Genomic DNA, 55,329 nt, shown 5'->3' with positions numbered 1-55,329 from the left:
CAGCGGCTGTGCTGGTTCTGGGACGACACCTCGCCGTAGCCGGTCACGTACGACTGGTTGAGCGCGTTGCGGCCGAGGATGTAGTCCATGCCCTCGCGCACGCCGGCGCGGTACTTCTCCTTGCCCGTCAGGTCGTAGGCGACGGCCATCACCACCATGTTGTTGAGCACCAGGTTGTTGGAGCCCCAGTCGTAGTCCGGCGGCCCGTACGGCTGCCCGTAAGCCTGGTCGCGCTGCACGGCGAGATACTTCTCCGCGCCCTCCAGCACCGAGCGGCGCACCCGCTCGCGGTCCCGGATCGCGTTCGGCACCGTCGCCAGCTCCAGGCGGCCGAGCTGGGCGGTGTTGCCCCAGTCGAAGCCGCGCTCGCGCCAGATGTCGCCGGTGTGGTGCGGCGAGGCCAGCACGAACTGGGCGAACTCCTTCTCGCCCGTGGTGATGAACAGCTCGGCGGCCGCCCAGTAGAACTCGTCGCTCACGTCGGTGTCGGAGTAGGCGCCGCCGCCCACGCCGTCGTTCGGGTCGGCGAGCAGGTCCGGGTTCGCCACGGCCGCGGCCCACGCCCGGCGGGCCGCCGCCAGGTTGCGCGCGGCGAACGCGGCGTCGTACGGGGCGAACACACGGGCGGCCTGCGCGGCGGTCGCGGCCAGGTTGAGCGTGGCGGCGGTGGACGGCGGGTGCAGCTCGCGCGGCTGCGGGTCCAGGTGCGGCATCAACGGCAGCCCGGTCCACTGCGCGTCGTGGATCTTGTGGTGCGCCATGCCGGCCAGCCGCTCGCCCTGCGGGACCTGCATGCTCAGCAGGAACTCCTGCTCCCAGCGGGCCTCGTCCAGCACGTCGGGGACGCCGTTGCCGCTCTCCGGGATGCGCAGCTGACGGTCCGCGAAGGCGGCCTTGTCGCGCTCGTACAGGCTCATGAGCTGGTGGACCGAGATGCCGCCGTTGACCACGTACTTGCCGTGGTCTCCGGCGTCGTACCAGCCGCCGCTGACGTCGAGCGAGTAGTCGCAGACCCCCGGCTGGCAGGGGACGGAGGTGTCGCCCCGGTTGGGGGCCGTGCCGACGTGGCCGGCGGGGCGGCCGTAGCCGGGCCGCAGGTCGTCGCGGATCTCGATCCCGCTGCGCTGGGTGTAGTAGAACTTCAGCGAGTCCACCCGCATCTCGTCGTACAGGTTCTCGGCGATGTCGAACGGGCGGCTGGTCTCGCCGTCGGCGGTGAGCGTGTAGCCGGCGCCCGGCTTGCGGTGGCCGCTGAAGTCGATGCTCTGCACGTTCTGTCCCGAACTGGCGTCGACGCCGCGCGGGTCGCTCTTGCCGCGTGCGACGGTACGGCCCGACGCGTCCTTCAGCTCCCACTTGAGCGGCTCGGTCGCCTCGGTGACCACGGTCGCGTTCTTGGGGCCGGACGGCAGGTAGCCGACCATGTTGACGCGCACCCGGGGGCCGGTGTCAGGCTCGTACTCCTCGGGCTCCGCGCCGCCCCGCAGCGACACGTCGTCCATGCAGAACCTCCAGGGCTCGGCGCTGCCGCCCATCTGGAAGGCGACCTGGGCGTTCGGCAGCGAGACGGGGGCGGTGAAGGTGTAGCGGTAGACGTTGCCCGACACGCTCATCTCCGGCGCGGCCGACAGGTACTGCGTCCACGGGTCGACCGGGAGCTGCACCAGCGCCCTGCCGACCTTGGCCGGGGTCGCCGAGGCGTAGAACGAGAACGCGTACGTCTCGCCCTCGACCAGCGGCAGGTTGTCCTGGCCGATGATGACGTCCCACGGGTTGGCGGTGCCGCCGGGGACGTCCACGCACATCCGGCCGTCGTCGACGCCGAGCGTGAGGTTGCCGGTGCCCCACCAGGGGCCGGTGCCTTCGTCGAAGGTGCCGTTGACGATCTGTTCCGGGCCCTCGTCGGCGGCGTGCGCGGGAGTGGCCAGGGCGAACGCGGTGAGTAAGGCCAGTGCGGCGGCCAAGCGTCGAATCATGGGGATCCTCGGGTTTTGGGAGCGCTCCCAGGATCTTCTGGTGTCAGTGCCGCCCCGTCAACGGACCGTCACATCCGCCCTGGTCGGCGGTGAAACTTTCACATCCGGGTTAGTTCGGCCTCGATGAGGTCGGCGGCCCGGATCGTGCCGCCCTCCGCGCGGGACTCCTCGCGCAGCCGATCGAGCCGCCCGGCCACCTCCGGGTCGGCGGTCAGCTCGGCCAGGGCGCTCCTCAGCGCGCCGGCCGTCGCGTCGGCCGTGTCGATCCGGCGGGCCACGCCCAGCTCCACCAGCCGGTCGGCGTTCATGAACTGGTCGACCGCCTGCGGCACCGCGATCATCGGCACCCCGGCCAGCAGGCCCTCGCCGCAGCCGCCCATGCCCGCGTGCGTGACGAACGCGTCCGCCCGCTCCAGGATCGCCTGCTGCGGCACCCAGGAGTGGACCTCCACGTTGCCCGGGATCGGCCCCAGCTCGGCCGGGTCGGTGTGCTTGCCGATCTGCAGCACGACGTGCCAGCCGGGCAGGTCGCCGAACGCGGCCAGGCACTGCCGGTAGAACTCCGGCTGCCGGGTGTAGGCCGTGCCCAGCGAGATCAGCAGCACGTTCGCCGCCCCCGCCGGGCGCTCCCAGGCGCCGGTGGGCTTCTTGCACGGGCCGACGAACGTCACCCCGTCGTCGACCCGGTCGGCGTGCGGCTGCATCGCCCGGGGGATCAGCGCCAGGCAGCGGGCCGGGCGGCCGGAGAAGGCGTCGGCGTCGGTCGTGGTCGCGCCGTTGCCCGCCAGCCACTCGGCGAACCGCGCCCGGTAGGCGTCCGCGCCCGGCAACTGCCACAGGTGCGCCGCCACCTCCTCGTCGTAGCCGTCCCAGCCGACCATGGAGGGGGAGAGCTGCACGAGCGGCCGTCCCTGCCGCTCGGCCAGCGCCCGCGCCGCGTACCCGCCGATGTCGTACAGGTAGAGGTCCGCCGGGTCTTTGTCGTACGCGGCCTCCAGTTGCGGCAGCAACTGGATGTTGTCCTCCAGGAAGATCCGCATGGCCGCGATCGGGTCGTCCGGCCAGTCGTGGTCGGCGACGGGCAGCGTCGAGGTGCAGGGCACCAGCTCGGCGCCCGCGCCGGTGACCATTTCGGCCACGACCGGGTCGTTGGCGTAGGTCACGCGGTGCCCGCGCGCCACCAGCTCCCCGATCACCTCGATGCTCGGCAGGACGTGACTGATGGCGGGGATGCCGACCATCGCGATGTGGGCGCTGCTCATAAGGTGATCCTATTGACCGTGCTTCCGTGTCAACGTCCACGTCAGCACGGCCACCGTCGCGGCCGCCGTCAGGACGGCGAGCGCGACGGGGAACACGGGCTCCGAGGGCTGCGTCGCCCGCGGAGCGGCGCCGGCCGCCACGGCCGTCGGCCCCGCACCCGGCGCCAGCACCTCGTTGCCCGAGCAGAGCGACGTGGTCAGCCCTTCGTCCCCCTCGCGGGCGAACACCAGATAACGGGTCCCCTCGGTGAACGCGTAGCCGCAGGCGGGCCCCTGCGCCCTGGTGACCACCTCGAACTCGTCCCGCTCCGGGCCCTTGTACACGCGGTCGGCCCGCAGCGTCGCCGTCACCCGCCCGCCGTTCAGCATCGGCTCGTCCACCCGTACGGCCGTGGCCGTCGCGGTGAGGACGACATCGGCGTCACGCATCCGCTCGGCCGGCTCGCGCGACGCGCACGAGCAGGCGTGCGCCGTGCCCCCGCCCGCCACGAGGAACCCCGCCACCAGCGTCAGCGCGGCCAGAAATCGGATCATCATGCCTACCGGAACGTGCCGCGGGCGGGATCGGTTCAGCGGACGAAGTTGACCCGCTCCAGGTGGGGTTCGTACTCGGCGGGCCCGGCCACGAGCTTCTCCCTGATGAGGTCCAGGGTGGCTCCGCTGGACAGGGAGACGCGCTGGAAGATCTGCGTCCTGCCGCGCACCCGCATCACGATGACGTGCTTCTCGTCGTACCAGCCGGCGAAGGACTCGGCGTGTCCGCCGACGCGGTGCACGACCCTCCCCGTCGCGGCGTCGACGACGCCGATCCGGCGGCCCTTGTCGTTCTCGCCGAGAACGGTGGCGAACAGGCGGCCCGAGGGAGAGGCGACCGTCACCGCCGCCCATTCGTCGAACGCGCCGACGCCCTTGTAGAAGCGTTGCCGCCGGCCGTCCATGTCGTAGACGGCGACCCCGCCCTTGTGGTCGTGCCGGGCCATCACCCGTCCGGGGCCGGCGAAGAAGAAGCGGAAGCCGCGGCCGATCTCCCAGTCCGCCACCCGACGCTGGGGGCCGGTCCTGACCAGGCGGGGGACGCGGTCGCGCGCGTCCAGCGTGACGAAGCCGATGACGGTGAGAGCGCCGTCGCGGTGCTTCCGGTACGCGGTGAGCAGCAGGGTGCCGCCGTCCGCCGACCACTCGGGCGAGGTCACCGGAGCGGGCATCCTGACGGCGTGCGTGCGGCCGGTCCCGCGGTCGATCAGGTCGATCTTCTCGGTGGCCCGCCACAGCCGCCGGTCGGGCACACCCGCCACCCACCGGCCACCGGGCGCGACCAGCGCCTCCCGGTACCGGGTCTTGACGAACGTCCTCCCCTCGCGCAGGTAGCCGTGGAAGGCCTGGCCGGCGTCCCAGATCAGCGAGTACGAGGCCAGCCGCACCGGTAGCCCGTCGTTGACCGTGCCGACCGTCCCAGCGAGCCTCACCCACGGCTTCTCCCCGGCGGCGGCCGACGGCGCCCCCGCCACCCCGACCACCAGCGCCATGAGCACGGCGGCCACGGATCTCTTCAGCATGTCGCCCCCTCTTCGATCACCTGCTTAGACCCGTGATCAAGAGGGGTGGTTCGGGGGGTGCCCGATCCGTCGGGAACATGATCGAATCACCGCTAGGGTGTGGCGGGTTCTATCCGGACTTATGGGGGTTGCTCGCGTACAGCAAGATCCCTGACCTCCTCCGTACGGCGTCCGCGCCGGATAGGACTTGATCTTCGCGGGCGCTCCTGTCGGGAGATGCGAGGAAGTGACCGATGCGCCGCTACAGGTTCGGCTGGGTCGCCGCCGTGGTAGCCGGGGGATTCGTCGTCGCGGTCGTCGTGTCGGGGGCCGTCGCCGCGGTGACCGATGACGGCGGCCATCTCTGGCTCCTCACCGGCGTCCTCGGCCAGGGTCCTGGCGGGTGGGCGACGGTGCTGCCGATGGTGGCACTGGGGGTGTTGCAGGGCTGGGGGTTGTGGCAGATCCTGCGCGGGCGGTCCATGAAGGAGAAGGCCGAGCCGGCCGGGGACGCTCGTCTCCTGCGGGCCGTCCTGTACGCGTCGCTGCTCTTCGCGTTCGTCCCCTCGCCGTGGTGGGTCGGCATCCTGGAGGACGCCCTGCGGGTGGCTCTGGTGGTGCTGCTCTACCGGGTGCTCAACCGCGCCTCCACGGTGGTGCGAACGGTCGCGCTGGTGGCGGGGGTGTGCGGTCCGGTGGCCGGGCTGGCGGACATGGTGCTCGACGTCGGCTCACTCCGTCTGTTCGGGTTGCCGTGGCTCGTCTGGATGGTGCTGACGCTGGTCGCCCAGGGGAGGGACGGCCGGTGGAGCCGTGCCACGGTGTGGTTCGGAGCGGTGCCGGCAGCGGACTTCTTCTTGCCGGTGACTGTTTCCACCCTCGTCCCGGACGGCCTTGCCACCTTCTACTGGATCTCGATCGGTAGCCGGGCGTTCGAGGTGTTCGGGTTGGTATGGCTGGCCCGTACCGCGCACGAGCTCGGGAGCCGGCCGAGGGAGCCGGCGCCTGGCCGCGGGCACGATCCTCGTGGACCGTGGAGGCCGGCGCTCGCCGGGACCGTCGCGATGGCAGTGCTCGTCCTGGTCCCGGTGTCAGACCACGTGCCCGGGCCCGTCACCACGTCAAGAGCCTGCGAGCGGGCGGAAGACGAGCGGCGGTGGGACGCCTCGGCTCCGTCGATCACCGGTGAGCGGGCCTTCGTGTGCGAGGTACGCACATCAGGCAAGCCGTCGTTCGCGCAGGGCATGCCGGACGGCAGGCTGATCGTCTACGGGCACCGCCTGTGCGGCGCCTACACCCGCGCCGACCCGCGTGAGCTGGCAGGACTGCGCGGGAGCGACGGCCTCGACCCGGCGGACCTGGCGACCCTCCTGGCGGGCATCTGTCCTCGCGCCGCCGCCACGCTGAAGGCGGCGGCCGAGGCCGAGCAGCGGGAACTGCTGGCTTGGGAGGCGGCGCAGCAGCGCGAATGCGCCAAGGTGCCCCGCCACCGCCCTTTGATCAAGCCCGTGAAGGCGACGGTGGTGAAGAGTCCCATCTGGCCGGAACTGCCCCTCCAGGCGTACGAAGAGGGATCCGGGACCGACCCCTTCGAGGACGACCTGATGGACCGCGCGCAGGAGAACGACCTGGTCGCCTCGGCCCCCGGCCACCTCATCGTCTTCGCCGGCACCTCAGTCCGCTCCTGCGTCACCGTCGAAACGTACGCCCGCCGCCCGCCGATGGAGACCAAGGGCTGGGCACACGTCGTCGAGGTCGGCTACCACAGCCCGGAAGGCAGCATCGTCCTGCACGACGGGCTGGGCAGCGCCTTGCTCCCCGACCTCGCCGCCCACGGCAAGGGCCACTACCGGATCCGTGTCCATATGAGCCGGATCCCCTGGGAGGGGGAGGAACGGGGCGCACAGCGGCTGCTCATCATGTCCTACCCCGGCCGCGGTGACCGCGTCGTCGAGCACCGCTCACGCAAATCCCCTTGACCCGGTCAGCCGTCCCCTGCATGTCCCGCGAACAACCGGCGAAGATCTGGCGTGCCCGGCCCTGTTCCGGAAGCGGCCCCCTCGCGGCGTTCGTAGTCCGCCAGGATCTGGGTGCGTAGCGCGACAGCTTTCACGTTGGGTGACGATGTATTGACTGTATGTTTACGGCCTTTGTCGACGAGAGTATGCGCCGCCGTCCCGACGACGACAACATCTACGCCATGGCCGCGATCACCCTTCACGCCACCGGCCACCACGACGCTCGTCTGACACTGGAGTCTTTGCGCCTCGGCAAGAACCCTCGCCTGCACTGGCGTGACGAGCCCATCGCCAGGCAGCTCGTCATCGCCGATGCGATCTCCAAGCTGCCCCTTGCCGCTGTTGTCGCCGTACACATCTACGACACCACATGCCGCACCGAGCGGGCACGTAGACGTTGCCTTGAGCGCCTTCTTCTCGAACTGGAAGGTGCCGGTGTGACGGAAGTCGTCGTCGAAAGCCGCTCGCCCAGCCAGGACCACTTGGATCTTCTGTTCGTCATGGCCCTGCGGAAGTCGCGGGTCATCTCAAAGGCGATCATGGTCCACTGGCGGCCCTCGCACCAGGAGCCGCTGCTCTGGGCGGCTGATGCGGTGGTCAGCGCGACCACCTGGTGGATCGATGGGCATGGCGCCGGCTTCGAGCGCCTGCAGGAGCGTGTCAGAGTCGTGTGCGTTGATTGAGGATGAAAGCGCAAAGGCCGGACGCCCGATTCCATCGGGAGGCCCGGCCTCACTTCCGTCACCCACCGGGGGTGCGGCGTTTTCAGTATGCCTTACCGAGAGTGATCGGACAACCCCGTTCCAGAACACCTGAAGTGCGACGAAGCCGGGTGACGGCCGCCGCCCGGTGGCAGGTGTGGGCGGCGGCCGTCGGTTCACAGGGGTAGGTCACCCGTGGCCGAGGCGGTGGAGCCGGTGGCCTGGTAGGCGGCGATGGTGCGTTCGGCGATGCGCATCTGGTGGATCTCGTCGGCGCCGTCGGCGAAGCGGGCCCAGCGGGCGTGCTGGAACATGTGGGCCAGCGGCGTGTCGGTGGAGTAGCCGAGCGCGCCGTGGACCTGGATGGCCCGGTCGATGATGCGGTTGAGGCTGTTGGCCACGAAATGCTTGGCCATGGACACCTCGGTGCGGAAGTCCTCGCCGCGGTCGATCTTGTAGGCGGCGTGCAGCACCATGAGCTTGCACTGGTAGAGCTCCATCGCGGAGTCGGCGATGAGCCACTGGACGCCCTGCTTCTCGGCCAGCAGGGAGCCGTGGCTGTGGCGGTTGAGCGCCCGGTCGACCATCATGTCCAGGGCCGTCTCCGCCTGGGAGATCCAGCGCATGCAGTGGGCGAGCCGGGCGGGGCCGAGGCGATACTGGCCGAGGCGGTGGCCGTTGCCGCGTCCGCCGAGTATCTGGCTGTCGGTCACCCGCAGGTCCTTGATGACGATCTCGCTGTGGCCGGTCGAGCCGTGCATGGTCTCGACCTCGCGGACGTCGTTCCAGCCTTCCTGCGGGAGGTCGATGAGGAAGGCGGTGTTGGCGCCGCGGTGGCCTTCGGGGACGTCGTCCTCGGTCCTGGCGATGAGGATGGCGAAGCTCGCCCGGCGGGCGTTGGAGATGAACCACTTGTGCCCGTTGATCACCCATTCGTCGCCGTCCTTGACGGCGCGGGTCTGGATCAGGGTGGGGTCGGAGCCGGCCACCTCGGGCTCGGTCATGGCGAAGCAGGACATCTGCCGGCCTTCGAGGAGCGGCCGGAGGTACTTCTCCTTCTGCGAGTCGTCCGCCCAGTGCAGCAGTGTGTGCATGTTGCCCTCGTCGGGGGCCTGGCAGTTGAGCACCCACGGGCCGAGCCGGGTCTTGGCCGCCTCCGACTGCACCATGGCCAGCTCGACGTGGCCCAGCCCCATGCCGCCCCACTCCTTCGGCATGTGCGGCAGCCACAGGCCCTCCGCCTTGGCCTTCTCGCGCAGCGCGAAGATGCCGCGCAGGTAGGCGTCCCGGTCGCGCTCGCTCAGCTCGTCGCTCGCGGGGATCACGACCTCCTGGATGAAGGCGCGTACCCCCTTGCGGATCTCCTCGTGCTCCGGGGCGAGGGTGAAATCGATGGCCATGGCATTCTCCTAGATGTCGGGGAAGTGGCAGGCGACGTAGTGGTCGCCGCCGTTCACCGGGCGGATCTCGGGCTCCTCGCGCGCGCACCTCTCGGCGGCGCGCGGGCAGCGGGTACGGAAGCGGCAGCCGGACGGCGGGTCGACCGGCGACGGCGGCTCGCCGCTGATGAGCCGGTCCGCCGGCGGCAGGTCGAGCCCGCTGCCGGGGATGGCGGCGAGCAGGGCCTTGGTGTACGGATGGGCGGGCCGGGCGATGAGGTCCTCGCTGGGCGCGAGCTCGCACGTCTTGCCGAGATACATCACCAGGATCCGGTCGCTGACGTTCTTCACCACGGCCAGGTCGTGCGCGATGAACACCAGCGTCAGCCGGTAGCGCTCCTTCAGGTCCTCCAGCAGGGCGAGGATCTGCGCCTGCACCGACACGTCGAGCGCCGACACCGGCTCGTCGCAGATCACCACCTCCGGCTCCAGCACCAGCGCCCGCGCGATCGAGACACGCTGGCACTGCCCGCCGGAGAACTCGTGCGGCCGCCGCACCGCCGCCGTCGCCGGGTCCAGGCCGACGGCCTCCAGCACCTCGTCGACGTCGAGGGCGCCGCGCCCCCACACCTTCGGCCCCTCCTCGACGATCTCGCGGACGCGGCGGCGCGGGTTCAGCGACGAGATCGGGTCCTGGAAGATCATCTGCAGCCGCCGCCTGACCCGGCGCAGCGCCTCGCCGCGCAGCGAGGTCAGGTCGAGCCCGTCCAGCCGCACCGAGCCGGCCCGCGGGCGCGGGAGCTGGATGAGCGCCCGCGCGGTGCTCGACTTGCCGCAGCCGGACTCGCCGACGATGCCCAGCGTCTCGCCCTTGGCCAGGTCGAAGCTCACGCCGGAGACCGCCCTGACCGTGCGGCCGCGCCCGGCGGGGAACTCCACGTACAGATTCTCGACCTGGAGCAGCACTTCGTCACGCGGGCGCAGGTGCGCCGTCCCGCTACCGGCCATGGCTCTCGGCTCCTTCCGGCGCGCCGGCGACCGCCGATCCGGTCGGGTGCCAGCAGGCGTAGAGATGGTCGTGGTCGCCGGTCAGCGGCGGGGCCTCCGCGCCGCACCGGTCCTGGGCGTACGCGCAGCGCGGCCGGAACGGGCAGCCCGGCGGGACGTCGGCCAGGTCCGGCGGACGGCCGGGGATGACCCGCAGCCGGTGGTGCGACGGGTCGGTGAGCCGCGGCGCCGCCTGCAGCAGCGCCTCGGTGTACGGCATCCGGGGCCGGGCGAAGACCTGTCCGGCGGGGCCGTGCTCGACGACCTTGCCCGCGTACATGACGATCACCTCGTCGGCCCACTGCCGCACCACCGACAGGTCGTGGCTGACCAGCACCACGGCCATGTCGCGCTCCTCGCGCAGCCGGTGGATGAGGCGCAGCACCTGGTCCTGGATGGTGACGTCGAGCGCGGTCGTCGGCTCGTCGGCGAAGAGCACGTCGGGGCCGCAGGACAGCGCCATGGCGATGGTGACCCGCTGGCGCATCCCGCCGGAGAGCTGGTGCGGGTAGCGGCCCAGCGTGCGGGCCGGGTCGGGGATGCCGACGGAGGCGAGCAGCCGCGCCGCCTCCTCGCGGGCCCGCTTGCGGCTCATGCCCAGGTGCACCCGGAGCGGCTCGGTCACCTGGGTGCCGATGGTGCGGACCGGGTTGAGCGCGGTCATCGGGTCCTGGAAGACGGTGCCGAGCCGGCGGCCGAGCACCTGGCGCATCTCCTCGGGCGTGAACCTCGTCAGGTCGTCGCCCTCCAGGCGGACGTGCCCGCCCCTGGACACGTCGGCGGCGGGCAGCAGGCCGAGGATGGTACGGATCAGCATCGACTTGCCGGAACCCGACTCGCCCACGATGGCGAGGGTCCGGCCGCGCTCCAGCGTGAAGGACACCCCGTCGACGGCCTTGACCGTGCCGCGCGGGGTGTGGATGTGCGTGCGCAGGTCGTCGACCTGGAGCAGGGCGCCGGTGACGGGCTCCGCCACGGGGGCCGCGGGCAGCGGCGCGGACTGCCGGGCCGGCTCCAGCCCGCTCTGCCGCACGTCGGTCAGCGCCCGCAGCCGGTCGCCGACCAGGTTGAACGACAGCACGGTCAGGAACATGACGATCGAGGGCGCCAGCACCACGTGCGGGGCGGTCTCCATCAGCGTGCGGCCCTCGTTGATGAGCCCGCCCCAGGTCGGGGTGGGAGCCTGCACCGACAGCCCGAGGAAGGCCAGGCTGCCTTCGGCCACGATGACCACGGCCATGCCGATGAAGGCGTAGGAGGCGGCCGGCACCGCCACGTTCGGCATGATGTCACGCCACAGGATGCGGCGGTCCCGTACGCCGAGGACGCGGGCGGCGAGCACGAACTCCCGCTCGGCGAACGACAGCGTGGCGCCCCGGATCAGCCGCACCCAGGCGGGGATGCCCAGCACGCCGAGCACGATGAGCACGTTGCGCAGGCTGGCCCCGGCGAAGGCCACCACGGCCAGCGCGAACACCAGCGAGGGGAAGGCCAGCGCGATGTCGTTGACCGCCATGATCACCGCGTCGGCGAAGCCCTTGCGGTATCCGGCCAGGACGCCGAGCGGGGCGCCGAGCCCCAGGCCGAGCACCACCGCGCCGATGCCGACGCCGAGTGAGACGCGGGCGCCGTGCACGACGCGGCTGAACACGTCGCGGCCGAGGCCGTCGGTGCCGAAGGGGTGCTCCGCGCTCGGGCCGGACCGGGGCGGGCCGACCAGCGTCTCGTCGTAGCCCGGGATGGGCAGCAGGTCGGCCAGCGCGGCCGCGGCCACGACCAGCGAGATCCACGCGGTCGCGATCCAGAATCCGGCTCCGAAGCGCCTACGCACGACGGATCCTCGGGTCGACGGCCGCGTACACGACGTCCACCAGGAAGTTGACCAGCACGTAACCGACCGAGATCAGCACGACGCCTCCCTGCACGGTCAGATAGTCGCGGGAGAAGATGGAGTCGACGATGAGCCGCCCGATGCCGGGCAGCCCGAAGAGCGTCTCGATGATCACCGTGCCGCCGATGAGCGCGCCGAGGTTGAGCCCCACGGCGGTGATCAGCGAGATCGCCGAGGGCCGCAGCGCGTGCCGCCACAGGATGCGCCGCGGCGACAGGCCGCGGGCCCTGGCGAGCGTGATGTAGTCCTCCTGCAGGGTCGCGATCAGGTCGGCGCGCAGCAGCCGCGCGTAGACGGCGAGCTGCCCGCAGCCGAGCGTGATCGCGGGCAGCAGCACCGAGGTGAGGTTCCAGCCCAGGTCCACCGAGATGGGCGTCCACCCGGTGGCGGGCACGACCTGCCAGGTCACCGCGAAGATCAGGATGAGCAGCACGCCGAGCACGAACACCGGCGTGGACAGCAGCGCGAAGCTCATCGCGGTGAGCGCCTGGTCGAGCGCGCCCCCGGCCCGGCGGGCCGCGGCCACGCCCACCGGGATCGCCAGGCCGAGCGCCACGAACTGCGCGGCGACGAGCAGCTCCAGCGTGACCGGCAGCCGCTCGGCCAGCTCGTCGGCGACCGGCACCCGGGAGATGTAGGAGGTGCCCCAGTCGCCGGAGAGCAGGCCGCTCAGCCAGTCGGCGTAGCGGACCATCAGCGGCTGGTCGAGCCCCATGTCCGCGCGGAGCTGCGCACGGGCCTCCTCGGTGGCCGAGATGCCGAGGATCTGCGTGACGGGGTCGCCCGGCAGGAGGTTGAGCAGCCCGTAGGACAGGAACGTCACCACGAGCAGCACCACCACGAGCCGGACGAGCCGGTGGACGACGAGGATCACTGTGTGCTGATCCAGACCCCGGAGAACGGGTGGTAGGGGATCGGCGCGCCGGTCAGCGGGAGACGCTTCTCCCCGTCGGGCAGCATCTGCTCGTCGATGCCGCGGACCTTGGTCTTCGCGATGATCGCCCCCGTGGTGAGGTGGTCGAGGAAGACGTACGGCACCTGCTCGCGCAGCCGCTCCTGGACCGTGGCGTACGCCTGCTTGCGGGCGGCCTCGTCAGGGGAGACCCGGCCGATGTCGAGCGCCTTGCTGAGCTGCTCGTCCTTGAGCCGGGTGAAGTTGAGCGAGACCTTGCCGACGGGCTGCGCGTAGGCCTGGTGCAGCCAGATGTATTCGCCGTCGGGGTCGGAGGAGGAGAACGCGGTCCACACGGTGGCCTGGTAGTTGCCGATGACGGCACGGTTGATCAGGTCCGGCTGGTCGGCCTGCTTGATCGTCACGTCGATGCCGGCCTTGCGCCACATGTCCTGGACCAGTTCGACGCCCTGCATGGTGTTGGGGTCGGGCGTGGAGATCACCTCGAACTCGACCGGGCCCTTCTCCGCCTCCACCTCCTTCACCAGGGCGGTGGCCTTGGCCAGGTCGAAGGCGGGGTAGGCGCCCTGGTCGGAGTACCACTTGGAGTCCTTGGTCCAGGGACCGTCGGCCGGTTCCGTCAGCCCGCCGCGCAGGGTCGAGACGACGGCGTCGCGGTCGGTCGCGTGCGCGAGGGCCCGGCGCACCCTGACGTCGTCGAGCGGCGGGACGGCGGTGTTGAGCATGAACGTGTACTCGGGCGCCGGCATGCCCTGCGTCCGGTACACCGCGTAGGCGTCCTTCTGCTCGCCGTACTTGACGATGTCCTCGTCGCGGGTGGTGCCCATGGCGTCGACGCCGCCGGCCTCCAGCGTCTGGGCGCGGGTCTGGCTGTCGGGCAGGACGCGGAACTCGATCTCGTCCAGGTACGGCAGGCCGCTGCGCCAGTAGCGGGGGTTCTTGGTGACGACCATCCGGCTGTCCGGCACGTACTCCTTGAACACGAACGGCCCGGTGCCGACCGGCTTGAGGCTGGCGGCCTGGGGGTCGGCCAGCGACGAGGGCGGCACGATCATGCCGACCTGCGCGGCCAGGTAGTAGGGGAAGGCGACCCAGGGCTGCTTGAGCTTGACCGTGACCGTCATCGGGTCGGTCAGCTCGATGGAGTCGAGCGGCTGGAAGACGGCCGTGTTGAGCGGGGACGCCTTCTGCGCCTCCAGGTTGGCCTTGACGATGTCGCCGGTCAGCGAGATGCCGTCATGGAAGGAGATGCCGTCCCTGACCTTGATCGCCCATTCGTCGTACGTGTCGTTGGGGGTGAGCGACTCCGCCAGGTACGGCTTCCAGGCGCCTTCGGCGTCCATGCTCACCAGCGGTTCGATGATCGTGGTGACCATGCTGTAGCTCTGCGCCGCGAACTGGTCGGTCACCGGGTTGAGCCCGTTGGCGTCGGCGCTCAGCGCGTACACGAGCTTGCCGCCCGCCTTCGGCCCCGACGAGTCCGACGGCGACTCGCCCGCCGGCGCCGCGCCGGGCCGCTGCCCGCTGCACGCCACCAAGGTCACAGCCGCCAGCACGAGGGCCAACGGCCTGGTCCAGCGTTTCATCCACGCCTCCTCCCGGTCATCCCCCGAGAGCAATTTCACCGATAGTACTATCGGTGAAACTTCGCACAAGCGCCAGAGGGCGGATCGTTACCGGGGATCGGTCCAACTACAGTTATCGGTGGACGAGAGAAGGTAACCCGTGACCAACACACCGCTCACCAGGAGCGAGGCCAAGGACCTGACCAGGCGGAGGCTGATCAGGGCCGCCCTGGAGATCCTCGACAAGGAGGGTGAGGCGGGCCTGACGACGGTCAAGGTCGCCAAGGCCGCGGGCATCGCCCAGTCCAGCTTCTACGTGCACTTCAAGGACAAGCAGGATCTCCTGCGCGCCCTCGGCGACGAGGGCGGCGAGCGCCTGCGCCGCGCCATGCGCGAGGCCCGCCGCCAGGCCCGCGAGGCGCCCACCGAGCTGGAGAGCCACCGCGACACCTTCCGCATCCCGCTCGACGCCATCTCCCGGCATCCGGAGCTGCTGCGCATCCAGCTGCGCGCCCGCCACGACCCGTCCTCGCCGCTGCGCGAGTTCGCCACGGAGACCGCCAAGGCCTACCGCGACCACCACGCGGCCGACCTGGCCGCGCTCGGCTACACCGCCGACAACGAGCGCGACCGCCGCCGCCTGGAGATGATCGCCGAAGGCATCAACGCGGCCACCAACGCGCTGGCGATCGGCCACATCGAGGGCCGCTACCCGGAGATCGAGGAGGCCGTCGACGTGCTGGTCGCGCTGTCGAGAGGCGCGCTGCGGTGGCTGCGCTCCACCCAGACGGGCTCCTGATCAGATCATGTACGGGGCCACCAGCCCGAGCCTGCGCAGCCCGGCCGCGACCAGGTCGGCGAAGAGCGTCGCACCGTGCTCGGAGGTGTGGGTGTCGTCGCCCTTCTCCCGCGTGAGGTAGAGGCGCTCGGACCCCTCGGGGCCGAGCCCCTCGACCAGCGCGCGGCTCTCGGCGGTGAGGTCGATCAGCGCCACCCCCTGGGCCGCGGCCACCGCGCGCACCTCGGCCGGCAGGTCGACGCCCAGCCCGTTGACGATCAGCCCTTCCTGGTCGAGGCACCCGCCCCGGAACCGGCGCCGCACCACGGGCGTGACCAGCACCGGCGCGGCGCCCCTCGCCTCTATGCCGTGCACCAGGCGGGTGAGGTTGGCGCGGAACTCCACCGCGCTGGTGTGCTTGTCGTTGTGGCCGAACTGGACCAGGGCCACGTCGCCGGGGCCGAGCTGGTCGCGCATCGCCGCCCACATGGCAGGCTTGGCCAGGAACGACGCCGACGACTCGCCCGAGCCCGAGTGGTTGACCACCGACAGCCCGCGCCGGAAGTGACGCGGCAGCCGCTGCCCCCAGCCGGTGTAGGGGGCCGTCGCCTGGTCGGTGACGGTCGAGTCGCCCGCCAGGAACAGGCTCCGCCCCCTGGCCGGGCTCAGGTGCACCGAGCTCACCTCGGGATCCGGGCCGGTGAACGTGAGGGTGAGACCGGGGCTGCCGTCGCCGTCGAAGCCGTTCTGCTGGCTTTCCGGGGTGCGGACGTTGACCGTGAAGTCGCGGCGCGCGGGCCGGTCGCCGGGCGACGCCCACACCATCAGCCGCCTGGCCTCCGCCAGCACCTGGGTCGTGGCGCCGCCGATGACCACGCTGACGTCGTAGTGGCCTGGCTCCACGTCGAAGATGTGGGTGATCGGCTTCACACGGGCCCTCCTGCGCGGTCAGCCGCGAGCTGCACGCCCGCTGGCACGGGCCGGCGGGGGGAGCGTGCTGAGCGGCAGCGCGATCGCACGCTTGAGGATCTTACCGGTCGGGCTCACCGGAAGTTCGTCGAAGACCGAGATGTGGCGGGGATACTTGTACGGCGCGACCCGTTCCTTGACGAAGGCGCGTAGTTCGTCCGGATCCACGGGCTCCCGCAGCGCCACCACGGCGGCGATCTCCTCGCCGAGCTCCGGATGCGGCACCCCGATGACCGCGGCCTGCCGCACCGCCGGGTGCTCGTACAGCACCTCCTCCACCTCGCGCGGGTAGACCGTGTAGCCGCCGCGCAGGATCACGTCGCGGCGCCGGTCGACCAGGAAGAAGAACCCGTTCTCGTCCACCCGGCCCAGGTCGCCGGTGTGGAACCAGCCGTCGCGGATAGCCTCGGCGGTGGCGGCCGGATTGTTCCAGTAGCCCTTCATCACGTTCGGGCCGCGCACCACGATCTCGCCGATGTCGCCGCACGGAACCTGGCGCCCGTCCTCGCCGACCACCCGCATCTCGATGCCGCGCACCGGCCACCCGATCGAGCCGGGCCGCCGGCCGTCGCCGCCCCTGTTGGTGGCGGCCACCGCGGAGGTCTCGCTGAGCCCGTACCCCTCGACGATCGCGCAGCCGAAGCGCTCCTCGAAGGCGCGCAGCACGTCGAGCGGCAGCGGGGCGCCGCCGGAGACGCAGATGCGCAGCAGCGACAGGTCGGCGGCGCCCGGGTGGTCGAGCAGCGCGATGTACATGGTCGGCACGCCCTGGAAGACCGTCACCCCGTCGCGGCGCATCATCTCCAGCGCCCGGCCCGCCTCGAAGCGGCTCATCAGCGTCAGCCGCGCCCCGGCGTGCACGGTCGCGTTGAGCGAGCACGTCTGGCCGAAGGAGTGGTAGAGCGGCAGCGCGCCCAGCACCACGTCGTCCACGCCGAGCGCGTGCATGCGGGCGATGGTCGCGGCGGTGCCGCCCAGGTTGCCGTGGGTCAGCTCGATGCCCTTGGCCCGGCCCGTGGTGCCGGCCGTGTAGTGGATGACGGCGGTGTCGCCGTCGTCGCGCGCGGCCACCCCGGGGTCGGCGGTCAGGCCGCGCAGCAGCCGGCGGAACTCGTCGGGCACCACGAAGAAGCAGTCGGTGCCGGTGGCGGCGGCGCCGGCCTCGGCGGTCTCGGCGAAGGCGTGCCAGGCGATCAGCAGGCGCGGCCCGCAGTCGCTCACGTACGCGGCGATCTCGCGCTTGCGCAGCAGCGGGTCGAGCGGCACCACGACGGCGCCCATGCGCAGCACCCCGTAGTAGACCGCGGCGAACTCCGGCACGTTGGGCAGCATGATCGCCACCCGGTCCCCGGTCCCGATGCCGCGGCCGCGCAGCAGCGTCGCCACCCGCGCGGACATCGCGTCCAGCGCCCGGTAGCTGAGCACCGCGTCGTCCAGCGTGATGACCGCTCTCTCACCGAGTCGCTCGGCGGAGGTGTGGAGCCGGTCGGCGAGGTTCATGGGAACGACCGTACGTCCGAGGTCCCCCGGTCCTCATTGGTCGCGGTGGCCAGTCTTTTCCGCTCGGGATTGGTGGGAGGAAGCGAGTCCTGCAGCGCGATCGCGACCAGCAGCTCGACGAGGTCGTTGATGTGGCGCAGGCTCCGGCCGGTGCGCTCCTGGATGCGGCGCAGCCGGTACTGAGCGGTGTTGGGGTGGATCTGCAGCCGCTCGGCGGCGGTGCGCAGGTTGAGGTCGGCGGCGGCGAACGCGCGGATGGTGGCGGTGAGCACGCCGCCCCTGGCCCGGTCCTCGTCCAGCAGCGAGGTGATGCGCGGGTCGACGAGGTTGCGTGCGGTGTCGTCGGCGCCCAGGGCGAGGTACTGGAAGGGGGTGATGCGCGGCAGCGCGGCCACGCCGCCGTCCTCGGGCAGGAAGTCGATCACCGCCCGAGCCTCCTGGTAGGCCTGCGGGATCCGGGCGATGCCCCCGCCGACCGTGCTGATGCCCATCGCCAGCACGATACCTTCGGCCAGCAGCGACTCGCGGAGCGCCTGCAGCCGGTCGCACAGCTCCTCCGGGTCGCCGTTCTGGCCGAGCACCGGGACGGCCACGATCTCCGACTGGCGCACCACCGACAGCGTCCGCCCGCCGGTCCTGGCGTTCGCCCCGGTGTTCAGCCGCGCGAGCGCCGCGCACGCGGCGTGCCGGGCGTCGGCGCCCCGGTCCGGCCCGCGCGGCACCGCGGTGCGCGGGCCGAGCACGACCGCGACCACCACGAGCAGCGGCGTGCGGGTGTCCTCGCACAGCCCGTGCGCCTGCGCGGCGGCGAGCTGCGGCCCGCGCGTCGGCACCGCGCCGGCCAGCAGCGTCTCCAGCAGGTCCCGGGTCTCGCGGACGGCCTCCGCGGCCGCGTACTGCTGGAACTCCATGTACGCGTGGGCGGCGTGCGTGCTGGCGAAGTCGCAGTACCGCATGAGCGGGGCCGCCAGCGACAGCGCGGCCTCGCGCCCGGCGGCGGTGTGGCCCGCCCTGGCCAGCACCGACTCCCAGAACACCTGCTGGCCGACCCTGAAGGCGTTGATGTAGTCGGCCAGCGCGATCCCGGCCCTGGCCCGGCGCATCGCGGCCTGGCGGACGTAGGCGATGTCGTCCGGCTTCACCGTCCTGTCCTCGAACAGCACGGCGAGCTTGCCCCGGTAATGGCGCACCACCTGGTCGCGCACGTCGGCCAGGAACTCCTCGCTCTGGGCCGCGTAGGCCGGGATCTCGGCGCGCATCGTGACCACGGCCGCCCCGGCGAGCTTTTCGACGTCGGAGAGTAGTTCGGAGAGGATCCGCGCGCGCTGCGCCCGGACCGGCTCCGCACCAGTGAACGTTTCCATACCGGAACCACTGGACATGTCCGGGATGATCCCCGGTGGTTGCGGGGAGGTCAACGGCTCGTAACCGCTCCGAGACAGTCGCTGTGTCCTGTGGACAACCTTCGGTGCACATGTTGGGTCGCCGTGCCCAATGCGGCCGGAGACGGGCCGAACCTACGCTGACCCCAACTTCAGAACATTCTTCCGCTCGCTGTGCCCCAGGAGGCCGGATGCTGGAAGTACACGATCTTACCGTCCGGTTCGGCGGCATCACGGCGCTCGACGGCGTCGGATTCTCCGTGGGGAACGGCGAGATGGTGGGCCTGATCGGACCCAACGGCGCCGGCAAGACCACCCTGTTCAACTGCCTGACCCGGCGCTACCAGGCCGACGCGGGGCAGGTGCGCTACGAGGGCGAGGACCTGCTCGCGGTGCCGCCGCACGCCATCGCGGCGCTCGGCATCGCCCGCACCTTCCAGAACCTCGGCCTGTTCCCGCGCATCTCCGTACGGGACAACGTGCTGGTCGGCGCGCACCACCGGGGCACGGCCGGGTTCCTCACCGCGGCGCTGCGGCTGCCGGGCGTGCGCGGCGAGGAGCGGCGGCTGCGGGCCCAGGCCGACGCCGTGCTGGAACGGCTGGGCCTGTCGGCCGTCGCCGACCACCCGGCCGCCGGGCTGCCCTTCGGCACGCTCAAACGGGTGGAACTGGCCAGGGCGCTGGCCGCGGAGCCGCGGCTGCTGCTGCTGGACGAGCCGGTCAACGGGCTCAGCTCGGCCGAGGTCGAGGAGTTCGCCGGCACCCTGCGCGCCATCCGCGACGACCTGGACCTGACCGTGGTGGTGGTCGAGCACCACATGGGCTTCGTCATGAGCACCTGCGACCGGATCGTCTGCCTGGACTTCGGCAAGAAGATCGCCGAAGGCCCGCCGGCCGAGGTCCAGCGCGACCCCGGCGTCATCGAGGCCTACCTGGGGACGGCGGTATGAGCGAGCTGGTGGTCTCCGGGCTGAACGCCGGATACGGCGGCGCCCAGGTGCTGCACGACGTCAGCCTCACCGTGGGGGAGGGCGAGATCTGCGCGATACTCGGCCCCAACGGGGCGGGCAAGACGACCCTGCTCCGGGCGCTGTCCGGCATGGTCAAGGGGCGCGGCGGCGTCCGGCTCGGCGACGCCGAGCTGCTCGGCCGCTCGCCCGACGCGCTGGCCAGGATGGGCGTCGCGCACGTGCCGGAGGGCCGGGGCACGTTCATGCCGCTCACCGTCGAGGAGAACCTGCGCCTGGGCGCCTACACCCGGCGCGACCGCCTGGAAGAGGACCTCGACCGCATCTACGGCTACTTCCCCGCGCTGAAGCCCCGGCTCAAGCAGGCGGCGGGCAGCCTGAGCGGCGGCGAGCAGCAGATGCTCGCCCTCGGCCGGGCGCTCATGCTGCGCCCCCGGCTGCTCCTGCTGGACGAGCCGTCGCTCGGCCTCGCCCCGCTGATCACCCGGGAGCTCTTCCGCATCGTGCGGACCATCAACGAACAGGAGCGCACCACCGTGGTCGTCGTCGAGCAGAACGCCCATCTCGCCCTGGGCATCGCCCAGCAGGCGCACGTCCTGGAAACCGGGCGGATCGTGCTCTCGGGCACGGCGGCGCAGATCCAGGAGGACGAGCAGGTCGCCCAGTCCTACCTCGGCTACCGGGTCTGACCATGACCGGATTCCTGCAACAGGTCATCCAGGGGCTGAGCACCGGCGCCATCTACGCCAGCCTGGCCCTCGCGCTCGTGCTGATCTACCAGTTCACCGGGATCGTCAACTTCGCCCAGGGCGAGCTGGCCATGTTCTCCACCTACATCGCCTGGCAGTTCACCGCGGCGGGCATGCCGTTCTGGCTGGCGCTGGTGCTCACGCTGGTCGTGTCGTTCGCCGGCGGCATGCTCATCGAACGGGTGATCATCCGGCCGGTCGAGGGGGCGCCGGAACTGACCCTGGTGATCGTCACCGTGGGGCTGTTCATCTTCGTCAACGCCGCCGCCGGATGGATCTGGTCGTTCCTCATCAAGGACTTCCCCAACCCGTTCCCCGGCGGCGCCTTCGAGGTGGGCGGGCTGACCGTCGGCTTCCAGACGCTGGGCGTCTTCGCGGTCGTCGGGATCGTCATGGGCCTGCTCTACCTGCTGTTCCAGCACACCAAGATCGGGCTCGGGATGCGCGCGGTGGCGACCAACCCGGTCTCCGCCCGGCTGGTCGGCATCCGGGTCGGCGTGACGCTGGCGCTCGGCTGGGGGCTGGCCGCCACCGTCGGCGCGGTCTCCGGCGTGCTCGTCGCACCGCTGCTGTTCCTGGAGCCGAACATGATGGGCGGCGTCCTGATCTACGCCTTCGCCGCCGCCACGCTCGGCGGCTTCGACAGCCCGGCGGGGGCGGTCGCCGGCGGGCTGATCGTCGGCGTGGCCGAGACCCTGGCCGGCGCCTACGTCGGGGCCATCGGGCCCGACCTCAAGGTCGGCGTGCCGCTGGTCATCATCCTGGGCGTGCTGCTGCTGCGGCCCCAGGGCCTGTTCGGGCGAGCGGTGGTGGAGCGGGCATGAGCGAGTCGACACAGGTCACCAGCAGGGCCGGCGCGCCTCCACGGGGGCAGGCGCAGGCGCCGGGCCGACGGGTCCGCCGGCAGTGGATCGTGGCCGGCGTGCTGCTGGCCGCCGCGATCTACGCGCCGTTCCAGCTCGTGCCGTTCCACGTGTTCCAGCTCACCATGGTGCTGGTCTACGCGGTGGCGCTGCTCGGGCTGAACGTCCTGGTCGGGCACGCCGGGCAGATCTCGCTCGGGCACGGCGCGTTCTTCGCCGCCGGGGCGTACGCGGCAGCGATCATGATGTTCCACTGGGAGCTGCCGTACCTGGCGACGCTGCCCGTGGCCGCCGCCGTGGCGTTCCTGCTGGGGCTGGTGCTGGGCGTGCCCGCGATGCGGCTGCGCGGCCTCTACCTGGCGCTCGTCACACTGGCCATCGCGATCTTCCTGGTGCCGCTGCTCAAGCGGTTCGAGGAGGTCACCGGCGGGTCCATGGGGCTGTCGCTGGCCAAGCCGGCGCCGCCCGCGTGGAGCGGCCTGGCCGAGGACCAGTGGCTGTACTTCCTCGCCCTGGCCGTCGCCGTGGCGGCGTTCCTGCTGGCCGCCGGGCTGCTCCGGTCTCGGGTGGGGCGGGCGCTGCACGCCGTGCGCGACAACGAGATCGCGGCCGAGGTCATGGGGGTGCGGCTCTCGTACTACAAGACGCTCGCCTTCGCCTGGAGCGCGATGTTCGCCGGGGTGGCGGGCTGCGTCTACACGTGGGTGATCGGGTTCGTCTCGCCGGACTCGTTCCCCGTCACGCTGTCGATCACGCTGCTGGCGGGCATCGTCGTCGGCGGTCTCGGGTCGCTGTCGGGCCCGGTGCTCGGCGCGCTGTTCGTGATGTTCGTGCCCAGCCTCTCGCAGGACGTCAACGAGGCCGCGCCCGGCGTGATCTTCGGCCTGCTGATCATCGCGGTGATGTACGTGGCCCCGACCGGCCTGGCCGGCCTGGCGGGGCGCGCGGCCAACTCTCTCAAGAAGACCCTCCGGAAGGGGTAACACGACATGCGTTTTACTGCGATCGGCCGTACGGCGGTGACGGCCACCCTGGTGATCGCCGCGGCGGCCTGCGGGGGTCGAGGGGAGACCGGAGAAGGGCAGGCGACGACCAGCGCCGCCCAGGGACAATGCCAGGGGCAGCAGACCACCGGCATCACGGACACCACGCTCAAGCTCGGCGGCATCTACCCGCTGTCGGGGCCGGCGTCCGCCTACGGTGACATCCCCAAGGGCATCAAGGCGTACTTCGACTACGTGAACGCGGAGAAGGGCGGCGTCGACGGGCGCAAGGTCGAGCTGGTCGTCCGCGACGACGGCTACCAGCCGCCGAAGGCCGTCGAGGAGGCGCGCAGGCTGGTCGAGCAGGAGCAGGTGTTCGCCCTCTTCCAGACGCTGGGCACCCCCTCCACGACCGCCACCTGGGACTACACCAACCAGCGCAAGGTGCCACAGGTCTTCGTCGCCACCGGCGCCTCCCAGTGGGGCACCGACACCGAGCACCCGTGGACCATCGGCTGGCAGCCGAACTACGTCTCCGAGGCCCGCGTCTACGCCCAGTACCTCAAGACGGAGAAGCCCGGCGCCAAGGTCGCCGTCCTCTACCAGAACGACGACTTCGGCGAGGACCTGTTCGGCGGCTTCAAGCGGGCCATCGAGGGCACGGACGTCACCGTCGTGGCGGAGCAGAGCTACGAGGTCACCGACCCCAGCATCGAGCCGCAGATGCGCAACCTGGCCGAGTCAGGCGCCGACGTGTTCCTGAACGTCACCACCCCGAAGTTCGGCTCGCAGGCGCTGGCCGCCGACGCCAAGAACACCAAGTGGAACCCGCTGCACATCGTCAACAACGTCGCCGCCTCCGTCACGGTGCTCAAGCCGGTCGGCTTCGAGAACGTGCAGGGCGTCGTGTCGTCCTCGTACTACAAGGACCCGAACGACCCGCAGTGGGCGGACGACGCGGAGATGAAGCTCTACAAGGAGAAGATGGCGCAGTACGCGCCCGGCGCCGACCCCAACATCCCGTACCACACCTTCGGCTGGGCCGTGGCGAGCAGCTTCCACAAGGCGTTGGAGGCCGCGCCCTGCAAGACCCGCGAGGGCCTGATGGAGTCGGTGCGCAACCTGAACAACGTCCAGGTCGACATGCTGCTGCCCGGCGTGACCATGCAGACCTCGGCCGACGACGCCTTCCCGATCGAGTCGATGCAGCTCATGGAGTTCAAGGGTGAGCGCTGGGAGGTGTTCGGCGAGGTGATCGACACCCGTAAGGAGTTCGGTCCGCTCAGCAACTGACGCCGGTCAGGGGCCGTCCGCCTTCGGAGGCGGACGGCCCTTCGGCGTCCGGCGGTCAGAGGCGAGGCGTCACGGGCGCGCCTTCTCCGGCAGCGGCCGCCCGTCCTCGCCGAGGTAGTCGCGCCAGGAGCGCGACGGCCGCCAGCCGAGCAGGCGGACGGCCTTCTCGCAGGAGATGCCGGACGCGTCGGGCCTGGACAGCGGCCTGATCGGGATCGCCTCGCCGTAGACCGTGGTGATCAGGTCGGCCAGCCCGCGGTTGGCCGCGTTGTCGGGCGAGGCGATGCAGAACACCTCGTGACCGGGCAGCCCGGACTCGACGGCCAGCACGATCGCGTCGGCCAGGTCGTACACGTCGATGTAGCTCCACAGCCCCGCGCTCGGCTGGTAGGGGTCGCGGAGCTGCGGCCCCAGGTTGCGGGCGTAGTTGCCCTCGTGCTGCACCCAGCTCGGCCGCAGCGACACGCACGGGATGCCGGTGCGGCGCACCGCGGCGTCCATGAGCTGCTCGCCGAAGTGTTTCGAGAGCGCGTACGGATCCTGCGGCGCGACCGGGTGGTCCTCGTCGATCGGCGCGTACGACGGCAGGAACGGCCGATCGGCGAAGAAGAAGCCCGGCACGGTCTCGCTGGAGATGTTGACGAACCGCGTCACGCCGAGCGCCACCGCGGCCTCGATCATGTTGAACGTGGCCATCAGGTTGTTCTGGAACACCACGTGCGGCGGGTTGTGGGTGGGGTCGGGGATCGCGGCGGCGTGCACCACCGCCTCCGCCCCGCGCACCACCGCGAACGCCTGGCCCGCGTCGGTCAGGTCGGCCTGCCGGTAGCCGGGCTCGGCCGGGTCGGGCCGCTCCCAGACCGGGCGGGTGACGTCGACCGCCGTCACCTCGTGGCCCGCGCCCATCAGCGCCCGCACGGCCGCGCGGCCGACCTTGCCGTGCGCTCCCGTCACGACGACCCGCATCGCACCCTCTTCCCGTGATGGCTCACCCGTCGGACTCCGGATAGGCGAAGAAGCGGGTGTGGACGCGCCGCGCCCCGGGGCCCGCCTCCTCGGCCGTCTTGTCGTACTTGCCGAGGAGCGCGATGTATTCCTCGAAGAACTCCGCCAGCTCCTCCAGCGTCACCCGGATCGTGCCCCGGGAGTAGGGGAAGGCGTCGCCCCAGCCGCCGGGATCGACCGCCGCCTGCGCGCGGCGGAACGCCTGCATGTCGTCGGTGATCGCGCGGGCGTTCATCTCGTCGATGATCGCCCTGGTCTCCTCGTCCTGCTCGCTGCGGAGCGGGAAGCGCAGGTCGGCGGGGACGAAGCGCCACCAGCGCTCGCGGCCGTGCGCCTTCTCCGGCAGCTCCTCGACGAAGCCGTGCTTGGCCAGCTCGCGCAGGTGGTAGCTGGTGGCGCCGGTGTTGAGGTCGAGCTCGCGGGCCAGCTCGGCGGAGGTGGCGGGGCCGTGGGCGCTGAGGTGGTTGAGGATGCGCTGGCGGCGGGGGTGGGCGAGCGCGCGCAGCGCCTCAAGGTCGTCGAGCTTGCGCGTGCCGTGCTCAGCCATGGCGTCAACCTAACTGTCGCGTGAGTTCTGTGCAACTTTGCCCGCTGCTAGCTGGGGTTCGGGGGTGAATTGTGCACAAGCCAGCTTGCACAATCCATTGTGCACAGTTCATTATGCATCTATGGATGCTCTCTCCCGGCGGCTGCCGGCCGCCGTCGCCCTCGTCGCCGTCACCCTGCTCGCGGTCGCCGCCTGGCTGGCCGAACTGCCGCCTGCCCCCGCCGGGCGGGACGCGCCGCCCGGCTCGTTCAGCGTCGAACGGGCCTGGCCCGTCCTCGAACGCATCGCCGGCGAGCCCACGCCCGTCGGGTCCGCCGCCGGCGACGCCGTCCGCGACCATCTCGTGGCCGAGCTGACCCGGCTCGGGTTACGGCCCGAGGTGCAGACGGGGGCCGGCGCGCACCCGTTCGGCGGGGACGTGGTGGCCGGGGTCACCGAGAACGTGATCGCCGTCGTCCCCGGCGCGGACTCCACCGGCCGCGTCGTGCTGGCCGCCCATTACGACTCCACGCCCACCACGCCCGGCGCCAGCGACGACAAGGCGTCCGTGGCCGCCATCCTGGAGATCGCCCGCGCCCTGCGCGCCGGGCCTCCGCTCCGCAACGACCTGGTGCTGCTGCTCAGCGACGGCGAGGAACCCGGGCTCATCGGGGCCGAGGCGTTCCTCCGTCACCCCATGGCGCGGGACGGCGGCGTCGTGGTCAACCTGGAGGGGCCGGGGAACGCCGCCCCGTCGTCCGTCTACAACGTGACCCCCGGCGGCGGCGCCCTGGTGGGGGCGTTCGCGCGGGCCATGCCGCACCCGGTGGGCGAGTCCGCGATGGTGGGGGCCTACCGGGGGACCGGCTTCCACTCCGACCTGACCGTGCTGGAGGAGAACGGGTGGATCGGGATCGACCTGGGGCTCGCCGGCGGGCGCGCCTACTACCACCATCCCCGTGACACCCCTGCCGCCCTCGACCGGGCGGCGCTGCAGATGCAGGGGGACAACGCGCTCGCCATGGTCCGCGAGCTCGGCTCGGCCGACCTGCGTGAGCTCCGGCAGCCCCGGGACGAGGTGTTCTTCACGATCTTCGGCGTGGTGTTCCGCTACCCGGCGGGACTCGCCACCCCACTGGCTGTCCTGGCCGCCCTGGCCGTCCTGGCCCTCGCCGCGTACACCCGCCTCTCGGCACGACCCCGGAGGGCGGAGCCGGGGACCGACCCGGACGGTGGGGTGGGTGCGGGGCCGGCGTCCGGCGGCACCCGCCCTGCTCGGACACGGGCCGCCACCAGGTTCGGGGGTGCGGCGCCTGTGACGGTGCCGCGGTTGGTCGCCGGGATGGTCGCCGTGCTCGGGGTGCTGGTCGTGGTCACCGGGCTGAGCATGGGGTTGTGGCCGGCGCTCGTGGCTCTGGAGCCGGGGTACGGGGATCTGGTCAGCGATCCGTACCGGCCGGAGCCGTATCGACTGGGCCTGGTCATGATGGCGGTGGCCGTCGTGTGGGGGGCGTACGTGGCGCTGCGGCGGTGGCTGAACGCGGTGGTCCTGACCGTCGGGGTGCTGTTCTGGCTGGCGGTGCTCGGGGTCGCGGCGGCGTTGCTGATGCCCGGGGCGTCGAACTACGGGTCGCTCACCGCGCTCGCCGGGGCCGCGGGGCTCGCGGGCGCGCTGGCGCTGCGGCGGCGGCCCGTGCTGGGGACGGTCGTGCTGGCGTGCGGGGTGGCGCCGGCGGTCGTGATGTTCAGCGTGGGAGCGCGGTCCATCAGCACCGCGATCGGGCTGGTGATGGCCGCCCCCGCAGGTCTCTTCTACGCCTTCGCCGCCCTGTCGGCGCTCCCCCTGCTCGCCGCCGTCACCCCGGGAGGTGGCCGGACCCCGGCGGCAGTTCCTGCGCGCGGCGAAGCCCCGGCGGCCGTCCCTGCGAGGGGCGGCGCGCCGGTCCAGCCGACCGGCGTCGGGCCGACGACGGGCGCGGAAGGTGGTCCGGGTGTGCGCGTCGGGCGGCGGACGGGCGGGGGAGGGGGCGGGCGCTTCTGGCGGTGGGTCGGGGTGTGGGGTGGGCCTGTGGTGGCGGGGGTGCTTGCTCTGGTGCTGGGCGGGGTGGGGCTGGGGGTCAACCGGTTCGGGGAGGAGCGGCCCCGGCTGGCACATCTGGCGTACGTGCTCGACGCCGACGCCCGGCAGGCCGCGTGGGTGAGCATGACCGAGCCGCCGCACCCGTGGGCGGCCGAGCGGGCGCCGGACGTGCCCGGCTCCTGGGACCTGCCGCTTCCGTACCGGCAGGTGCCCGCCCGCGTGGGGACCGCGCCCGCCGCCGGGCTGCCCGCGCCCGAGTTGACCGTGCTGGAGGAGCGGCGTGACGGCGGCGAGACCACACTGCGGGTACGGGTGCGGTCCCAGCGGGGGGCCTACCAGCTGAACCTGCATGCCGACGTCGCGGTCATCGGTGGCTCGTTCGAGGTGCCCGGGCTGGCGCCGGTGACGCTTCCCGCGTACGAGCCGGAGGGCGGGGCGTGGCCGTTCGAGGTGCAGTTCTTCGCGCCGCCGGAGGAGGGGGTGGAGTTCACGCTCCGGTTCGAGAGCGCGACGCGGCCACGGCTGGCGGTCGCCGACATCACGCTCGGCCTCGACGGCGTCCCGGGGCACCGGCCGCGCCCGGCGGGGGTGGACATGACCCCGTCCGGCGGCGGGCTCCCCACCGACTCGGTGACGGTGGTCAGGGTGCTCTGAGCATCCTGGGCGCGGAACTTCGCACCGAAGGTCAAAAGCTGAAAATCTTCTTGGGAAACCCCTCGGGCTGAGCGCCGTAAGCAAGCCTTCGGCCTGCCCGGCCCGCCGTGGTCCGGGAAGAGCACATCCCGCCTCGGGACAGAGTCCTGACCGGCGACATGGAACGGCGGGGTCCTGTGAGGGCAGGGCCCCGCCGTTCCGGGGCGTCAGTTCTGGGCGGTTGCGGAGGAGAGCGCGGCGCGGGCGCCGGCCGGGCGGTCCGGGATGGTGCGCAGGTCGAACGCGTACCGGGCGGTGGAGTCGGCGATCGCGTCGGAGTTCACGTCCAGCGCGAACGCGTTCACGTTGGTGAGGGTGTCGCAGGCCAGGTGGTAGCACGGGTCGTAGGCCTGGCCCGCCGTGCCGCCCCACAGGGCCGCCTCATCCGGCGTCTTGATGCCTTCCGCGCCGGTGAAGATGCCGCCGGAGGGGATGCCGACCGCGATGAACGGCCCGTAGTCGGAACGGCCGTCGAAGTCGGTGCCTCGGGTCGGCACCTTGCGGTCCTTGAAGAACTTCTCCAGCCGCGCCTCGATCTGCGCCGATCCGGGCGGGCCCGCGGGAGCGCCGGTGGCGTCGGAGTCGTCGCCGTCGTAGAGGAACAGGCCGTAGTTGGGCGAGGCGACCATGTCGAAGTTCAGGTAGACCCTGATCCGGTCGCGCTGCGCCTGGGTCAGGCTCTCCACGTACTGGTCGGAGCCCAGCAGGCCGATCTCCTCGGCGGCCCAGAAGGCGAAGCGGACCTTGTTCTTGACCGGGAAGTGCCGCATCTGCAGCGCGGTCTCCAGGATCGCGGCGCTGCCGGAGGCGTTGTCGTTGATGCCCGGGCCCTCGGGGACGCTGTCCAGGTGGGCGCCGACCATGACCACGTCGCGCGAGTCGCCCCAGCGACTCTCGGCGATCACGTTGTCGTTGGTGCCGAGCGTGAGCGTCGCGTCGACCGCCAGGCGCACCGGCGTGGCCGTGGTGGCCAGCGCGTTGCCGACGGCGAAGTCGGCGTAGATCATCGGGATCCCGGCCCGCCACTCGCCGATGTCCAGCGGGTTGGCCTCGGTCCGGCCCGGCTGGCCCTCGTTGAAGACGATGATCGCGGACGCGCCGGCGAACCCGGCGTTACGGACCTTGGTGGCGAACGGGCAGGTGCCGCGCTGGATGAGCGCGATGTTGCCCGCGGTGAACCCCGCGAAGTCCGCCATCTCGCAGCCGCTGGTCGAGGTCGGCGTGGGGGCCGGCGGCAGGGTCAGGTCGACGCCCTGCACCGGGGCCGTCACGTCGCCGGCCGGCGACGGCTGGAAGGTGAAGAAGTCCTCGTTGGGCGTGTAGTCCGCCAGGACGGGCGGGCTGTTCTCGACCCAGCCCGCCACGAAGTCGATCGGCTGCAGGGTGACCTTGTAACCGGCCTTGCGGAGCTTGTCGGCGACGTAGTCACGGGACGCGTCGTAACCGGAGGTGCCCGCCGCCCGGTTGCCCCCGTTGGCGTCGGCGATGGCCTGGAAGGCCTTGAGGTGCTTGCTGACGTTGGCGCCCTTCACCTGCTTCACCAGCAGCTTGGCGAAGACCTCGTCGAGCCCTCCGGCGGCCTGGGCCGGAGACGTGAGGGAGAGCGGGAGAGCGAGTGCCGTGACCAGGGCGAGGGCACGGACGACGCCTCGGCGAATTGTCATGTCGCACTTTCCATGTGACGGCAGTGGAGTCATGCGCCCGTCTGGGCGCGGGGCCATCTCGGGGGATGGCTAGAGGGAGATCCGCACGGCAACTCATGCCCCCGAAGCGTGCTGAACGGAACGTATGCCCGAAGGCAGCCCCTGAGAAGGCCCAGTCAGCCCATCACATGCGGCAGATTTGGGACACTCTCGCAGTTGACGACCCCGCGTACGCGGTCTATAGGGGCCCTCGCCGCCACGGCCCCCTGATCGCGTACGTGCGCCCTGGCGGATCGAGCGAGGCCGTCGAGCCGAGCTGGTTGACGAAGAGCACCGACCCGTCGGGGCTGAAGCACGCCCCGGCGAACTCGCTGTCGTCGGCGATGTTGACCGCGAACTCGAAGGGCCGGCCGCGGCGCGGGTCCAGCCCGATCAGCCGGTTCACGTTGGCCAGGCCGGGGGCCAGCGGGTGCGGGTCGGCGTCGGCGTCGGAGGCGTCGTCCTCGCACAGCACGATGCCGCCGCGCGGGGTGAACGTCAGGTTGTCCGGCGAGTCCAGCTCCTTGCGCCCCGGCGACTCGTACACCAGGACCAGCGTCCCGCCCTCGCGGCCGGGGATGTACCGCCAGACCTGGCCGTACCCCTCCACGTAGCCGTCGGCGCCCGGCGCGTCGCCGTTCTTGGCGTCGCCGCCGCTGGTGGAGTTGAAGAACACCGAGCCGTCGCCCCACCAGCAGCCCTCCAGCCGGTTGAACTTCGCCCCGCCCTTGGCCAGCCCCTGCTGCGTGCAGGTGGGGGCGCCGCCCTCCAGGTCCGGGTCGGGGTCGTCGACGCGCACCCACTCGACCGGCAGCCTGGCGCCCATCCGCTGGCCCTCGCGGCAGTCGTAGCCGTCCACGCCGCGGATCTTGAGCATCTCCAGCACGCCGCCCCGGGCCAGGTTCTCCGGGTCGCGCGGGCGGAACCGGTAGAACCCATCGGGCTTGCCCGAGTCGTCCTCGGTCTCGTACACGTACCCGGTGCGCGGGTCGACGGCGACCGCCTCGTGCGAGAAGCGGCCCATCGCGGTGAGCGGCATGGACGCGGCCGGTCTGCCGGGGGAGGGGCCGCGCAGCGGCACCTCGAAGATGTAGCCGTGCTTGCGCTGCCATCCGCCCGCCGGCCCCGCGGTGGTCTCCTCGCAGGTCAGCCAGCCCCGGTCGCCGAGCATGCGGCCGCCGGCGCAGTTGATGATCGTGCCGTTGAGGCTGACGAAGTGGCGCAGGACCTCGCCGCTGCGCAGGTCCACCTCCAGCGTGGTGGTGCCGCCGACGCCCAGTTCGTCGTACCGGGCGGAGCCGGGCACGTGCACGCGGCCCTCGGGCGTGCCGGGGGCGGTGCGCACCTCGTGGTTGCGGATCAGGCGGACGGTGTGCCGGCGGGTGCCGGGGAAGGCGGCCATGCCGTCGTGCGCGATGGGCGTGAGCACGCCGTCGGACATCGGGGTGCCGGTCCTGCCGAGCACCACGTACGAGAACCCGGACGGCAGGGCGAGCAGTTCCTCGCCGGTGTTCGCGCTGGGGGCGCGGCGGAGCGGGCCGTAGCCCTCGCCGCCGGTGGCGGCCTCGCGGCCCGTCTCGGCCCAGGAGGCGTGCGCGGCCAGGGTCTGGACGGCGACGGCGGTGGCCAGGGCGCCGCCGGTGGAGAGGAAGGATCGTCGATCGAGCGCGGTCATGGGGAGTTCACCTCGCTGACAGCTCGGGTTCACAAAGCGTAGACGCCGGATTCGAGGGCAAGGAGGCCCAACTTGATCGGGCCGCGCGAAGTAGCGTGTGAACCGTTCCCGGCGCGAAGGGGCAGGTGTGCTGCAGCGGATCCTGCGGATGGCGGTCGCCGTCACGGTGGTGGTGCTGGCCCTCGTGCCCGACAGCCTGGTCGGCCGGGTGGCCGGGGCACTCCCCGGGGACTGCCCGCCGCGCGACACCCGGGTCCTGGCCCGCTACCCGATCACCGGTTACTGGATGATCCCGCGCTCCGACGCGTGCGTGACCCGGCGGATGGTCGAGGCCATCCACGGGGTGGGCGCCGACACGCTGATCACGTTCGGCGCGCGGCTGCTGCCCGCGTCCGTCGGCCCGGACGGGCGGGTGGGCGGCGCATTCGACGACTGCGTCGAGGACGGCAGGACCTGCTACCAGGCCGCCCGCGACACCGGCAGAACGATCCGGCAGGTCTACACGTACACGGCGAGCGAGCACTTCGGGGCCGGGGTGCTGCGCTGCCCCGGCCTGGACCGGCGAATCGAGAACGGCGGGCGCGTCTACTACCGGCTGATGCTCGGCGACTCGTGCGAGGCGTCCTCGTACGACCTGCTGCTGGTCGCCGCCGACGGCGACGGCGTGGGGCACATGATGACCGAGGCCGCCGCGCAGGGTATGAAGGTCTTCCCCGGCCTGCCGGTGCCCCCCAAAGACGGGGCCAAGCCGTGGCTGCCCGACCTGGCCCACCTGCCGGCGCTCAACGCCTTCACCGCGCGGGTGGTCGCCGACTACCGGCAGCGGTACGGGGCCTCGCCCGCGCTCGGCGGCCTCTACCAGTCGTTCGAGCTGGCCATGCGGGGCCGGGCCGGCGACGACCCGATCATCGCCCTGTACGCGGCGCAGCACGAGGTGGTGGCCGGCGCGTGGCCCGGGGTGACGATCATGGTGAGCCCGTTCTGGGACGCGCGCCGGGGCCGCGGCTTCCCGCCGGAGCAGGTGGAGAAGGGGTTCGACGAGATCGCGGCCACCCGGGCGGGGGCGCCGATGGTCATCGCGATCCAGGACGGGCGCGGGGTCGGCAAGGTCCCCGTGCACGGGCCTGACGAGGCGGACGCGCCGGTGGACCCGCGGCTGGAGCCGGTCACGGGCAAGGTCACCAACCGGCAGGCCTACTACGGCTCCGCCCGCGACTACATCGAGGCCGCGGCCCGGCGGGTGACGCCCGGCGTGCGGCTGTGGGTGAACGTCGAGGTGTTCGAACCCACCCAGGTGGCGGGCGAGTGCGGCCGGGCCGACCCGTTCCCGCTGCGCGGCCGTACCACCAAGGCCCGGGTGGACGAGCAGGTCGCGGCGGCCGCCGCGCACGGCACCAAGATCATCGCGTACGGCTGGGACCCGTTCTTGACCTGCCGTGACGACCCGTCGGCACCGTCGCTGGCCGACGAGCTGGCGGCCGGCTGGCAGGAGCCGATCGTGGCGCGAGCGACCCCGGCCGTGCGGGACGGGGTGGCCGGCGTCCTGGTCGAGGGCTACCACCTGGAGGGCGGCACGCTGCGCTTCACCTACCACCGGGCGGGCTCGGGGCCGGTGACGGTGGAGGCGTCCCAGGAGTGGCACGACCCCGGCACGGGCCGGGACATCCCGCTGGAGTCCGCGTGGGCCCCCTTCGAGCCGGAGGATCCGGATCCGGCGCGGCCGTGGGTCACCATCACGGCCACCAACGGCGCCGGGCACACCGCCACGTCCGGTTACGCCATGGCCGTCAGTCCGTGACCTCGTGGCGTCGGTCACCTATCGTGTCGTCGTCGTGACTTAGTGTGCTTCTGGGATTCGTTCTAGAGGGGGACCGATGTCACGCCGAAGCACCCTGGTCGCGCTGGTGACGGTGAGCACCGCGCTGGTCGCGCCGCCCGTGGAGGCCGCCGCCGCGCCGCCGCCCGTGCCGGGAGCAGAGGTCTCACCGGTCATGGATCCGCAGCGGGCGATCGACTACTGGACGGCCAGGAAGCAGTCCAGGGCCGACGCCGTCGACCTGCCGGAGAACGTCGTCATCCCGCGGTCGGCGGGGTCGAGGGTGAGCGTGCCGCGCAACGAGCGGCTGACGCCCGGCTCCGACGCCAACGGCTACGCCCGCGTGCGCAAGCCCTACCGGCGGACGCTGGAGAGCAGGGCCACCGGCCGGCTGTTCTTCCTGGACGCGGCCGGTGACCGCAGGTCGTGCAGCGGCGCGGTGGTGCGCTCCGCGCGCAAGCTGCTGGTGGCGACGGCCTCGCACTGCGTGTACGGGGTGGCCGGGAGGGGCGGGCGCGCCACCTGGTCGGAGCACATCGCGTTCGTGCCCGCGTACGACGGCAAGGCCGCGAGCCTGCGCGAGCGCGCCCCGTACGGCGTGTGGGGAGCGCGGCGCGTCTACAAGCCGCGGTCCTTCACCGGCGTGTCGCCCTACGACTGGGACTCCATCTACGACCTGGCGCTGGTCGAGGTCGGCAGGCGGGGCGGCGCGACGCTGCAGGGGACGGTGGGCGGCTTCACGCCGCTGCGCAACGAGGGCGGCCGCCACACCGTCGCCAGCCTCGGCTACCCGAGCGACACCCCGTACGACGGCACCCGCCAGCTCTGGTGCCTGGCCCGCACCCGGCCGTGGGCCGGACACGCGGTGCGCGGCGAGACCGGCGGGCGGCTGCGCACCGACAACTGCCACCTGTACGGGGGCAACAGCGGCGGTCCCTGGCTGACCAGGGACGACGGCCTGCTGATCGGGGTGCTGACGTCCGGGGCGAACGACGAGGCCGGCCACGGCTACGCGGTGGCCAACCCGCTCGGCCGGGACAGCTTCGGCGCGGTGGTGCGCCGGGCGGACCCGGCGGGCGTGTACGACGCGCTGTCGGTCGAGGGCTCGGGCACCGCCCGCGAGGTCACCGCCACCGTGACCATGAGAGGGCTGATGGCGGCGGCCCAGGTGCCGGTCACGTTCACGCTCCCGCCCGGCTCGCGGGCGGGGGACGCGCCGGGCTGCGAGGGCGAGGGGCGGCGGGTGACGTGCACGCTCGCGCTGATCCGCCCGGGTGAGTCGGTACGGGTGAGCGTCCCCGTCCGGATCCCGCGTGATGACCGGCCGAGCGCGACCGTGTCCGTCGGCTCCACCTTCCTGGACCCGGACCCGCGCGACAACAGGGACACCTTCCAGCTCGCGTCACGGTGACGCGGCCCCGTCCAGGGCGGCGCCCAGCAGGTCCAGCAGGGGTTCCCGGCGGCGGCAGTTCTCCAGCGCGAACGAGTCGGCCAGCGCGATGAGCTCGGTGTCGTCGAGGCCCCTGAACAACTCGGCGTACTCGGGCAGCAGCGCCTGGGCGATGAGGATGTGCCTCACCAGGTCGTCGGTCTGGTAGCGGGCGCCCCACGGGTACGGGTCCCAGGCGGGGAACTCGGTCTCCACCAGCGCGTGCAGCGGGGCGAGCGCCTCGGCGCCCTCCTCCATCGTGGAGCCCCATCGGTCCGCGCCGAGCCGCCGCTTCTTGTCGATGAACGGGCCGAACCTCTCCAGGTACGGCCCGCCCGCGCACACCAGGCCCTGCAGGCCGACGTCCTTGTAGGTCCACAGGGACCAGCCGGCCTCGTGGCGGTCGTAGATCTCCAGCTGGTCGCGCAGGATCTGGTAGCGCTCCCCGTCCCGCTCCGGGTCCCCGGTGTAGACGGGCCCGAACTCGCCCACCCACAGCGGGGTGCCGGTCTCCCGCTGGAACCGCGACCGCTGCTCGAACGTGCGCTCCAGCTCGTCCTTGTCACACCAGCGGCCCTGGGTGTAGCCGGGATAGCCGCCGCCGTGGGCGAACCCGGCCAGGGCGTAGTCGTGACAGACGAACACCGTGTTCTCGTACACCTCCCTGAAGATCGAGAAGTCGGTCGAGTAGGTGTTGCCGTCCAGGAACAGCACGTGCCGGGGATCGGCCGCGCGCACCGCCTTGACCAGCCGGTCGTAGAACGGGCCGATGACCTTGCCGGTCGGGTCGCCCGGCTCGTTGACCGGGTTGTAGCCGGCCACCCACGGGTTGTCGCGGTAGTGGTCGGCGATGGCCTCCCACAGGTGCACGGTCCGGTCCTGGAAGTGCCGGTGCTGCCAGAAGGCGGCCACGTGCGTCGGGTTGTCGGAGTGCCAGTGCTGGTTCTGCGAGCCGGGCAGCGCGTGCAGGTCGATCACGCTGTAGATGCCGTGCGCGCCGAGCAGGCCGATCACCCGGTCCAGGTGGTGGAACCCGTACTCGATGATCTCGAAGGGCCGGTCGTCCGCCTCGAAGTGCCGGTAGCTGATCGGGATGCGGACGCAGTTCATGCCGAGCCCGGCCAGCAGCGCCGCGTCCCGCTCGGTGAAGAAGGAGGTGAGCAGCCGCTCGAAGAAGAGCGCGGCCCGCTCCTCGCCCAGCACCTGACGCACCGCCGCGCGCATCGACGCCTCGTTGGCCGGGTAGCCGGTGATGAAGTTCTCCATGTTCATCCAGCCGCCCAGCCCGACCCCGCGCAGGCGTACGGGCCGGTCGTCGGCCGTGCGGAGCCGAGCTCCGGAGACGTGCAGCATGGTCACCCTTTCGTCGCTCCCGCTGTGAGACCACCGATCAGGTGGCGTTCCGCTATGGCGTAGAACCCCAGCGCCGGCACCATGGCCAGCACGAGGTAGGCGAGGACCCGCGCGGTGTCGGAGCTGTACTGGCCCTGGAACTGCTGCACGCCGAGCGGGAGCGTCCAGCTCAGCTCGTCGCTGAAGACGACCAGCGGGAGCATGAAGTTGTTCCAGCTCCCCACGATCGCCAGCACCGACACGGTGGCCAGCGCCGGGCGGGCCATCGGCAGCAGGATCCGCCAGAAGAAGCCGAACGGCGAGCAGCCGTCGATCGTGGCCGCCTCCTCGATCTCTCCCGGGATGCTCCTGAAGAACTGGCGCAGGATGATGATCGTCAACGGCAGCCCGAACGCGGCCTGCACGAGGATCACGCCCAGCGGGTTGTCGATCAGGTTCAGCGTGCGGAGCATCACGAAGATGGGCAGGATCGCGACCGCGAACGGGAACATCAGGCCCGCCGTGAACAGCGTGAACAGCGCCTCCCTGCCCCGGAAGGCGAAGCGGGCGAAGACGAACGCGGCCAGCGCCGACAGCGCGACGACCAGCACGGTGGTCGCGACGGCGATGAACGTGCTGTTCCAGACCTGGCGCCAGAACGACCCTTCGGCCAGCACCTCGGTGTAGTTGCCCGGCTCCCACGGGCTCGGCAGGCCGAACGGGTTCACCGAGAGCTGCTGGGTGCTCTTGAAACCGCCGAGCAGCGCGTACACCACGGGGATGAGGATGAACGCGCCGACGACCCAGGCGATCGCGTGCAGGGGCAGGGTCGTGCGCTTCATCGTTTCCCTCCCATGGCGGTGGTCGCGCCCTCCAGGTCACGCCGCATGACCAGGCGCTGGTACGCCAGGGCGAAGACGAGGCTGAGCCCGAACATCACCACGCTGATGGCGCTGGCGTAGCCCACCTGGGCGCGCTCGAAGCCGAGCGTGAACATGGTGACGGCGAGCGTCTCCGACGCGTGCGCGGGCCCGCCCTCGGTGAGGATCCACACCAGGTCGAAGAGCTGGATGGTGTAGATGACGGAGAGGAACACGCTGATCCTGATCGTGGGGCCGAGCAGGGGCAGCGTGACGTACCGGAAGATCTTCCAGCCCGCCGCTCCGTCGATCTTGGCGGCCTCGATCAGCTCGTTCGGGATGTTCTGCCGCCCGGCGAGGTAGATCATCATGTGGAAGCCGAAGTACTTCCAGGTCATGACCACGAAGATCGACCAGAGCGCGCTGTCCGGGTGCGACAGCCACTCCGACTCCAGCCCCAGCGGGCCGAGCAGCTGGTTGGCGATGCCGTTCTCCGGCGACAGGATCAGCGAGAACAGCACGCCGGTGATGACCTCGGACAGCACGTACGGCGCGAAGAACACCAGCCTGTAGAGCGCCCGCCCCCTGATGCGCTGGTGCAGCAGCATCGCGATGCCCAGCGCGAACGGGAGCTGGATCACCAGGGTCGCCACGATCAGCAGCAGCAGGTTCCCCAGGTCGGTGTAGAAGATGTCGCTCTCGAAGAGCCTGGTGAAGTTGCCGAAGCCGATGAAGTCGGTGGGCAGGCCGCCGAAGCCGTTCCACCTGAACGCGCTGGCGTAGCCGGCGACCAGGATCGGGGCCACCACGAGCAGCAGGAAGAGGGCCAGCGCCGGCAGCACGAACAGGGCGATCGTCAGCCGGTTGCGGGGTCTTCCCCGCCTGCGGCGGCGGCGCGGACCGGCCGGAAGCGTCTCCGCTTCCGGCCGGCGGGTCACGGTCGTCATTCGCTCTCGCTCTTGGCCACTTCGGTGATGTCCTGCGCCACCTGCTCCGGGGTCTTGGCGCCCGCGAACAGCTCGGCCACGCTGTCGTTGACCTCGGCGCCGACGGCGGGCGGGTACGCCTGGTCCAGGTAGAGCTGGAAGCCGGTGGCGCTCGCCAGCGACTCGGCGACGACCTTGAGGTTCTCGTCCTTGACCGCGCTCTCCACGCCCTTGAGGACGGGGAGGACGGCGCCGGACTCGACGGCCTTGGTGTGGTTCTCGGTGCTGGTGAGGAACTTCAGGAAGTCGAGGGCCTCCTTGGGCGCGTCGGCGCCCACGGCCATGCCGCCGCCTCCGCCGAACGCCTCGGTGATGGCGCCCTTACCGCCCTCGACCTCGGGGAACGGGAAGAAGCCGAGGTCCTCGCCGAGGCCCTCGCCGGAGTCGGCCTGCACGGTCGGCGCCCACTGGCCCATCAGCTCCATCGTGGCCTTGCCGTTGGCGACGCTGGCGGACTGGCCGTCGGGGGTCGAGTAGCCGGCCCCGAGGAAGCCGCGCTGGAACGGCTCCAGGTCGACCAGCGCCTTGAGCTGCTGTCCGGCCTGGACGAACTCAGGCTTGGTGAAGTCGTGGTCGGTGCCGGCCTGCTGCAGCGCCGGCAGCCCGGCGATGCGCATCGCGAGGTAGGCCCAGTAGTAGTGGCCGGGCCACTTCTCCTTGCCGGCCAGCGCGATGGGGGTGATGCCGGCGGCCTTCAGTTTCTTGACGGCGTCGAGGAAGCCGGTCCAGGTCGTCGGCGGCTCGGCGATGCCCGCCTTCTCGAAGTGCTTCTTGTTGTACCAGAAGCCGACCATGCCGATGTCCGTGGGCAGCGCGTACGTCTTGCCGTCGAACTGGTACGCGGCCATGGAGGCCGTAGTGAAGTTCGTCAGATCGACGTCGGCGCTGATGTCCTTGATGAGCCCGGCGTCGACCTGCTGCTTCAGCACACCGCCGCCCCAGGTCGCGAAGACGTCGGGCGCCTTGCCCGACTGGGTCAGCGTGGTCAGCTTGGCCTTGTACGCCTCGTTCTCCAGAACCGTCATCTTGACGGTGATGTTCGGGTTGGCGGCCTGGTATTCCTTGGCCCGGGTCTCGTAGATCGTCTTCAGCGGGTCGGACGTCGACAGGTGCCACCACTCCAGGGTGACCTTGCCGGGCGCACCGCCTTCCTCGGGTTCAGTGGTGGCGGTCTGCCCGCCGCCGCACCCGGCCACCAGGACGGCTGCCGCTATCAACGCACAGGTTCTCTTCATAGGGGTTCCCTCCTCGGCTGGCGAAAGTTTCGTGAACCCCCCGATATTTTCATTGACCGGAGCATAGGTATATGGCTGACAAAGCGTCAATAGCCGCGTCGGTCGCGATCGGATCACGACCGGTTATCCGGATTCCGAAAGTTTCGGCTAAACTCCGGATCATGTCTGGGAAGAGGCGGGTGACGATCGCTCTGATAGCCGAGGAAGCCGGGGTGTCGATCCCCACGGTGTCCAAGGTGATCAACGGCCGGCCCGAGGTCGCCCCGGCGACCCGCCATCGCGTCGAACGGCTGCTGCACAAGCACGGCTACCAGCGGCGCATCAGCCAGGACGAGACCCCGGCCGGGCTGGTCGACCTCGTCTTCACCGAGATGGAGTCGCCTTGGGCGATGGAGATCGTGCGCGGCGCGGAGAGCGCCGCCCACGAGGCCGGGGCCAGCGTCGTCATCACCGTCCTGCACACCCACGCGGGGCCGGGCCGCGACTGGCTCGAACGGCTCGCCGGCCGCCGGACCGACGGCGTGGTGATCGTCGCGTCGAAACTGTCGTCCGGCGTGCAGGACCAGCTGAGTGCCCGCTCGCTGCCGTTCGTCGTGGTCGACCCGGAGGGCGAGCCCGCCCCCGGCGTCGTCTCCGTCGGCGCGACCAACTGGAACGGCGGCCTGGCCGCCACCCGCCACCTGCTGGAGCTCGGCCACCGCCGCATCGGCATGATCAGCGGGCCCGCCGACATGCTGTGCAGCCAGGCCCGCATCGACGGCTACCGCGCCGCGCTGGAGACGGCCGGGGTGCCCGCCTCGCCCGAGCTGATCCGCCGCGGCACGTTCATGGTCGACTCCGGCCACGACCACGGCCACGCGCTGCTCTCCCTCGACGACCCGCCGACGGCGATCTTCGCGGGCAGTGACATGCAGGCGTTCGGCGTCCTGGAGGCGGCCCGCCAGCGCGGCCTGCGGGTGCCCGAGGATCTCAGCGTGGTCGGCTTCGACGACATCCCGCTGGCCAAGTCGGCCTGGCCGCCGCTGACCACGGTGCGCCAGCCGCTGCAGGAGATGGCCGCGCTCGCCACCCGCACCGTGCTGGCCATGCGGCGCGGCGAGACGCCCGAGGCCCGCCGCGTCGAGCTGGCGACCGAGCTGATCGTGCGCGAGAGCACCACCCCGCTGCCCGCCTGACCCGGGTTTCGGCCCTGGCGGCGCGGGCAGCCGCAGGGCCATGATGCGCAGACTCGCGAACGGTGCCATCAGCGGCGCCGCGGCCACCATGACGATGAGCACGGTCATGCTGGCGGGCCAGAAGGCGGGCCTCATGCCCGGCCAGCCGCCCAAGCACATCGTCCGCGGCCTGCTCCCCGGCAGCAAGGCCCGCCACAAGACCGGCGAGGGCGTGCTGGGCGCGGTGGCCCACCTCGGTTTCGGCGTCGCCTCCGGCATGGCCTTCGCCCTGCTGTCGCGCCGCCCGCGCCGCAGGGTGCCGCTCGGCGTCGGCTACGCGCTGCTGATCTGGGTGGTCAGCTACGAGGGCTGGGCGCCGCGGCTGAGCGTCCTGCCGCCCATCGACCGCGACCTCCCGGGCCGCCCGGCCGTGATGGCCGCCGGCCACATCGTGTACGGGGCAACGCTCGCGGCCCTGCTCAACCGCCTCGAACCCGGTGAGAAGCCACCGGTGCAGGAGGAGGCCGCTCAGAAGGAGTCCCAGCCCGCGCTCTCGTAACAGCCGGTCACCCGCGCCATCAGCGCCTCGTCCACCTCGATCCGGTGGCCGTCCACCCGGTCCACGGCCACCACCCCCCACGAGTTCGCCAGGAACACGGCGGGGAACTCCGTCAGGTCGGCCACCCGCAGCACCCGCCGCTCGCATGGCACGCCGGCCCGCGCCAGCTCGCCCTCCAGCAGTCGCATGGTGACGCCGCGCAGCATCGGCGCGTCCGGCCAGATCACCCGGTCGCCGTCGAAACACCCCAGGTTGGTGACCGCCCCTTCCGAGATCACCCCGTCGTCGGACGTCAGCAGCGCCTCGTCGTACCCCTCCCGCTCGGCGAGCCTGCCCAGGTAGCCCTGCGGGAAGCCGCCGGTGTGCTTGATGTGCGGCAGGAACCGCTGGTAGCGGACCGACCTGAGCCTCTTCGGGGTCGCCGCGAGCCGCACCGGCGGGCCGGACACCGCGATCACCCGCACCCCGCCGGCGTCGCACACGAACACCCGCACGCTCGCGTCCACCGCCCCCAGCGCCCGGACGGACGCCCGCACCAGGTCCAGGTCGAGCTCCTGGCCGAACAGCTCACGGGTGGCGCCGCTCAGCCGGTCCAGGTGCGCCGCCAGCCCGCGCACCTTCCCGCCCCGCACCTGCATCGCCGTGAAGTGCCCGTATCTCGCGGACATGGCGAGCGCCACGTCGCCGGCCTCCGCCGCCCGCCCGTCGATCACCGCACCCATCAGGCCTCCCACGCCGCTCCAGGATCATTATCCCGAGCTGAAATATTCAGCGCACCTTCCTCGAAAGTTTCGCACCAGGCGAGGACTCGTAAGGTCGTCAACCATGACGACGGACTTGGACGGGCTGGCGGAGCGGCTGCGGGCGTTCGCGCGGGCCCGCGACTGGGAGCAGTTCCACACGCCGAAGAACCTGGCGATGGCGCTGGCGGGCGAGGTGGGTGAGCTGGTGGCCGAGCTCCAGTGGCTCACCCCTGACGAGTCGCGCGACCCCGGCCCCGAGACCCTGTCCCGCATCACGGCGGAGCTGGGCGACGTCACCGCCTACCTGGTACGGCTCGCCGACGTCCTGGGCGTCGACCTGGTGGCGGCGGCCCACGCCAAGCTGGACGCGGGCGAGCGCCGCTACGACCCCGCCCGCTACCGCGGCTCCGCCAGGAAGGCCCCGCACCTCCCGCCGGACGCTTTCTGACGGACCCGGCGCGTAGGGTGACGGGCATGCGTTTCGGGGTGCTGGGCCCGCTGGCCGTCTGGACCGACGCGGGAGAGCCCGTGACGGTGCCGGGGCTCAAGGTGCGCGCGCTCCTCGCCGACCTGCTCGTGCACGACGGGCGGCCGGTCTCCACCGACCGCCTGCTCGACGACCTGTGGGGCGACGACCAGCCCGGCAACCCGACGGGCGCCCTCCAGGTGCGGGTCTCCCAGCTGCGCAAGGCGCTGGAGGACGCCGAGCCGGGCGGCAAGCACCTGGTCGTCTCCAAGGCCCCCGGCTACCAGCTGGCCGCGGGCCGGCAGGTCGACGCCGCCCGCTTCACCGACCTGCTGGCCCGCGCCGAGGCCGCCGACGACCCGCGCACCCGCGCCGGCCTGCTCGCCGACGCGCTCGACCTGTGGCGGGGCCCCGCCTACGCCGACTTCGCCGACGAGGAGTTCACCAGGGCCGCCGTCGTGCGGCTGGAGGAGCAGCGGCTCACCGCGCTGGAGCTGCGCGCCGAGGCGCGGCTGGAGCTGGGCGAGCACGGGCTGCTGGTGGGCGAGCTGGGCGACCTCGTCTCCCGCCACCCGCTGCGCGAGCGGCTGCGGGCCGCCCACATGCGCGCCCTCTACCGCGCGGGCCGCCAGAGCGAGGCGCTGGCCGGCTACGCGGAGCTGCGCGAGAGGCTCGCCGAGGAGCTCGGCCTCGACCCGGGCCCCGAGCTGGCGGCCCTGCACCAGGCGATACTCGGCCAGGACCCGGCGCTGAGCGGCCCCGCCGAGCGCCCGGCCACCAACCTGCCCGCCTCGCTCAGCAAGCTCATCGGCCGGGGCGACGCGCTGGCCGAGGTGCGGTCGCTCGTGCGGGAGGAGCGGCTGGTCACCCTCACCGGCACCGGCGGGGTCGGCAAGACCCGGCTGGCGCTGGAGGTGGCCGGCGAGCCGGCCGAGGAGTTCCCCGACGGGGCGTGGCTGGTGGAGCTGGCCCCGCTCGACCGGCGCACGGCGTCGCTGCCCGAAGCCGTCATGGCCGCGCTCGGCATCCGCCAGGACGACGCCGCCGCGCCCGCCGACCGGCTGGCCGACGCGCTGCGGGCCCGCCGGATGCTGCTCGTGCTCGACAACTGCGAGCACGTCGTCGAGCAGGCCGCCGAGCTGGCCGCGCGGCTGCTGCGCGCCGCCCCCGGCCTGCGCGTCCTCGCCACCAGCAGGGAGCCGCTGGCGGTCGACGGCGAGGTGCTGTGGGCGGTGCCGCCGCTCAACCTCCCCGCCAGCACCGACCTGGCGGTCATGGCCAGGTCTGACGCGGTGCGGCTGTTCGTGGCGCGGGCGGCGGCGTCGGCGCGCGGGTTCGCGCTGAACGCGGGCAACGCGCAGGCGGTGGCGCAGCTCTGCCGCCGGCTCGACGGCATCCCGCTGGCGCTGGAGCTGGCCGCCACCCCGGTGCGGGTGCTCGGCGTGCGGGGCGTGGTGGACCGGCTCGACGACCGGTTCAAGCTGCTCGCCTCCGGCCGGCGCGGCGCGCCCGCCCGCCAGCAGACGCTCATGGCCGTCATCGGCTGGAGCTGGGACCTGCTCACCGAGCCCGAGCGGGCGGTGCTGCGGCGGCTGGCCGTGCACGCCGACGGCTGCACCATCGAGGCCGCCGAGGCGGTGAGCCCCGATGAGGACGTGCTCCACCTGCTGGCCCGGCTGGTGGACCGGTCGCTGGTGGTGGTCGTCGACGGCGCCGCGGGCGTGCGCTACCGGCTGCTGGAGTCGGTGGCCGAATACTGCCTGGCCCGCCTCGCCGACGCGGGCGAGCTGGAGAGCGCGCGGGCGGCGCACGCCCGCCACTACCTGGCCCTGGCCGAGCAGGCCGCGCCACACCTCTACGGACACGAGCAGCGGGCCTGGCTGCAGCGGCTCGACCAGGAGGGCGCCAACCTGCGCGCCGCCCTCGACACGGCCGTCGAGCAGGGCATGACGGACGTCGCGCTGCGGCTGGTGAACGCGCTGGCGTGGTATTGGTTCCTGCGCGGCCGGCTCGCGGAGGGCCGGCGGTCCCTGGAGACGGCGCTGGCCGCGGCCGGGTCCGACGGCGGTGACGCGTCCGCCCGCGCCGCTGGATGGCTGGCCGGGTTCACCGCGCTGCTCGGCGAGGAGGTCGACTGGGAGCCGGTGTTCGCCCGGATCGACGACCGCGCCGCGCGGGCCAGGGCCACGCTCTTCGTCGGCCTGGTCGTCCTCGACCTGCCGTCCAGCGAGGAGCTCGTGGGCAGGGCGCTGAAGGAGTGCCGCGCCCTCGGCGACCGGTGGGGCGTCGCCGCCGCGCTCAGCAGGCAGGCCAGGACCGCCTTCGCCACCAGCGACCTGGAGACGCTCAAGGAGGTCGGCGAGGAGAGCGCCCGGATCTTCCGTGAGCTGGGCGACCGCTGGGGCCTGCTCCAGGCCACCGAGTGGCTCGCCGGGATGGCCCAGACGGTCGCCGACGGCGAGCGCGCCAAGGAGCTGTTCGCCGAGGGCCTCCACATGGCCGAGGAGCTGGGGCTGTGGCCCGAGGTCGCCCGGCGCACCTCGTGGCTCGGCTGGCTGGCCATGTACGAGGGCGACCACGCGCGCGCGATGGAGCTGTGCGGCAGGGCCATGCGGCTGGCCGTCTCCCACGGCTACCAGGAGGGCCGGATGATGTCGGAGATGGGGCTCGCCTTCGCCGCCCAGAAGGCGGGCGAGCTCGACCTGGCGGAGCGGCACCTGCTCAACCTGCTCGACGGCGTCCCGCGCGGCCCCGGCGTCGAGCCCGCCCTGCACCTGCCCACCACCCTGGGCGCGCTCGGCTACGTCACCGAGCAGCGCGGCGACTGGGCCACCGCGCTGGCGCTGCACCGTGAGGCCTACGACGCGTGCCGCAAGCTGGGCGACCCGCGCACCACCGCGTTCACCGTGGAGGGCATGGCCAGCGCGCTGGCCGCCGGCGGCTCCCACCTGGCCGCGGCCCGCCTGCTCGGCCTCGCGGCGGCGGCCCGCGCCCGGCACCGCACGCCGCCGGTGCCCTCCGAGCAGGAGGAGATCCAGCGGGTCGCCGAGGCGTGCTGGGAGGCGCTGGGCGAGCCCGCGTACGCGGCCGCGTACGCCGAGGGTGGCAAGCTGGAGCTGGACGAGGCGACCGCGGCGCTCTGACCGTCAACCGGTCAGGTGCTCGTCGAGCCGGTCGAAGAACTCCATCCAGCCCTGCCTCGACTCCTCGCCCGCGTTCGCCCCGTGCTCGCGGAAGGTCATCGCGGTCCTGCCGTCGTCGTCCGCCAGCCCGACCGTCAGCACCGAGACGGGATCGTCCGGTTCGCCGGTGGTGAAGACGAGCCGCGCGGGCGGCGCCACCTCGCGGTAGGCGCCGTCGAACGTCACCTCGAAGCCCTCCTCGGCGGTCAGCGTCACCTGCCATCGGCCGCCCGGACGGGCGTCCAGGACGATCCGGTCCACCGGCGCGGCCATGAACCGCGGCCCGAACCACCGGGCGAACCGCTCCGGCGTGGTCCAGGCGGCGAACACGTCCTCGCGGGGCACGTCGAACACGCGGATGATCTCGTACGAGGCGGTCTGCGTCATGGTGGCCTCCCTCTCCATGTCGGCGAGGGCCCACCATGACCGGGCGGGCTTACGATCCACTTCATCCGGTCTTAAGGCTAGGCTGCGCGGGTGGACAGCGCAGAACTCAAGGAACGCGTACGCGAGCTGCGGGCCGAGGGCCGCTCGCCCAAGGAGATCGCCCGCGCGCTCAAGGTGCCGCCGTCGGCCGTCGCCCCGCTGGTGCGGGCCATCGCGGCCGAGAACGCCGGCGGCGGGGACGACCGTGAGGCCGAGCTGATCGGCTGCTGGATGAGCGTCGGCTGGAGCAACGGACTCGGCGTCGACCCCGCCCGAGGCTGGACCGACGAGGCGCCCGACGCCGAGGGCGGCAAGGTGTCGGTGCTGGTGGTGCGGCGTCACAACTGGGACAAGCTGACGGTCGTCGGCTGCCTGGCCGACGTCTACTGCACCGGCATCAAGCACATCATCGGGCCCGACGTGGTCGACGAGCGGGAGCTGCGCCGGTTCAGGGAGTTCTTCTTCTCCGACTACAAGGGCTTCCAGGAGGTGCCCGTCGAGCTGGCGCGCCACCTGGTGTTCGGCGCCGACGACTACGCCCGCTCGCTGGGCGTCGAGTCGCACGAGGAGATCGGGCAGCTCTCCGGCCTGCTGGGCGACTGGGAGGGGCCATCGGCGATCACGTTCGGCCGCCGGGGCAGGCCCTACTACGTGCCGGACACGTACGACGACCCGCAGAAGGTCGTCCACATCCTGCGCCGCAAGCTCTCCTACGACGAGTTCGACTACGACATCTAGCTCTTCTCGCCGGAGAACCTCTCCCATGGCGGCGCCGATCCGCGCCCACGAGACGCCCCGGTCGCGCAGCCGGTCGACCCAGACCTGGAGGTTGGCGTCGACCTGGGCGCTGACGGCGGCGATGCGCGGCAGGAAGTCGAGGATCTCCTGGTCGGACATGGTGTCCGGCCAGGGGATCTCGGCGGTGGACGACGACTCGCGCGGCATCTCCAGCACGGCGTTGCACAGCCCGACGCACTCGTCGCAGATGTAGACGCCGGCGCCGGCGATCATCTTGCCCACCTCGTCCTTGGCCCCTCCGCTTCCCGATACGGTGGCGCTACCCGCCTGGCACAGTGCCCCCCGCCGGGGCGTACGCACGAAGGAGCGCGACATGGCCGAGTCACGGGAGCACAGGTTCGTCGGCACGCGAGGTGAGAACGTCGTGCGCGAGTGGCCGAACGAGCGGCCCCGCTACGTCGCCGTCCTCGTGCACGGCTACGGCGAGCACATCGGCCGGTACGAGCACGTGGCCGACGCCCTCGTGCGCCACGGCGCCGCCGTCTACGGCCTCGACCACATGGGACACGGCAAGTCGCAGGGCGAGCGGGTGCTGATCGAGGACTTCGAGGACGTGGTGACCGACGTGCACGCGGTGGACGAGCGCGTCCGCGCCGACCATCCCGGCGTGCCCGTCGTGCTGATCGGCCACTCGATGGGCGGCCTGATCGCCGCCCGCTACGCGCAGCGCTACGGCGACAGTCTGGCCGCGCTGGTGCTGTCCGGGCCGGTGATCGGCTCCTGGGAGGTCATCCCGCAACTGCTCGCGCTCGACCCGATCCCGGAAGTGCCGATCGACCCGGCCACGCTCTCCCGCGACCCCGCCGTCGGCGTCGCCTACGCCGAGGACCCACTGGTGTGGCACGGCGCGTTCAAGCGGCCCACGCTGGAGGCGCTCGCCACCACCATCGAGGTCATCGCCAAGGGCGGCACCTTCGGCCCGCTGCCGACGCTGTGGATCCACGGCTCCGACGACCGGCTCGTCCCGCTGTCGGGCACCCGGCCCGGCATCGAAGCCGTCAAGGGCGGCGACTTCACCGAGATCATCTACCCGGAGGCCCGTCACGAGGTCTTCAACGAGACGAACAAGGACGAGGTGCTGGCGGACGTGACGACGTTCGTCGACCGCGCCCTCGCGTCACGCCACCCGTAGCCAGGCGTGCCCCGAGCCCTGGGTCCTGGACAGCTCCACCTTCCAGCACCCGGGCGCGGGGAACACCCACCCGGTGCCCCACTCGTAGCCGGGCCGCCGCCAGTTGGACCCGCCGTGGTCCTCCAGCCAGACGAGCTTGGCCCGCTTCCCGCCGGGCCCCGTCGCGGAGACCTTGAGCGGGCCGTCCCCGGTCATCCGCCACACGATCTTCACCTCGGCCCCCGCCTCGAACGGCACCTCGGCGAAGAGCAGCCCCCACAGCTCGGCGTCCTCGGAAGTGCCCCGCACCTCGGTGAAGCCGTCGGCGGGAGTGAGCAGTTCGGTCCCGTTGCACGTCTCCCCGGTCTTCACGGCGCCGGCCACCGGCCCGTCCGCGCCCGGTGGAGGCGCGTGCGTGGACTCGCCCGTACCCGTCGTGCCCGCCGCGCACCCGCCGACGAGCACGACCACCGCCACCACCGCCACCACCGCCATCGCCAACGCCCGCACCGACGCTCCTCCCGGCCGTTCCGTCCATCCCTTCCTCTACACACGGACGGCCGGAAAGGTTCCTGCGTTCAGGGGGAGCGTTCGAGTTCGCGGCGGTAGGCGTCGAGGACGAGGCCGTGGAAGTGGTGGACCGCGTGCTCCGACAGGCCGGACCCGCCGGGATCGTAGACGATCTTTCCTTGGGTGAACGCGGGGCTGCGCATCCCGCGCTGGACGCTCTCCACCAGGGCGATGTCCTCCTTCTGGAGCACCTCGTCGATGTAGCGGATGCTGTCCACCTCGGCCTCGTCGGGCTCGGCCGTCTCCAGGTAGAAGTCCCAGGTCTCGCGGGTCCGCTCCGGGCCGTCGGGGACGATCTGCAGCACCATGAAGTTGCCCCGGCCGGGATAGCGCAGCAGGCAGGTGTTGGGCCACAGCCACCAGACCGCGTGCTCGGTGACCGTCGCCCCCGACACGTCGTAGGCGGAGTTCTCCGCCTTGCCGGCCTGGGCCATGTGGCTGGACCAGATCCCGTGGGTGGTGACCTCGTAGGTGCTCATGTCGACCAGGGACACGAAGTCCTTGTGCGCCACGTGGCAGTGGTAGCACTCCAGGAAGTTGTCGACGACGTTCTTCCAGTTGGAGGCGATGTCGTAGGTGAGCCGGCGGGCGAGGGTCAGCTTCGCCACGTCCGGCGCCCGCGCCAGGATCTCCGCCTCCAGGTCCCCGGCCTGTTCGGTCAGGGGCGCGGCCCCGGGATCGAGGTTGACGTAGACCATGCCGCCGAACTCGCCGGCCTGGACCTGGTTCAGGCATACGGCGGAGGCGTCGAACCCGGGCATGTCGCCGGTGTTGCGCGCCCGCCGCAACCGGCCGGTCAGGTCGTAGTTCCAGGCGTGGTACGGGCACACGATGCTGCGCCGGACACCGGACCCCGTCAGCAGTTCGTGCGCCCGGTGCTTGCACACGTTGTAGAACGCCCGCAGCGCGCCGGCCTCGTCGCGGACGGCGACGATCGGCAGGCCGGCGACCGTGCCCGTGACATAGCTCCCCGGCTCCCGCAGCTTCTCCACGTGACACAGCCACTGCCACGTACGAGCGAAGATCGCCCGCTGGTCGACGTCGGACCAGCGTGGATCGGTGTAGGCGTCTGCGTGCAGGGACATCGACAGGGCGGGGTCGGGGTCGTATCCGGTGGAGATGTGATCGAACGGATCAGGTGTCACCGTACCTCCAAGACCTGACACCAGCGCCCGGGATCCGCGTGGCGACACCCGAATCCGGCGCCAACTCAATCGAGGCTAATGATCCTTGAGGCGAACAATCAACCCTTTGATCACTTAATCGGCGGCCTCGCGGTTTTCCGCCCGTTTCGCAGGTGCTGCTGCCTCAATCCCGGGCCTCGGGGTCCAGCCCGAGCACCGAACGCCCCCCGTCCACCGGCAGCGTCACCCCGTTGACGAAGGACGCCTCCGGCGAGAGCAGGTACGCGACCGCCGCCGCGATCTCACCGGCCGTGGCCACCCTGCCGAGCGGATGCAGCCGCGCCATCTCCCGCTCGACCTCGGCCGCCGCCTCCGCCGGCTGCCCGGCCAGGAACTCCTCGTACCGTTCCGTTGCCACCGACCCGGGTGCGACGGCGTTGACCCGGATTCCCCGCTTGCCGTACTCGACGGCGAGCGCCCTGGTCAGCCCTTCTATCCCGGCCTTGGCCGTGGCGTACGGCAGGCTGCCCGGCACCGCGCGCCGGGCCTGGTGGGAGGTGACGTTGACGACGGCGCCGCCGGTGCCGGCATCCAGGAAGCGGCGCACGGCGACCGCGCAGCCGACGACCGCCAGGTCCAGGTTCGCCGCGATGAGTCCGCGTACCTCCTCGATGGGCGCGCTGTGCACGGAGGCGTCGCGGAAGACGGCGGCGTTGTTCACCCAGCCGGCCAGCGTGCCCGCCTCCTGCGCCAGGTCGGCGGCGCGGCCCGCGACACCCTCGTCCGCCGCGTCGCCGACCACCCCGACCACCCGCTCGCTCGCCCAGCCCAGCGCATCGGGGTCGCGCTCGACGACCACCACCGTGTGCTTCTCTCCCAGCAGGCGCTCCACGACAGCCCGGCCGATCCCTCTGCCTCCACCGGTCACCACATACGAAAGGCTCATGATTGGACGATATGTGGATCTAGCCCCCGCCTCTTGCAGACAGCGCCAACGGGCCCCAAGCATGGGCTTCGCCCACCAGCGCTCCGCGCCAGACAGCTCAGGCCGCGCCCCTTTGGGGGGCGCGCCCCCCAAACCCCCATCTCAGACCCCGCTTCGCCGCATCGTATGAAACCTGGCCCTCGACTCCTTGCAGGGAACAGCCTGCAAACCCCGCTGAAGCAGGTCATCGACGTGCTTCACCGGCGGGTGTGTCGAGTCGTCCGTGCACTCGTGGCGGAGACTCCGGCGTTAGCCGCAGGAGGGCCCAGACGGTCCGGCCGTATCCGTCGCCGTGCACACCCCAGCGGGTGGTGAGTTGCACGACGAGATGGAGGCCGCGGCCGTTCAACTCGTGGTCCTGGGCCTGGTGCAGGCGAGGGACCGATGGGCCGCCTTGGTCGAGGACGGCGAGGACCACCAGGTCGTGGCCGGTGTGGACGGCGATGCCGAAGATGCCGCCCGCTGTGCCGCTGAGGGAGTGGCCGACATGGGGCTTGTCCTGGCTGGGACAGCGTCTCAGGAGCTGAGACCACCATCCGGCTCGACGGTCTGAGCAGCCGGTTCATGGATGGGGGAGATCCCTGCCAAGCTTCGGACCTCCACGCCGAGAGCTTCCACACCCGATCCGCGATCTACCACCTCACATCCGGGGGTGCAGGGGGCCGGGAGGCCCCCGGCAAGGGGTGCGGGGAGCTCGGCTCCCCGCTGAGAGGAGCCCGAGCCGGTCCGCGCGGAGCGCGCCTCCCGGCGAGGACCATGCCTGGGGCAGACCGGCAAGGGCCATGCCTGGGGCAGACCGGCAAGGGCCACGCCCGGGGCGGACCTGCGAGGAGCACGCCCGGGGCGGACCGGCAAGAGCCAGGCCCGGGGCAGACCTGCGAGGAGCACGCCTGGAAAAGACCGGCAAGCATCACGCCCGGGGCAGACCGGCAAGGACCACGCCCGGGACAGACCGGCAAGGACCACGCCCGGGACAGACCGGCAAGGGCCACGCCCGGGACAGGGGTCAGGAGTCGGACAGGGTGGCCAGGACCTGGTCGCCGTACTTGGCCAGTTTGTTCTCGCCCACCCCGCTCACCGTGCCCAGCTCCTCCAGTGACGACGGCCCCAGCGTCGCGATCTCACGCAGCGTGGCGTCGTGGAAGATGACGTAGGCCGGGACGCCCTGCTCCTTGGCCGTGGCCGCGCGCCAGGCCCGCAGCCGTTCGAAGATGGGGGCCGCCTCCGGGGGCAGGTCGGCCGCCGGGCGGGACTTCGGGGCCGACGCGGCCTTGGCCGGGCGGCGGGGGTCGCGGCGCAGGCGGACCTCGTGCTGGCCGCGCAGCACCGCCGCGCTGGCGTCGGTCAGGACGAGGGCGCCGTAGTTGGGCTCGACCGCGAGCAGGCCCTGCGCCAGGAGTTGCCGGGCCACGCCGTGCCACTCGGCGTTGCCGAGCTCGGTGCCGATGCCGAAGACGGTCAGCGAGTCGTGGCCGTGCTGCAGGACCTTGGCCGTCGTCTTGCCGAGCAGGATGTCGACGATCTGCCCCACGCCGAACTTCTGCCCCCGCTCGCGGGCCAGCCGCAGCACCGTGGAGAGCACCTTCTGCGCCGGCACGGTGCCGTCCCAGGACTCGGGCGGCGTCTGGCAGGTGTCGCAGTTGCCGCACGGGGAGCCGCCCGGCTGGCCGAAGTAGTCGAGCAACATGACCCGCCGGCACGTCACGGTCTCGCAGAGGGCGAGCATCGCGTCGAGGTGGAGGGCCTGGCGGCGGCGGTGCTGCTCGTCGCCTTCGAGGGCCATGCGCCGGTGCTGGACGACGTCCTGCAGGCCGTACGCCATCCACGCCGTGGCGGGCAGCCCGTCGCGCCCGGCCCGCCCGGTCTCCTGGTAGTAGCCCTCGACGGACTTGGGCAGGTCGAGGTGGGCCACGAAGCGCACGTCGGGTTTGTCGATGCCCATGCCGAACGCGATCGTCGCCACCACGACCAGCCCTTCCTCGCGCAGGAAGCGGGCCTGGTGGTGGGCGCGGGTGCGGGCGTCGAGACCGGCGTGGTAGGGGAGCGCGGGGATGCCGTTCTCGACCAGGAACGCGGCGATCTTCTCGGCCGACGAGCGTGACAGGCAGTAGACGATGCCGGAGTCGCCGGGGTGCTCGGCGCGGAGGAAGTCGAGGAGCTGCCGCTTGGGCTCGCTCTTGGCGGTGATCCGGTAGTGGATGTTGGGGCGGTCGAAGCCGGCGACGAAGTGGCGGGCCTCGCCCTCGCGCAGGCCGAGCCGCTCGGCGATCTCGGCGTGGGTGGCCGGGGTGGCGGTGGCGGTCAGCGCGATGCGCGGCACCTCGGGCCACTGGGCGTGGAGCTCGGACAGCGCCAGGTAGTCGGGCCGGAAGTCGTGGCCCCACTGGGAGACGCAGTGGGCCTCGTCGATGGCGAACAGCGAGATCGCGCCCTTCTTCAGCAGCCGCACCGTCGACTCCAGCCGCAGCCGCTCGGGCGCGAGGTAGAGCAGGTCGAGCTCGCCCGCCAGGAACTCGGCCTCCACCAGCTGCCGCTCGTCGAAGTCCTGCGTCGAGTTGAGGAACCCGGCGCGCACCCCGAGCGCGGTGAGCGCGTCCACCTGGTCCTGCATGAGCGCGATCAGCGGCGAGATGACCACGCCCGTCCCGGGCCGGACGAGCGCGGGGATCTGGTAGCACAGCGACTTGCCGCCGCCGGTCGGCATGAGCACGAGCGCGTCGCCGCCCGCCGCCACATGCTCGATGATCTCCTGCTGCCCCGGCCGGAACGTGTCGTAGCCGAACACGCGGTGCAGGACCTCGGTGGCTGTATTCATGCGGCTACCTTACGTGTTCGGAATCGCTCTCGAGCCGGGTTCGCCCACGGCGATCGTAGCCGCTGCGCATCGTCCTCCCGTGCCCCTTTCGCGGTGTGGGAATGAAAACCGTTCCCATCTGGTTGACGGGCACATGAAGAAGAACCTGCATCCCGCGTACCGTCCCGTCGTCTTCCGCGACCCGAGCGCCGGGGTCGCCTTCCTCACCCGGTCCACCGCGACCGGCACGGCCACCGTGGAGTGGGAGGACGGCCGCACCTACCCGGTGATCGACGTCGACGTGTCGTCGGCGAGTCACCCCTTCTACACCGGCCGCGGCCGCGTCCTCGACAGCGCGGGCCGGGTCGAGCGCTTCAACAAGCGTTACAGCAGGCCGTGACCCCGTACTGAACGGCCCGTCCCTGGGTAGCAGGGGCGGGACCGGCGGTGGGAGCGGTGGTGATGGCATATGGCCCTGTCGGAGCGGGAGCGCCGCATCCTTGAGGAGATCGAGGATGCCCTGGAACGCGACGACCCCAAGCTCGCCAGGCGCGTGTCGGGGGTCGCCTCCGGGACGGGCCGTCTCCGGAGGCTGCTCCTGAGTGGTTGGTTCATGGTCGCGGTCATCGTCGTGACAGTCGCCCTACTGGTGCTGGCGGTCGCGCTGGCGTGAGAGGCGGCGCTGGATGATGACCAGGTCGACGGCCGCGAAGACCGCGACGGCCGCCGCGATCGCGGCCTCCCATGCCCACACCTGCTCGCCCGTGCTCATCGCCTGCGTGATGAAGTAGACCGCCGCCGCGGTGCCCAGCACGAGTGCGGCCAGAGACAGGATCCGCCGCAACCGGTAGGGGCTGCGCGCGGTCAACGGCTCCGTTCCCGCGCGGTTGCGCAGCCACATGGGGATTCACACTCCTCTCAGGCGAGACAACGCAGCGCCGACACGAGCCGCGGGCTGAGCCCGTTGCCCGGAGGGAGCCGGCCCACCGTCGCCTCGACGAAGTCCGGATAGGACAAGCTGGCTTCGGCGTCGCCGAAGTGCACCCAGATCTGCTCGGCCGTCTGCTCCACCTGCACGCTCGGGTCCTGCTCGGCCAGCGCGAACCGGCCGACCGCCACCCGCCAGAAGGTGCGGCCGTCCGCCTCGTCCGGGCGGACGGGCGCGCCCACGTCGTCGGCGTGCGTGGCGTACTCGGAGTCGTAGTGGAAGGCCTGCTCGCCCACCGGATAGGGGCCGGCCATGGTCTCCAGGAGGGCGTCGCGGCCGAGCGCGCGCATGCGGCGGCGGGTGTCGCCGTTCTTGTCGCGCCACTCCCGCAGCACCTCTTCGACGGGCAGGTCACGCCGCTGACGGACGCACCACTCGTTGAACTCGTTGTAGCCGCCGATGCCCTCCGCCTCCATCAGCAGCCGCAGCTCGCCGAGGGTGCCGTCGAGGCAGGCCTGGTTGTAGAGCTCCTCGCCGGCCAGGTGGCCGAGCACGTCGCGGACGGTCCATCCGGCGGCGCGGGAAGGGCGCCGCCATCCCTCCTCGTCCAGGCCGGAGAAGAACCAGTCCAGCCGGGACGCCTCGGCGTCGAAGATGTCGAACGGGTCGTACTCGCGCAGCAGATCCTCTGGCATATCCGGTCGCTACCCGCAGGATCCCGGAACTCACCGGGCCCGGGCACGGCGAAGGCCCGGCCGGAGCCCGGCCGGGCCTTCACTCAGTGGTGCTTACCGGCGCCAGCTGTAGACGCGCACGTAGTCGGTGCGGCTGGTGGCGTCGTCGAGCTTCCTGTCGCCCTTGAAGACGGCCTTGTAGCTGCCGCTACGGTAGGCGCGGTCCTTGGCGTAGAACTTGCCGTGACGGTCGGTGCGGTCGGAGGCGACCCACTTCCAGCCACTGGAGCCGTTGGCCTTGTAGTAGACGTGGACCTTCTCGTAGCGCACGGCGCGCCAGTGGTCACCGCGCTCGGCCAGCAGGCGGCCGGAGAAGTAGACCGACTTGCCCTTGCGGACCTTCGACGGCGAGGCGTCGAAGCTCAGCCGGGTGTCGGCCTTGCTCCAGCCCTTGCGGACGTCGACGTAGAAGAACGACGTGTCGTGGGCGACACGCTTGCCCTCCTTGTCGAAGGCGGTGGCGATGGCCTTCCACTTGCCTTCGGGGTCGTGCGAGGTGAACGGCACCGAGAAGAGCCAGTTCTCCAGGGGCTTGACTTCCTTGCCCCGCAGGGTGCGGAACTTGCTGTCGGCCGGCTCGACGCTGAGCTCGACCTTCTCGACGTCGGAGCTGGCGCCCACCTTGAAGCGGGCGACGGTCTCGCTGCCGTGCTTGACGACGACA

General features: G+C 71.8%; 50 protein-coding genes (2 of these 50 only partly in view). 21 read left to right on the top strand and 29 right to left on the bottom strand.

Annotation, left to right across the window (positions count from 1 at the left end; translation table 11 throughout):
• From ABD999_RS08490 to ABD999_RS08475, 4 genes are all read right to left on the bottom strand, one after another.
• Positions 1-1,976, bottom strand: partial view of a glycoside hydrolase family 9 protein gene (locus ABD999_RS08490; RefSeq protein WP_271278450.1) — the 5' portion only. 532 nt of this gene lie to the left of the window's left edge; only the first 1,976 of its 2,508 coding nucleotides appear in the window; the start codon lies at positions 1,974-1,976; its stop codon lies beyond the left edge, outside the window.
• Between the two features lie 98 nt (positions 1,977-2,074).
• Positions 2,075-3,238 (bottom strand): macrolide family glycosyltransferase, encoded by a 1,164-nt coding sequence (locus tag ABD999_RS08485; protein ID WP_271278451.1) that lies wholly within the window; start codon positions 3,236-3,238, stop codon positions 2,075-2,077.
• A 9-nt stretch (positions 3,239-3,247) separates the two neighbouring features.
• Positions 3,248-3,775, bottom strand: a complete 528-nt coding sequence (locus ABD999_RS08480) for a hypothetical protein (protein WP_345482642.1) — start codon at positions 3,773-3,775, stop codon at positions 3,248-3,250.
• 32 nt (positions 3,776-3,807) lie between these two features.
• Positions 3,808-4,794 carry a hypothetical protein gene (locus ABD999_RS08475; RefSeq protein ID WP_271278130.1) on the bottom strand — a complete coding sequence of 329 codons (987 nt, stop codon included), beginning with the start codon at positions 4,792-4,794 and terminating at the stop codon, positions 3,808-3,810.
• Between the two features lie 233 nt (positions 4,795-5,027).
• Between ABD999_RS08475 and ABD999_RS08470 the strand changes: the two genes are divergently transcribed.
• Both ABD999_RS08470 and ABD999_RS08465 read left to right on the top strand, forming a co-directional pair.
• Complete coding sequence (locus tag ABD999_RS08470) at positions 5,028-6,752, top strand: hypothetical protein (protein ID WP_271278129.1); 1,725 nt, start codon at positions 5,028-5,030, stop codon at positions 6,750-6,752.
• 221 nt (positions 6,753-6,973) lie between these two features.
• Positions 6,974-7,474, top strand: coding sequence for a hypothetical protein (locus ABD999_RS08465; protein ID WP_333485728.1), 501 nt, complete (start codon positions 6,974-6,976; stop codon positions 7,472-7,474).
• A 194-nt stretch (positions 7,475-7,668) separates the two neighbouring features.
• On the opposite strand, the gene ABD999_RS08460 is transcribed toward ABD999_RS08465, so the two are convergent.
• From ABD999_RS08460 to ABD999_RS08440, 5 genes are read right to left on the bottom strand one after another with little or no spacing between them, the layout of a single operon-like run.
• A complete protein-coding gene (locus ABD999_RS08460; RefSeq protein ID WP_148034029.1) occupies positions 7,669-8,892 on the bottom strand; it encodes an acyl-CoA dehydrogenase family protein in 1,224 nt (407 codons plus the stop codon).
• Between the two features lie 9 nt (positions 8,893-8,901).
• Complete coding sequence (locus ABD999_RS08455; RefSeq protein ID WP_148034028.1) at positions 8,902-9,879, bottom strand: ABC transporter ATP-binding protein; 978 nt, start codon at positions 9,877-9,879, stop codon at positions 8,902-8,904.
• Positions 9,869-11,749, bottom strand: a complete 1,881-nt coding sequence (locus ABD999_RS08450; protein ID WP_148034027.1) for a dipeptide/oligopeptide/nickel ABC transporter permease/ATP-binding protein — start codon at positions 11,747-11,749, stop codon at positions 9,869-9,871. The genes ABD999_RS08455 and ABD999_RS08450 overlap by 11 nt, the downstream gene beginning before the upstream one ends.
• The gene (locus ABD999_RS08445) at positions 11,742-12,683 is read right to left on the bottom strand and encodes an ABC transporter permease (protein WP_261808814.1); all 942 of its coding nucleotides are present in this window, start codon (positions 12,681-12,683) and stop codon (positions 11,742-11,744) included. The genes ABD999_RS08450 and ABD999_RS08445 overlap by 8 nt, the downstream gene beginning before the upstream one ends.
• The gene (locus ABD999_RS08440; RefSeq protein WP_271278128.1) at positions 12,680-14,308 is read right to left on the bottom strand and encodes an ABC transporter substrate-binding protein; all 1,629 of its coding nucleotides are present in this window, start codon (positions 14,306-14,308) and stop codon (positions 12,680-12,682) included. The genes ABD999_RS08445 and ABD999_RS08440 overlap by 4 nt, the downstream gene beginning before the upstream one ends.
• A 139-nt stretch (positions 14,309-14,447) precedes the next feature.
• Here ABD999_RS08440 and ABD999_RS08435 point away from each other — a divergent pair, with 139 nt between their 5' ends.
• A complete protein-coding gene (locus ABD999_RS08435) occupies positions 14,448-15,086 on the top strand; it encodes a TetR family transcriptional regulator (RefSeq protein ID WP_271278127.1) in 639 nt (212 codons plus the stop codon).
• Here the strand turns inward: ABD999_RS08435 and ABD999_RS08430 are convergent, their stop codons facing one another.
• From ABD999_RS08430 to ABD999_RS08420, 3 genes are read right to left on the bottom strand one after another with little or no spacing between them, the layout of a single operon-like run.
• Positions 15,087-15,995: a rhamnogalacturonan acetylesterase gene (locus tag ABD999_RS08430; protein ID WP_219545602.1), complete on the bottom strand. Its 909-nt coding sequence runs from the start codon at positions 15,993-15,995 to the stop codon at positions 15,087-15,089. It lies immediately after the preceding gene.
• A gap of 18 nt (positions 15,996-16,013) precedes the next feature.
• Complete coding sequence (locus tag ABD999_RS08425; RefSeq protein ID WP_271278126.1) at positions 16,014-17,534, bottom strand: long-chain-fatty-acid--CoA ligase; 1,521 nt, start codon at positions 17,532-17,534, stop codon at positions 16,014-16,016.
• Positions 17,531-18,898, bottom strand: a complete 1,368-nt coding sequence (locus tag ABD999_RS08420; RefSeq protein ID WP_271278125.1) for a PucR family transcriptional regulator — start codon at positions 18,896-18,898, stop codon at positions 17,531-17,533. The genes ABD999_RS08425 and ABD999_RS08420 overlap by 4 nt, the downstream gene beginning before the upstream one ends.
• A gap of 209 nt (positions 18,899-19,107) precedes the next feature.
• Between ABD999_RS08420 and ABD999_RS08415 the strand changes: the two genes are divergently transcribed.
• The 5 genes from ABD999_RS08415 to ABD999_RS08395 are packed head-to-tail and all read left to right on the top strand — an operon-like array spanning position 19,108 to position 23,772.
• Positions 19,108-19,866: an ABC transporter ATP-binding protein gene (locus tag ABD999_RS08415; protein WP_271278124.1), complete on the top strand. Its 759-nt coding sequence runs from the start codon at positions 19,108-19,110 to the stop codon at positions 19,864-19,866.
• Positions 19,863-20,573, top strand: coding sequence for an ABC transporter ATP-binding protein (locus ABD999_RS08410; RefSeq protein WP_219545605.1), 711 nt, complete (start codon positions 19,863-19,865; stop codon positions 20,571-20,573). The genes ABD999_RS08415 and ABD999_RS08410 overlap by 4 nt, the downstream gene beginning before the upstream one ends.
• Before the next feature lie 2 nt (positions 20,574-20,575).
• Entirely contained in the window at positions 20,576-21,457 is an 882-nt protein-coding gene (locus tag ABD999_RS08405; RefSeq protein WP_219545606.1) for a branched-chain amino acid ABC transporter permease, read from the top strand.
• Positions 21,454-22,479 carry a branched-chain amino acid ABC transporter permease gene (locus ABD999_RS08400; protein WP_271278123.1) on the top strand — a complete coding sequence of 342 codons (1,026 nt, stop codon included), beginning with the start codon at positions 21,454-21,456 and terminating at the stop codon, positions 22,477-22,479. The genes ABD999_RS08405 and ABD999_RS08400 overlap by 4 nt, the downstream gene beginning before the upstream one ends.
• Positions 22,480-22,485: 6 nt before the next feature.
• A complete protein-coding gene (locus tag ABD999_RS08395; protein ID WP_148034017.1) occupies positions 22,486-23,772 on the top strand; it encodes an ABC transporter substrate-binding protein in 1,287 nt (428 codons plus the stop codon).
• 69 nt (positions 23,773-23,841) lie between these two features.
• Here the strand turns inward: ABD999_RS08395 and ABD999_RS08390 are convergent, their stop codons facing one another.
• A complete protein-coding gene (locus ABD999_RS08390; protein ID WP_148034016.1) occupies positions 23,842-24,738 on the bottom strand; it encodes an NAD-dependent epimerase/dehydratase family protein in 897 nt (298 codons plus the stop codon).
• 22 nt (positions 24,739-24,760) lie between these two features.
• On the bottom strand, positions 24,761-25,324 hold the full coding sequence (locus ABD999_RS08385; protein WP_271278122.1) for an ArsR/SmtB family transcription factor: 564 nt from the start codon (positions 25,322-25,324) through the stop codon (positions 24,761-24,763).
• A gap of 121 nt (positions 25,325-25,445) precedes the next feature.
• Here ABD999_RS08385 and ABD999_RS08380 point away from each other — a divergent pair, with 121 nt between their 5' ends.
• Positions 25,446-28,037: a M28 family peptidase gene (locus ABD999_RS08380; protein WP_271278121.1), complete on the top strand. Its 2,592-nt coding sequence runs from the start codon at positions 25,446-25,448 to the stop codon at positions 28,035-28,037.
• 206 nt (positions 28,038-28,243) lie between these two features.
• Here the strand turns inward: ABD999_RS08380 and ABD999_RS08375 are convergent, their stop codons facing one another.
• Together ABD999_RS08375 and ABD999_RS08370 are read right to left on the bottom strand one after the other, a co-directional pair.
• Positions 28,244-29,740: a M28 family metallopeptidase gene (locus ABD999_RS08375; protein ID WP_148034013.1), complete on the bottom strand. Its 1,497-nt coding sequence runs from the start codon at positions 29,738-29,740 to the stop codon at positions 28,244-28,246.
• A gap of 217 nt (positions 29,741-29,957) precedes the next feature.
• Positions 29,958-31,433, bottom strand: coding sequence for an alkaline phosphatase PhoX (locus ABD999_RS08370; RefSeq protein WP_271278120.1), 1,476 nt, complete (start codon positions 31,431-31,433; stop codon positions 29,958-29,960).
• 127 nt (positions 31,434-31,560) lie between these two features.
• Here ABD999_RS08370 and ABD999_RS08365 point away from each other — a divergent pair, with 127 nt between their 5' ends.
• Positions 31,561-33,231, top strand: a complete 1,671-nt coding sequence (locus ABD999_RS08365) for a DUF4434 domain-containing protein (protein ID WP_271278119.1) — start codon at positions 31,561-31,563, stop codon at positions 33,229-33,231.
• Positions 33,232-33,307: 76 nt separating this feature from the next.
• Positions 33,308-34,660 carry a trypsin-like peptidase domain-containing protein gene (locus ABD999_RS08360; RefSeq protein WP_271278118.1) on the top strand — a complete coding sequence of 451 codons (1,353 nt, stop codon included), beginning with the start codon at positions 33,308-33,310 and terminating at the stop codon, positions 34,658-34,660.
• On the opposite strand, the gene ABD999_RS08355 is transcribed toward ABD999_RS08360, so the two are convergent.
• From ABD999_RS08355 to ABD999_RS08340, 4 genes are read right to left on the bottom strand one after another with little or no spacing between them, the layout of a single operon-like run.
• The gene (locus tag ABD999_RS08355) at positions 34,652-36,031 is read right to left on the bottom strand and encodes a glycoside hydrolase family 5 protein (protein WP_271278133.1); all 1,380 of its coding nucleotides are present in this window, start codon (positions 36,029-36,031) and stop codon (positions 34,652-34,654) included. The genes ABD999_RS08360 and ABD999_RS08355 overlap by 9 nt on opposite strands.
• A 2-nt stretch (positions 36,032-36,033) precedes the next feature.
• Positions 36,034-36,852, bottom strand: a complete 819-nt coding sequence (locus ABD999_RS08350) for a carbohydrate ABC transporter permease (RefSeq protein WP_148034009.1) — start codon at positions 36,850-36,852, stop codon at positions 36,034-36,036.
• Positions 36,849-37,817 (bottom strand): carbohydrate ABC transporter permease, encoded by a 969-nt coding sequence (locus tag ABD999_RS08345; RefSeq protein WP_345482641.1) that lies wholly within the window; start codon positions 37,815-37,817, stop codon positions 36,849-36,851. The genes ABD999_RS08350 and ABD999_RS08345 overlap by 4 nt, the downstream gene beginning before the upstream one ends.
• Positions 37,814-39,091: an extracellular solute-binding protein gene (locus ABD999_RS08340; protein ID WP_271280476.1), complete on the bottom strand. Its 1,278-nt coding sequence runs from the start codon at positions 39,089-39,091 to the stop codon at positions 37,814-37,816. The genes ABD999_RS08345 and ABD999_RS08340 overlap by 4 nt, the downstream gene beginning before the upstream one ends.
• Before the next feature lie 161 nt (positions 39,092-39,252).
• Between ABD999_RS08340 and ABD999_RS08335 the strand changes: the two genes are divergently transcribed.
• Together ABD999_RS08335 and ABD999_RS08330 are read left to right on the top strand one after the other, a co-directional pair.
• Positions 39,253-40,266, top strand: a complete 1,014-nt coding sequence (locus ABD999_RS08335; RefSeq protein WP_148034006.1) for a LacI family DNA-binding transcriptional regulator — start codon at positions 39,253-39,255, stop codon at positions 40,264-40,266.
• Positions 40,267-40,306: 40 nt separating this feature from the next.
• Positions 40,307-40,804, top strand: a complete 498-nt coding sequence (locus ABD999_RS08330) for a DUF6789 family protein (protein ID WP_219545618.1) — start codon at positions 40,307-40,309, stop codon at positions 40,802-40,804.
• Here the strand turns inward: ABD999_RS08330 and ABD999_RS08325 are convergent.
• Positions 40,774-41,526 (bottom strand): aminotransferase class IV, encoded by a 753-nt coding sequence (locus tag ABD999_RS08325; protein WP_271280477.1) that lies wholly within the window; start codon positions 41,524-41,526, stop codon positions 40,774-40,776. The two genes, ABD999_RS08330 and ABD999_RS08325, sit on opposite strands and share 31 nt — an antisense overlap.
• Positions 41,527-41,629: 103 nt before the next feature.
• Between ABD999_RS08325 and ABD999_RS08320 the strand changes: the two genes are divergently transcribed.
• Together ABD999_RS08320 and ABD999_RS08315 are read left to right on the top strand one after the other, a co-directional pair.
• Positions 41,630-41,995 (top strand): nucleotide pyrophosphohydrolase, encoded by a 366-nt coding sequence (locus tag ABD999_RS08320; protein WP_148034004.1) that lies wholly within the window; start codon positions 41,630-41,632, stop codon positions 41,993-41,995.
• Positions 41,996-42,021: 26 nt separating this feature from the next.
• Positions 42,022-45,156 (top strand): AfsR/SARP family transcriptional regulator, encoded by a 3,135-nt coding sequence (locus ABD999_RS08315; protein WP_345482640.1) that lies wholly within the window; start codon positions 42,022-42,024, stop codon positions 45,154-45,156.
• 3 nt (positions 45,157-45,159) lie between these two features.
• Here ABD999_RS08315 and ABD999_RS08310 read toward each other — a convergent pair whose 3' ends face one another.
• On the bottom strand, positions 45,160-45,582 hold the full coding sequence (locus ABD999_RS08310) for an SRPBCC family protein (protein WP_271275498.1): 423 nt from the start codon (positions 45,580-45,582) through the stop codon (positions 45,160-45,162).
• A gap of 90 nt (positions 45,583-45,672) precedes the next feature.
• Between ABD999_RS08310 and ABD999_RS08305 the strand changes: the two genes are divergently transcribed.
• The 3 genes from ABD999_RS08305 (at position 45,673) to ABD999_RS08295 (ending at position 47,551) form a co-directional block, all read left to right on the top strand.
• Complete coding sequence (locus tag ABD999_RS08305; protein WP_148034001.1) at positions 45,673-46,359, top strand: type I phosphoribosyltransferase; 687 nt, start codon at positions 45,673-45,675, stop codon at positions 46,357-46,359.
• A gap of 25 nt (positions 46,360-46,384) precedes the next feature.
• The gene (locus tag ABD999_RS08300) at positions 46,385-46,612 is read left to right on the top strand and encodes a hypothetical protein (protein ID WP_271275494.1); all 228 of its coding nucleotides are present in this window, start codon (positions 46,385-46,387) and stop codon (positions 46,610-46,612) included.
• Between the two features lie 120 nt (positions 46,613-46,732).
• Entirely contained in the window at positions 46,733-47,551 is an 819-nt protein-coding gene (locus ABD999_RS08295; RefSeq protein WP_271275493.1) for an alpha/beta hydrolase, read from the top strand.
• Here the strand turns inward: ABD999_RS08295 and ABD999_RS08290 are convergent.
• From ABD999_RS08290 to ABD999_RS08280, 3 genes are all read right to left on the bottom strand, one after another.
• Positions 47,537-48,040: a hypothetical protein gene (locus ABD999_RS08290; protein ID WP_271275492.1), complete on the bottom strand. Its 504-nt coding sequence runs from the start codon at positions 48,038-48,040 to the stop codon at positions 47,537-47,539. The genes ABD999_RS08295 and ABD999_RS08290 overlap by 15 nt on opposite strands.
• A gap of 68 nt (positions 48,041-48,108) precedes the next feature.
• Positions 48,109-49,245 carry an aromatic ring-hydroxylating oxygenase subunit alpha gene (locus ABD999_RS08285; protein WP_271275491.1) on the bottom strand — a complete coding sequence of 379 codons (1,137 nt, stop codon included), beginning with the start codon at positions 49,243-49,245 and terminating at the stop codon, positions 48,109-48,111.
• 163 nt (positions 49,246-49,408) lie between these two features.
• A complete protein-coding gene (locus tag ABD999_RS08280; RefSeq protein ID WP_271275490.1) occupies positions 49,409-50,170 on the bottom strand; it encodes an SDR family NAD(P)-dependent oxidoreductase in 762 nt (253 codons plus the stop codon).
• A gap of 355 nt (positions 50,171-50,525) precedes the next feature.
• Between ABD999_RS08280 and ABD999_RS08275 the strand changes: the two genes are divergently transcribed.
• Positions 50,526-50,762 carry a hypothetical protein gene (locus ABD999_RS08275; RefSeq protein WP_271275489.1) on the top strand — a complete coding sequence of 79 codons (237 nt, stop codon included), beginning with the start codon at positions 50,526-50,528 and terminating at the stop codon, positions 50,760-50,762.
• 453 nt (positions 50,763-51,215) lie between these two features.
• Here the strand turns inward: ABD999_RS08275 and recQ are convergent, their stop codons facing one another.
• Positions 51,216-53,024 (bottom strand): DNA helicase RecQ, encoded by a 1,809-nt coding sequence (recQ, locus tag ABD999_RS08270; protein ID WP_271275488.1) that lies wholly within the window; start codon positions 53,022-53,024, stop codon positions 51,216-51,218.
• 133 nt (positions 53,025-53,157) lie between these two features.
• Here recQ and ABD999_RS08265 point away from each other — a divergent pair, with 133 nt between their 5' ends.
• Together ABD999_RS08265 and ABD999_RS08260 are read left to right on the top strand one after the other, a co-directional pair.
• Positions 53,158-53,403 (top strand): type B 50S ribosomal protein L31, encoded by a 246-nt coding sequence (locus ABD999_RS08265; RefSeq protein WP_148033994.1) that lies wholly within the window; start codon positions 53,158-53,160, stop codon positions 53,401-53,403.
• Positions 53,404-53,472: 69 nt separating this feature from the next.
• Positions 53,473-53,676 carry a DUF3040 domain-containing protein gene (locus tag ABD999_RS08260; protein WP_148033993.1) on the top strand — a complete coding sequence of 68 codons (204 nt, stop codon included), beginning with the start codon at positions 53,473-53,475 and terminating at the stop codon, positions 53,674-53,676.
• On the opposite strand, the gene ABD999_RS08255 is transcribed toward ABD999_RS08260, so the two are convergent.
• The 3 genes from ABD999_RS08255 to ABD999_RS08245 all read right to left on the bottom strand — a co-directional run.
• On the bottom strand, positions 53,647-53,904 hold the full coding sequence (locus ABD999_RS08255) for a DUF6343 family protein (protein WP_148033992.1): 258 nt from the start codon (positions 53,902-53,904) through the stop codon (positions 53,647-53,649). The genes ABD999_RS08260 and ABD999_RS08255 overlap by 30 nt on opposite strands.
• Positions 53,905-53,921: 17 nt before the next feature.
• Entirely contained in the window at positions 53,922-54,626 is a 705-nt protein-coding gene (locus ABD999_RS08250) for a maleylpyruvate isomerase family mycothiol-dependent enzyme (protein WP_271275487.1), read from the bottom strand.
• A gap of 93 nt (positions 54,627-54,719) precedes the next feature.
• On the bottom strand, positions 54,720-55,329 hold the 3' portion of the coding sequence (locus tag ABD999_RS08245) for a hypothetical protein (RefSeq protein ID WP_271275486.1). It continues 131 nt past the right edge of the window; 610 of the gene's 741 nt are visible here — the last part of the coding sequence; its start codon lies off the right edge, out of view; its stop codon occupies positions 54,720-54,722.

The organism is Nonomuraea ferruginea, assembly GCF_039540635.1.
Taxonomy (GTDB): domain Bacteria; phylum Actinomycetota; class Actinomycetes; order Streptosporangiales; family Streptosporangiaceae; genus Nonomuraea; species Nonomuraea ferruginea.
The sequence above is the reverse complement of the archived record's forward strand: the minus strand, read 5'-3'. Positions and strand labels throughout refer to the sequence as shown.

What these genes read in the sequence shown, in the direction of transcription:
- ABD999_RS08485 (WP_271278451.1), bottom strand. Translation starts at nt 3,238, where the DNA reads ATGAGCAGCGCCCACATCGCGATGGTCGGCATCCCCGCCATCAGTCAC.
- ABD999_RS08480 (WP_345482642.1), bottom strand. Translation starts at nt 3,775, where the DNA reads ATGATGATCCGATTTCTGGCCGCGCTGACGCTGGTGGCGGGGTTCCTC.
- ABD999_RS08475 (WP_271278130.1), bottom strand. Translation starts at nt 4,794, where the DNA reads ATGCTGAAGAGATCCGTGGCCGCCGTGCTCATGGCGCTGGTGGTCGGG.
- ABD999_RS08470 (WP_271278129.1), top strand. Translation starts at nt 5,028, where the DNA reads ATGCGCCGCTACAGGTTCGGCTGGGTCGCCGCCGTGGTAGCCGGGGGA.
- ABD999_RS08465 (WP_333485728.1), top strand. Translation starts at nt 6,974, where the DNA reads ATGGCCGCGATCACCCTTCACGCCACCGGCCACCACGACGCTCGTCTG.
- ABD999_RS08460 (WP_148034029.1), bottom strand. Translation starts at nt 8,892, where the DNA reads ATGGCCATCGATTTCACCCTCGCCCCGGAGCACGAGGAGATCCGCAAG.
- ABD999_RS08455 (WP_148034028.1), bottom strand. Translation starts at nt 9,879, where the DNA reads ATGGCCGGTAGCGGGACGGCGCACCTGCGCCCGCGTGACGAAGTGCTG.
- ABD999_RS08440 (WP_271278128.1), bottom strand. Translation starts at nt 14,308, where the DNA reads ATGAAACGCTGGACCAGGCCGTTGGCCCTCGTGCTGGCGGCTGTGACC.
- ABD999_RS08425 (WP_271278126.1), bottom strand. Translation starts at nt 17,534, where the DNA reads ATGAACCTCGCCGACCGGCTCCACACCTCCGCCGAGCGACTCGGTGAG.
- ABD999_RS08420 (WP_271278125.1), bottom strand. Translation starts at nt 18,898, where the DNA reads ATGGAAACGTTCACTGGTGCGGAGCCGGTCCGGGCGCAGCGCGCGCGG.
- ABD999_RS08415 (WP_271278124.1), top strand. Translation starts at nt 19,108, where the DNA reads ATGCTGGAAGTACACGATCTTACCGTCCGGTTCGGCGGCATCACGGCG.
- ABD999_RS08410 (WP_219545605.1), top strand. Translation starts at nt 19,863, where the DNA reads ATGAGCGAGCTGGTGGTCTCCGGGCTGAACGCCGGATACGGCGGCGCC.
- ABD999_RS08405 (WP_219545606.1), top strand. Translation starts at nt 20,576, where the DNA reads ATGACCGGATTCCTGCAACAGGTCATCCAGGGGCTGAGCACCGGCGCC.
- ABD999_RS08400 (WP_271278123.1), top strand. Translation starts at nt 21,454, where the DNA reads ATGAGCGAGTCGACACAGGTCACCAGCAGGGCCGGCGCGCCTCCACGG.
- ABD999_RS08395 (WP_148034017.1), top strand. Translation starts at nt 22,486, where the DNA reads ATGCGTTTTACTGCGATCGGCCGTACGGCGGTGACGGCCACCCTGGTG.
- ABD999_RS08390 (WP_148034016.1), bottom strand. Translation starts at nt 24,738, where the DNA reads ATGCGGGTCGTCGTGACGGGAGCGCACGGCAAGGTCGGCCGCGCGGCC.
- ABD999_RS08385 (WP_271278122.1), bottom strand. Translation starts at nt 25,324, where the DNA reads ATGGCTGAGCACGGCACGCGCAAGCTCGACGACCTTGAGGCGCTGCGC.
- ABD999_RS08380 (WP_271278121.1), top strand. Translation starts at nt 25,446, where the DNA reads ATGGATGCTCTCTCCCGGCGGCTGCCGGCCGCCGTCGCCCTCGTCGCC.
- ABD999_RS08375 (WP_148034013.1), bottom strand. Translation starts at nt 29,740, where the DNA reads ATGACAATTCGCCGAGGCGTCGTCCGTGCCCTCGCCCTGGTCACGGCA.
- ABD999_RS08370 (WP_271278120.1), bottom strand. Translation starts at nt 31,433, where the DNA reads ATGACCGCGCTCGATCGACGATCCTTCCTCTCCACCGGCGGCGCCCTG.
- ABD999_RS08360 (WP_271278118.1), top strand. Translation starts at nt 33,308, where the DNA reads ATGTCACGCCGAAGCACCCTGGTCGCGCTGGTGACGGTGAGCACCGCG.
- ABD999_RS08355 (WP_271278133.1), bottom strand. Translation starts at nt 36,031, where the DNA reads ATGCTGCACGTCTCCGGAGCTCGGCTCCGCACGGCCGACGACCGGCCC.
- ABD999_RS08350 (WP_148034009.1), bottom strand. Translation starts at nt 36,852, where the DNA reads ATGAAGCGCACGACCCTGCCCCTGCACGCGATCGCCTGGGTCGTCGGC.
- ABD999_RS08345 (WP_345482641.1), bottom strand. Translation starts at nt 37,817, where the DNA reads ATGACGACCGTGACCCGCCGGCCGGAAGCGGAGACGCTTCCGGCCGGT.
- ABD999_RS08340 (WP_271280476.1), bottom strand. Translation starts at nt 39,091, where the DNA reads ATGAAGAGAACCTGTGCGTTGATAGCGGCAGCCGTCCTGGTGGCCGGG.
- ABD999_RS08335 (WP_148034006.1), top strand. Translation starts at nt 39,253, where the DNA reads ATGTCTGGGAAGAGGCGGGTGACGATCGCTCTGATAGCCGAGGAAGCC.
- ABD999_RS08330 (WP_219545618.1), top strand. Translation starts at nt 40,307, where the DNA reads ATGATGCGCAGACTCGCGAACGGTGCCATCAGCGGCGCCGCGGCCACC.
- ABD999_RS08325 (WP_271280477.1), bottom strand. Translation starts at nt 41,526, where the DNA reads ATGGGTGCGGTGATCGACGGGCGGGCGGCGGAGGCCGGCGACGTGGCG.
- ABD999_RS08320 (WP_148034004.1), top strand. Translation starts at nt 41,630, where the DNA reads ATGACGACGGACTTGGACGGGCTGGCGGAGCGGCTGCGGGCGTTCGCG.
- ABD999_RS08315 (WP_345482640.1), top strand. Translation starts at nt 42,022, where the DNA reads ATGCGTTTCGGGGTGCTGGGCCCGCTGGCCGTCTGGACCGACGCGGGA.
- ABD999_RS08310 (WP_271275498.1), bottom strand. Translation starts at nt 45,582, where the DNA reads ATGACGCAGACCGCCTCGTACGAGATCATCCGCGTGTTCGACGTGCCC.
- ABD999_RS08300 (WP_271275494.1), top strand. Translation starts at nt 46,385, where the DNA reads ATGGCGGCGCCGATCCGCGCCCACGAGACGCCCCGGTCGCGCAGCCGG.
- ABD999_RS08295 (WP_271275493.1), top strand. Translation starts at nt 46,733, where the DNA reads ATGGCCGAGTCACGGGAGCACAGGTTCGTCGGCACGCGAGGTGAGAAC.
- ABD999_RS08280 (WP_271275490.1), bottom strand. Translation starts at nt 50,170, where the DNA reads ATGAGCCTTTCGTATGTGGTGACCGGTGGAGGCAGAGGGATCGGCCGG.
- recQ (WP_271275488.1), bottom strand. Translation starts at nt 53,024, where the DNA reads ATGAATACAGCCACCGAGGTCCTGCACCGCGTGTTCGGCTACGACACG.
- ABD999_RS08265 (WP_148033994.1), top strand. Translation starts at nt 53,158, where the DNA reads ATGAAGAAGAACCTGCATCCCGCGTACCGTCCCGTCGTCTTCCGCGAC.
- ABD999_RS08260 (WP_148033993.1), top strand. Translation starts at nt 53,473, where the DNA reads ATGGCCCTGTCGGAGCGGGAGCGCCGCATCCTTGAGGAGATCGAGGAT.
- ABD999_RS08255 (WP_148033992.1), bottom strand. Translation starts at nt 53,904, where the DNA reads ATGTGGCTGCGCAACCGCGCGGGAACGGAGCCGTTGACCGCGCGCAGC.
- ABD999_RS08250 (WP_271275487.1), bottom strand. Translation starts at nt 54,626, where the DNA reads ATGCCAGAGGATCTGCTGCGCGAGTACGACCCGTTCGACATCTTCGAC.